42 protein-coding genes and 1 other RNA gene (1 of these 43 running past the window's edge) are annotated in these 50,002 nt (G+C 70.4%); 27 read left to right on the top strand and 16 right to left on the bottom strand.

The window, feature by feature from the left end; all coding sequences use genetic code 11:
• Positions 1-353: 353 nt before the first annotated feature.
• The 9 genes from rpsB (at position 354) to ACIPJ2_RS11845 (ending at position 7,373) form a co-directional block, all read left to right on the top strand.
• A complete protein-coding gene (gene rpsB, locus ACIPJ2_RS11885; protein ID WP_281264856.1) occupies positions 354-1,274 on the top strand; it encodes a 30S ribosomal protein S2 in 921 nt (306 codons plus the stop codon).
• 84 nt (positions 1,275-1,358) lie between these two features.
• Complete coding sequence (gene tsf, locus ACIPJ2_RS11880) at positions 1,359-2,186, top strand: translation elongation factor Ts (RefSeq protein ID WP_281264855.1); 828 nt, start codon at positions 1,359-1,361, stop codon at positions 2,184-2,186.
• Positions 2,187-2,306: 120 nt separating this feature from the next.
• On the top strand, positions 2,307-3,026 hold the full coding sequence (gene pyrH, locus ACIPJ2_RS11875) for a UMP kinase (RefSeq protein WP_281264854.1): 720 nt from the start codon (positions 2,307-2,309) through the stop codon (positions 3,024-3,026).
• Positions 3,027-3,072: 46 nt separating this feature from the next.
• Positions 3,073-3,627, top strand: coding sequence for a ribosome recycling factor (frr, locus tag ACIPJ2_RS11870; RefSeq protein ID WP_281264853.1), 555 nt, complete (start codon positions 3,073-3,075; stop codon positions 3,625-3,627).
• On the top strand, positions 3,627-4,625 hold the full coding sequence (locus tag ACIPJ2_RS11865; RefSeq protein WP_402728973.1) for a phosphatidate cytidylyltransferase: 999 nt from the start codon (positions 3,627-3,629) through the stop codon (positions 4,623-4,625). The genes frr and ACIPJ2_RS11865 overlap by 1 nt, the downstream gene beginning before the upstream one ends.
• Before the next feature lie 53 nt (positions 4,626-4,678).
• A complete protein-coding gene (locus ACIPJ2_RS11860) occupies positions 4,679-5,227 on the top strand; it encodes a DivIVA domain-containing protein (RefSeq protein WP_281264851.1) in 549 nt (182 codons plus the stop codon).
• Between the two features lie 131 nt (positions 5,228-5,358).
• Complete coding sequence (locus ACIPJ2_RS11855; RefSeq protein ID WP_402728972.1) at positions 5,359-6,285, top strand: transglycosylase SLT domain-containing protein; 927 nt, start codon at positions 5,359-5,361, stop codon at positions 6,283-6,285.
• 15 nt (positions 6,286-6,300) lie between these two features.
• Positions 6,301-6,609, top strand: coding sequence for a hypothetical protein (locus tag ACIPJ2_RS11850; protein ID WP_281264849.1), 309 nt, complete (start codon positions 6,301-6,303; stop codon positions 6,607-6,609).
• Positions 6,606-7,373 (top strand): alpha/beta hydrolase, encoded by a 768-nt coding sequence (locus tag ACIPJ2_RS11845; protein WP_402728971.1) that lies wholly within the window; start codon positions 6,606-6,608, stop codon positions 7,371-7,373. Before ACIPJ2_RS11850 ends, ACIPJ2_RS11845 begins: the two co-directional genes overlap by 4 nt.
• A 65-nt stretch (positions 7,374-7,438) precedes the next feature.
• Here the strand turns inward: ACIPJ2_RS11845 and ACIPJ2_RS11840 are convergent, their stop codons facing one another.
• Positions 7,439-9,250 (bottom strand): hypothetical protein, encoded by a 1,812-nt coding sequence (locus tag ACIPJ2_RS11840; RefSeq protein ID WP_402728970.1) that lies wholly within the window; start codon positions 9,248-9,250, stop codon positions 7,439-7,441.
• 187 nt (positions 9,251-9,437) lie between these two features.
• Here ACIPJ2_RS11840 and ACIPJ2_RS11835 point away from each other — a divergent pair, with 187 nt between their 5' ends.
• Positions 9,438-11,180, top strand: coding sequence for a hypothetical protein (locus tag ACIPJ2_RS11835; RefSeq protein WP_402728969.1), 1,743 nt, complete (start codon positions 9,438-9,440; stop codon positions 11,178-11,180).
• Positions 11,177-12,160 carry a tetratricopeptide repeat protein gene (locus ACIPJ2_RS11830; RefSeq protein ID WP_402728968.1) on the top strand — a complete coding sequence of 328 codons (984 nt, stop codon included), beginning with the start codon at positions 11,177-11,179 and terminating at the stop codon, positions 12,158-12,160. Before ACIPJ2_RS11835 ends, ACIPJ2_RS11830 begins: the two co-directional genes overlap by 4 nt.
• 126 nt (positions 12,161-12,286) lie before the next feature.
• Here ACIPJ2_RS11830 and glgB read toward each other — a convergent pair whose 3' ends face one another.
• The 3 genes from glgB to ACIPJ2_RS11815 all read right to left on the bottom strand — a co-directional run bounded on the left by glgB (position 12,287) and on the right by ACIPJ2_RS11815 (position 19,262).
• Entirely contained in the window at positions 12,287-14,959 is a 2,673-nt protein-coding gene (gene glgB / locus ACIPJ2_RS11825; RefSeq protein WP_402728967.1) for a 1,4-alpha-glucan branching protein GlgB, read from the bottom strand.
• Positions 14,956-16,956, bottom strand: coding sequence for a maltotransferase domain-containing protein (locus ACIPJ2_RS11820; RefSeq protein WP_402728966.1), 2,001 nt, complete (start codon positions 16,954-16,956; stop codon positions 14,956-14,958). Before ACIPJ2_RS11820 ends, glgB begins: the two co-directional genes overlap by 4 nt.
• Before the next feature lie 278 nt (positions 16,957-17,234).
• A complete protein-coding gene (locus tag ACIPJ2_RS11815; RefSeq protein ID WP_402728965.1) occupies positions 17,235-19,262 on the bottom strand; it encodes a glycogen debranching protein in 2,028 nt (675 codons plus the stop codon).
• Between the two features lie 59 nt (positions 19,263-19,321).
• On the opposite strand from ACIPJ2_RS11815, the gene ACIPJ2_RS11810 reads away from it, so the two are divergent.
• Together ACIPJ2_RS11810 and ACIPJ2_RS11805 are read left to right on the top strand one after the other, a co-directional pair.
• Positions 19,322-20,485 carry a cysteine desulfurase family protein gene (locus ACIPJ2_RS11810; protein ID WP_402728964.1) on the top strand — a complete coding sequence of 388 codons (1,164 nt, stop codon included), beginning with the start codon at positions 19,322-19,324 and terminating at the stop codon, positions 20,483-20,485.
• 65 nt (positions 20,486-20,550) lie between these two features.
• Positions 20,551-20,676 carry a hypothetical protein gene (locus ACIPJ2_RS11805; protein WP_402728963.1) on the top strand — a complete coding sequence of 42 codons (126 nt, stop codon included), beginning with the start codon at positions 20,551-20,553 and terminating at the stop codon, positions 20,674-20,676.
• 24 nt (positions 20,677-20,700) lie between these two features.
• Here the strand turns inward: ACIPJ2_RS11805 and ACIPJ2_RS11800 are convergent, their stop codons facing one another.
• Complete coding sequence (locus ACIPJ2_RS11800; RefSeq protein WP_402728962.1) at positions 20,701-21,480, bottom strand: nucleotidyltransferase domain-containing protein; 780 nt, start codon at positions 21,478-21,480, stop codon at positions 20,701-20,703.
• A gap of 317 nt (positions 21,481-21,797) precedes the next feature.
• Between ACIPJ2_RS11800 and ACIPJ2_RS11795 the strand changes: the two genes are divergently transcribed.
• On the top strand, positions 21,798-22,274 hold the full coding sequence (locus ACIPJ2_RS11795; protein ID WP_402728961.1) for a GNAT family N-acetyltransferase: 477 nt from the start codon (positions 21,798-21,800) through the stop codon (positions 22,272-22,274).
• 97 nt (positions 22,275-22,371) lie between these two features.
• Here the strand turns inward: ACIPJ2_RS11795 and ACIPJ2_RS11790 are convergent, their stop codons facing one another.
• Positions 22,372-23,598, bottom strand: a complete 1,227-nt coding sequence (locus tag ACIPJ2_RS11790; RefSeq protein WP_402728960.1) for an MFS transporter — start codon at positions 23,596-23,598, stop codon at positions 22,372-22,374.
• A 158-nt stretch (positions 23,599-23,756) separates the two neighbouring features.
• On the opposite strand from ACIPJ2_RS11790, the gene ACIPJ2_RS11785 reads away from it, so the two are divergent.
• The 11 genes from ACIPJ2_RS11785 (at position 23,757) to ACIPJ2_RS11735 (ending at position 33,850) form a co-directional block, all read left to right on the top strand.
• Positions 23,757-24,227, top strand: coding sequence for a 2'-5' RNA ligase family protein (locus tag ACIPJ2_RS11785; RefSeq protein WP_402728959.1), 471 nt, complete (start codon positions 23,757-23,759; stop codon positions 24,225-24,227).
• 183 nt (positions 24,228-24,410) lie between these two features.
• Positions 24,411-25,574 (top strand): MFS transporter, encoded by a 1,164-nt coding sequence (locus ACIPJ2_RS11780; RefSeq protein ID WP_402728958.1) that lies wholly within the window; start codon positions 24,411-24,413, stop codon positions 25,572-25,574.
• Positions 25,575-25,748: 174 nt separating this feature from the next.
• Positions 25,749-26,741 (top strand): alpha/beta hydrolase fold domain-containing protein, encoded by a 993-nt coding sequence (locus tag ACIPJ2_RS11775; protein ID WP_402728957.1) that lies wholly within the window; start codon positions 25,749-25,751, stop codon positions 26,739-26,741.
• Positions 26,742-26,750: 9 nt separating this feature from the next.
• Positions 26,751-27,113 carry a hypothetical protein gene (locus ACIPJ2_RS11770; protein WP_402728956.1) on the top strand — a complete coding sequence of 121 codons (363 nt, stop codon included), beginning with the start codon at positions 26,751-26,753 and terminating at the stop codon, positions 27,111-27,113.
• Between the two features lie 111 nt (positions 27,114-27,224).
• Positions 27,225-28,334: a peptide chain release factor 2 gene (gene prfB, locus ACIPJ2_RS11765; RefSeq protein ID WP_281264837.1), complete on the top strand. Its 1,110-nt coding sequence runs from the start codon at positions 27,225-27,227 to the stop codon at positions 28,332-28,334.
• 61 nt (positions 28,335-28,395) lie between these two features.
• A complete protein-coding gene (gene ftsE, locus ACIPJ2_RS11760; RefSeq protein WP_402728955.1) occupies positions 28,396-29,154 on the top strand; it encodes a cell division ATP-binding protein FtsE in 759 nt (252 codons plus the stop codon).
• Positions 29,151-30,065, top strand: coding sequence for a permease-like cell division protein FtsX (gene ftsX / locus ACIPJ2_RS11755; protein ID WP_402728954.1), 915 nt, complete (start codon positions 29,151-29,153; stop codon positions 30,063-30,065). The genes ftsE and ftsX overlap by 4 nt, the downstream gene beginning before the upstream one ends.
• 116 nt (positions 30,066-30,181) lie before the next feature.
• Positions 30,182-30,658, top strand: a complete 477-nt coding sequence (gene smpB / locus ACIPJ2_RS11750) for an SsrA-binding protein SmpB (protein WP_144765472.1) — start codon at positions 30,182-30,184, stop codon at positions 30,656-30,658.
• 96 nt (positions 30,659-30,754) lie between these two features.
• Positions 30,755-31,132, top strand: a transfer-messenger RNA (tmRNA) gene (gene ssrA / locus ACIPJ2_RS11745).
• 117 nt (positions 31,133-31,249) lie between these two features.
• Positions 31,250-32,056: a hypothetical protein gene (locus ACIPJ2_RS11740; RefSeq protein WP_402728953.1), complete on the top strand. Its 807-nt coding sequence runs from the start codon at positions 31,250-31,252 to the stop codon at positions 32,054-32,056.
• A 126-nt stretch (positions 32,057-32,182) separates the two neighbouring features.
• On the top strand, positions 32,183-33,850 hold the full coding sequence (locus ACIPJ2_RS11735; protein ID WP_402728952.1) for an APC family permease: 1,668 nt from the start codon (positions 32,183-32,185) through the stop codon (positions 33,848-33,850).
• A 91-nt stretch (positions 33,851-33,941) separates the two neighbouring features.
• Here ACIPJ2_RS11735 and ACIPJ2_RS11730 read toward each other — a convergent pair whose 3' ends face one another.
• Both ACIPJ2_RS11730 and ACIPJ2_RS11725 read right to left on the bottom strand, forming a co-directional pair.
• On the bottom strand, positions 33,942-35,249 hold the full coding sequence (locus ACIPJ2_RS11730) for an LLM class flavin-dependent oxidoreductase (RefSeq protein ID WP_402728951.1): 1,308 nt from the start codon (positions 35,247-35,249) through the stop codon (positions 33,942-33,944).
• Positions 35,250-36,632, bottom strand: coding sequence for an O-acetylhomoserine aminocarboxypropyltransferase/cysteine synthase family protein (locus tag ACIPJ2_RS11725; protein ID WP_402728950.1), 1,383 nt, complete (start codon positions 36,630-36,632; stop codon positions 35,250-35,252).
• A 99-nt stretch (positions 36,633-36,731) separates the two neighbouring features.
• On the opposite strand from ACIPJ2_RS11725, the gene ACIPJ2_RS11720 reads away from it, so the two are divergent.
• Positions 36,732-37,946 carry an amidohydrolase family protein gene (locus ACIPJ2_RS11720; protein ID WP_402728949.1) on the top strand — a complete coding sequence of 405 codons (1,215 nt, stop codon included), beginning with the start codon at positions 36,732-36,734 and terminating at the stop codon, positions 37,944-37,946.
• An 18-nt stretch (positions 37,947-37,964) separates the two neighbouring features.
• Here ACIPJ2_RS11720 and ACIPJ2_RS11715 read toward each other — a convergent pair whose 3' ends face one another.
• The 8 genes from ACIPJ2_RS11715 to aroA form a co-directional block, all read right to left on the bottom strand.
• Positions 37,965-38,504: an NUDIX hydrolase gene (locus ACIPJ2_RS11715; RefSeq protein WP_402728948.1), complete on the bottom strand. Its 540-nt coding sequence runs from the start codon at positions 38,502-38,504 to the stop codon at positions 37,965-37,967.
• Between the two features lie 127 nt (positions 38,505-38,631).
• Positions 38,632-39,348: a M50 family metallopeptidase gene (locus ACIPJ2_RS11710; protein ID WP_402728947.1), complete on the bottom strand. Its 717-nt coding sequence runs from the start codon at positions 39,346-39,348 to the stop codon at positions 38,632-38,634.
• Between the two features lie 134 nt (positions 39,349-39,482).
• Positions 39,483-41,264: a glutamine--fructose-6-phosphate transaminase (isomerizing) gene (glmS, locus tag ACIPJ2_RS11705; RefSeq protein ID WP_402728946.1), complete on the bottom strand. Its 1,782-nt coding sequence runs from the start codon at positions 41,262-41,264 to the stop codon at positions 39,483-39,485.
• 468 nt (positions 41,265-41,732) lie between these two features.
• The gene (locus tag ACIPJ2_RS11700; RefSeq protein ID WP_402728945.1) at positions 41,733-44,444 is read right to left on the bottom strand and encodes an AAA family ATPase; all 2,712 of its coding nucleotides are present in this window, start codon (positions 44,442-44,444) and stop codon (positions 41,733-41,735) included.
• A gap of 589 nt (positions 44,445-45,033) precedes the next feature.
• Positions 45,034-45,816 carry an inositol monophosphatase family protein gene (locus ACIPJ2_RS11695; protein WP_402728944.1) on the bottom strand — a complete coding sequence of 261 codons (783 nt, stop codon included), beginning with the start codon at positions 45,814-45,816 and terminating at the stop codon, positions 45,034-45,036.
• Positions 45,817-45,836: 20 nt separating this feature from the next.
• Complete coding sequence (locus ACIPJ2_RS11690; protein ID WP_402728943.1) at positions 45,837-47,000, bottom strand: hypothetical protein; 1,164 nt, start codon at positions 46,998-47,000, stop codon at positions 45,837-45,839.
• A gap of 228 nt (positions 47,001-47,228) precedes the next feature.
• Entirely contained in the window at positions 47,229-48,287 is a 1,059-nt protein-coding gene (rsgA, locus tag ACIPJ2_RS11685; RefSeq protein WP_281264823.1) for a ribosome small subunit-dependent GTPase A, read from the bottom strand.
• Positions 48,288-48,291: 4 nt separating this feature from the next.
• On the bottom strand, positions 48,292-49,692 hold the full coding sequence (gene aroA / locus ACIPJ2_RS11680; protein ID WP_402728942.1) for a 3-phosphoshikimate 1-carboxyvinyltransferase: 1,401 nt from the start codon (positions 49,690-49,692) through the stop codon (positions 48,292-48,294).
• A gap of 36 nt (positions 49,693-49,728) precedes the next feature.
• Between aroA and ACIPJ2_RS11675 the strand changes: the two genes are divergently transcribed.
• Positions 49,729-50,002, top strand: partial view of a sigma-70 family RNA polymerase sigma factor gene (locus ACIPJ2_RS11675; protein WP_402728941.1) — the 5' end (the start) only. It continues 596 nt past the right edge of the window; 274 of the gene's 870 nt are visible here — the first part of the coding sequence; its start codon is at positions 49,729-49,731; its stop codon lies off the right edge, out of view.

Raw genomic sequence — 50,002 nt, 5'->3', positions numbered from 1 at the left:
GGTTGGCGTTCGTGGGGGGGGGGGGGGGGTGTGGGGGGGGGGGGGGGGGGGGGGGGGGGGTGGGGGGGGGCGGGGCCCCCCCCCCCCCCCCCCCCCCCCGGGGGGGGGGGGGGCGGGCCCCCCCCCCCCCCCCCCCCCCCCTCCCGTCTGTGCTCTGCTAGTATCTCTGCAGCAGCGCGCTGAGCGCGCTGACTTCGCGTGTCCACGCAAACCATCCGGCCAACGGTCCAGCTCGCAAGCGCTGGCGGCCGCATGTCAGGGCACCAGGGATCACGACCTCCGGTCGGGATCGACACAACCGCAACGGGCGCACGGCCATGCCGCGCGCCGAGAACACAGAAGGAGGACGGCACATGGCCGTCGTCACCATCCGCCAGCTGCTCGACAGCGGCGTCCACTTCGGACACCAGACCCGTCGGTGGAACCCGAAGGTGAAGCGCTTCATCCTCGCCGAGCGCTCTGGTATCCACATCATCGACCTTCAGCAGTCGCTCGCCTACATCGACCGCGCGTACGACTTCGTCAAGGAGACGGTCTCGCACGGTGGCACGATCCTCTTCGTGGGCACCAAGAAGCAGGCGCAGGGCTCCATCGCCGAGCAGGCGACCCGCGTCGGCCAGCCGTACGTCAACCAGCGTTGGCTCGGCGGTCTGCTCACGAACTTCCAGACGGTCTCCAAGCGCCTCGCGCGCATGAAGGAGCTCGAGGAGATCGACTTCGACGACACGACGAAGGGCTTCACCAAGAAGGAGCTCCTCATCAAGAAGCGCGAGCTGGACAAGCTCCACAAGACCCTCGGTGGTATCCGCAACCTCACGCGGACCCCGAGCGCGCTCTGGATCGTCGACACCAAGAAGGAGCACCTCGCCGTCGACGAGGCGCAGAAGCTCGGGATCCCGGTCATCGGCATCCTCGACACCAACTGCGACCCCGACGAGATCGCCTACCCGATCCCGGGCAACGACGACGCGATCCGCTCCGTCGGCCTGCTGACGCGCATCATCGCGGACGCCGCTGCCGAGGGTCTCAAGACCCGCCACAACGGTGGCTCCGACGACGAGGCCGCCGAGCCGCTCGCCGAGTGGGAGCAGGAGCTCCTCGGTGGCGAGTCCGCTGCTCCGGCTGCTGCCGCTGCTGAGACGCCCGTCGAAGAGAACGACGCTGACGCGCAGGTCGCCGCGAAGGAGATCGGCGAGCCGATCGCCGACGAGGCGAAGAACGCCGAGCCGACCGCCGAGGCCGAGGCCGCTGCGGAGACCACCCCCGCCGAGTGAGTGTCAGAGGGCGCCGGGCCACACGGCTCGGCGCCCTCGACTCCGCTCTCCACACACGCATAGTCCAGAAAGGACGCCATTCGAATGGCAAACTTCACCGCTCAGGACGTGAAGAAGCTCCGCGAGGACCTCGGGGCCGGCATGATGGACGCGAAGAACGCGCTCGTCGAGGCCGACGGCGACTACGACAAGGCCGTCGAGCTGCTCCGCATCAAGGGTGCGAAGGCCGTCGCCAAGCGCGATGACCGTGCGACCTCCGAGGGCGTCGTCGTCGCGACCGCTGAGAACGGTGCGGCCACCGTCGTCGAGCTCGCCTCCGAGACCGACTTCGTCGCGAAGAACGAGAAGTTCACCACCCTCGCCGACAAGGTCCTCGCCGCGGTCGCCGCTGCTGGTGCTGCCGACGTCGCCGCCGCCAACGAGGCCCCCCTCGACGGCAAGACGGTGCTCGAGGTCGTCAACGAGAGCGCCGCCGCGCTCGGCGAGAAGCTCGAGGTCCGCACGGTCCGCCGTGTCGAGGGCTCGAACTTCGAGATCTACCTGCACAAGACGAGCCAGGACCTGCCCCCGCAGATCGCCGTGGTCGTCGCCTACGACGGTGACAACGCCGCCGAGGCCCGCTCCATCGCGCAGCACGTCGCGTTCGCCAACCCGTCGTACCTCACGCGCGACGAGGTCCCGGCCGAGGCGATCGAGAAGGAGCGCGCGACCGTCGAGGCGATCACCCGCGAGGAGGGCAAGCCCGAGGCTGCGCTCCCGAAGATCGTCGAGGGTCGCGTCAACGCCTTCATCAAGGGCATCGCGCTGCTCGACCAGGACTACGCGAAGGACAACAAGATCTCCGTCGCGAAGGCCGCCGAGAACGCCGGCATCACGATCCAGGGCTTCGCCCGCGTCAAGGTCGGCGCGTAACGAACCCGTGACGGGGTCAGGAACCATTCGGTTCCTGGCCCCGTTTTCGCGCCCGCCGCAGCACGACCGCACGGGCGCTAGTAGATTCCCACGAGACTCCTCAACGAAGGGTGCGAGCACATGACCGACGAGAAGACCGGACGACGACGGGTCCTGCTGAAGCTCTCCGGAGAGGCGTTCGGCGCCGGCTCCCTGGGGGTCAACCCGGACGTGATCAGCAGCATCGCGAAGGAGATCGCGATCGCGGCCCGAGAGGTCGAGGTGGCGATCGTGGTCGGCGGTGGCAACTTCTTCCGCGGCGCGGAGCTCTCGCAGCGCGGGATGGACCGCGGCCGCGCGGACTACATGGGCATGCTCGGGACCGTGATGAACGCGCTCGCGCTCCAGGACTTCCTCGAGCAGGCCGGTGCCGCGACGCGGGTGCAGTCCGCGATCAGCATGACCCAGGTCGCCGAGCCGTACATCCCGCGGCGCGCTGAGCGACACCTCGAGAAGGGCCGCGTCGTCATCTTCGGTGCGGGTGCCGGCCTGCCCTACTTCTCCACCGACACCGTGGCCGCCCAGCGCGCCCTCGAGATCGGCGCCGAAGAGGTCCTGGTCGCGAAGAACGGCGTCGACGGCGTCTACTCGGCCGACCCGAAGAAGGACCCGACGGCCGAGAAGCTCCACCACGTCACGTACCAGGACGCACTGCTGAAGGGCCTCAAGGTCGTCGACGCCACCGCGTTCTCGCTCTGCATGGACAACGGCATGCCGATGCACGTGTTCGGGATGGAGCCGGGTGGCAACGTCCAGGCCGCGATCCGGGGCGAACGCATCGGCACGGTGGTCAGCAACTGACCTGCACGGCTGACTAGACTCGACGACGTACCGAAGGAGAACCACCGTGATCAGTGATGTCATGACCGAGGCCACCGAGAAGATGGCGAAGGCGGTCGACGTCGCCAAGGACGACTTCGCAACCGTCCGCACCGGCCGCATCAACGCCGCGCTCTTCCAGAAGATCCCGGTGGACTACTACGGGTCGCCGACGCCGCTCGCGCAGCTGGCGTCCCTGCAGACGCCGGAAGCGCGCACGCTCATCGTGACGCCGTACGACAAGTCGGCGCTCAAGGAGATCGAACGCGCGATCGCGACGTTCCCGAACCTCGGCGCCAGCCCGACGAACGACGGTGAGATCGTCCGCGTGACGATCCCGGAGCTCACCCAGGACCGCCGCAAGGAGTTCGTGAAGCTCGTCCGAGGGAAGGGCGAGGACCACAAGGTCGTCATCCGGAACATCCGCCGCAAGGCGAAGGACGACCTCGACGCACTGAAGGGCGAGATCTCGGACGACGAGATCTCCCGCGGTGACAAGGACCTCGAGGTCCTCACGAAGAAGCACGTCGACCAGATCGACGACGCGCTGAAGAAGAAGGAAGCCGAACTCCTCGAGGTCTGATGCCGCGTCGAGACGAGGGCGTCGACCGCCCGACAGCAGATGACCCACGGCCGCCGGCGAAGGGGCTCAGGCACGACTTCGATGCCAGGGCCCGCGCCGCGCGGTCGGACTTCGAGGCGCAGATCCGCCAACGACGTGCGTCCTTCGACGCCCGCAACGAGGCGCTGACCGCGCGGACCGGCAGAAACCTCCCCGCAGCCATCGCGATCGCCCTGGCGTTCGCCGTGGTGATGCTCGGCTCGCTCCTGATCTGGACCCCGGCGTTCATGGTCGTCGCCGCGTTCCTGATCGGGTTCGCCGCATGGGAGCTCGCGAGCGCGATGCGGTTCGCGGGGCGCGACGTCCCGAGGATCCCGAGCGTCGCCACCGGCATCGCGATGGTGCCGGCCGCGTTCCTCGGTGGCCAGGTCGAGGCGCTCTTCACGATCCTCGGCGGCATCGTCCTGATCACCGTCTGGCGCCTGGTCGAGGTCGCGGTGAGTCGCGATCGCCCGTCGGCAGGGAACGTGTTCCGCGACCTGACGAACGGGCTGTTCGTCCAGGCGTACGTCACCCTGCTCGGCGCCTGCGTGGTGCTGCTGTCCGCGCAGGACGGCGGGCCGCTGTGGGTCGTCGGGTTCATCCTGGTCGTCGTCGCGGTCGACACGGGTGCCTACGCGACGGGGCTGAACCTCGGCAAGCACCCGATGGCGCCGCGGATCAGCCCGAAGAAGACGTGGGAGGGCTTCGCCGGCTCCGTGGCCGCGAGCATCCTGATGGGCATCATCGTGTCCTGGTTGCTGCTCGGGCAGGCGTGGTGGTTCGGCATCGTGCTCGGGGTGCTGATCTCCGGCTCCGCGACGCTCGGCGACCTCACCGAGTCGATGATCAAGCGCGACCTCGGGATCAAGGACATCTCGTCCTTCCTGCCCGGGCACGGCGGACTGCTCGACCGCATGGACAGCATCCTGCCGTCCGCCGCGGTGGGCTACGTGCTGTACCTCGTCGTCAACCACTGACGGCCACCGCGCGTCCAGCTGGTCCCAGGGGAGTGTGCTGGCAGAATGTCGCCGTGCCCACGACGTTCCCGACAGCCCCCCGCTCGGTCCTCGGCTACGACATCGACGAAGTCGAGCGTTTCCTCGAGGACGCGCGTCGCGCCTACACGGCGAACGACAGCGCACCAGGCATCGAGGCGGCGAAGATCCGCGCGACGGCCTTCTCGATGAAGAAGGGCGGGTACTCGACGCAGCACGTGGACGCCGCGCTCGAACGACTCGAGGACGCGTTCGCCTCCCGCGAGCGCGAGCGCGAGATCGCCGACGTCGGGCAGAAGACCTGGTACGCCGAGGCCCGCACGAAGGCATCCGACGTCGTCGAGCGGCTGGACCGCCCGGACGGGCAGCGCTTCCACCGCGTGAACGTCCTGTCGACCGGCTACCACCCGAAGGACGTCGACGCGTTCGCGAAGCGTCTCGGCGGGTACTTCCGAGAAGGCAAGCCGCTCAGCCTCACCGAGGTGCGGTCGATCGTGTTCCGCCCGAAGCACGGCGGCTACCGCGAGGCCCAGGTCGACGCGCTCCTCGACGCGGTCGTCGAGGTCATGCTCGCCGTCCGCTAGCCGAAGTCCGACGCGCGGGGCACAGGTGCTTCGTTTTCCGTGATCGTTCCGTTATCCTGGTCGGACTCATGGGCAGGCACACGGCAGACATTCGATCCGACCGCGCAACCCGGCAGCAGCAGAACCACCCCGTGGTCAGCGAACGCCGCGCGGCACTGAACCGAATCCGCACCGCGGAGACTCCGGTTCCACTGGCGAACCCGGCGGCAGCGGCCGCGGTCACCCAGCCGGTGATCGCTCCCAAGTCCGTGGCGGACAACCGCGTCAGCGATGCCACACAGGCCGTCGCGCACGCAGCGGCAGTTCCGTCCACGCCGTCGGACCCGCGCATCGTCAAGCAGCGGCGCGCGACGACCGCGCAGCGCCGCACGGGTCTCGCACCGTCGTCGTCGACGGCCAAGACCGCCGACACGACGCTCAACGGCTTCATGCGCCGTCGCTCGACGATCCCCGCGCTGTCCTTCTTCGCCGTGGCGTTCCTCGCCGGCGGCTCGCTCTTCAACCCGCTGCAGGCCGACGTCGCCCAGGCTGCGGTCTCGACGCCCGTGCTGACGAAGGCCCCGGCCCCGCAGGTCTACACGGCCCACGGCACGTACGGCTCGTTCGAGGTCTCCCGTGACGGCTACGAAGTGACGAAGCCCGCGCCGAAGGTCGTCACCCCGCCGGTGACCGAGACCGACGACACGGCTGCGACGTCGACCGCGAAGAAGGCCGTCACCCCGTCGAACAGCATCGCCGCCGTCGCCGCGACCCCTGACCCGGGCAGCGCGCAGGCCATCGCGCTCGAGCTCGTCTCCGCCCGCGGGTGGGGCACCGATCAGTACAACTGCCTCGTCTCCCTCTGGAACAAGGAGTCGGGCTGGCGCGTCAACGCCTACAACCCGAGCGGTGCCTACGGCATCCCGCAGGCGCTCCCCGGCAGCAAGATGGCCTCGGCCGGCGCCGACTGGCAGACCAACCCCGCGACGCAGATCACGTGGGGACTCAACTACATCTCCGGCGTCTACGGCACGCCGTGCGGTGCGTGGGGTCACAGCCAGTCCTTCAACTGGTACTGATCGGCGGTCCCGCAGGTGCCGCGCAGCAACCGGCCGCGGCGCCCTCGGGGTGACCGTCGCCCGGACGAGGTCGAGGAGTCGGTCGGCCTCGATCGCCTGATGAGCGGGTGGAAGCGGACCGAGGTCCGTCGTGGGCGTGAGTACGCCGTGCAGCCGATCTCGGCAGCGTCCGCGCAGAAGGACTACCTCTGCCCCGGGTGCGGCCTGATCATCGAGCCCGGCGTCGCACACGTGGTGGTGTGGCGCGCCGACGGCGTCCTCGGCGACGCTGCGGACCTCGCGTCGCGTCGGCACTGGCACAACCACTGCTGGAGGACGGCATGAGCGACGCCGCGGACGCACCCGGCACCGAGGACACACACGACACTGAGATCCGGTCCGGCACGGTGCTCCCCGCCGTGCGGACCGACATCGAGCTCGTCACGGACGACCACCTCACCCTCGTCGGGGAGCTCGCAGAGCCACAGGGCCGTCGGGCGCGCGGCGCGATCGTCACGCTGCACCCGCTGCCGACCGCGCACGGGTTCATGGACTCGCACGTGCTGAAGAAGGCTGCTGCCCGGTTGCCGGAGCTCGCGGACATCGCGGTGTTGCGGTTCAACTTCCGCTCGGTGTCCTCTCCCCGCGGGACGTCCGAGGGCACGTTCGGCGACGGTGTCTCCGAGGGCTTCGACCTCCGCGCAGCGGTCGCCGACGTCGCCGCACGTGGCCTGCCCACCCCGTGGCTGGTGGGGTGGTCCTTCGGGACCGAGGTGATCCTCAAGCACGCGCTCGAGCACGTCGATGCCGGCACGGTCGCTGGCGTGGTCCTGCTCTCACCGCCGCTCCACCGCACGAGCGACGACGAGCTCGCACGATGGGCCGACGTCGCCGTGCCGGTCGTCGCCCTGGTCCCGGAGCACGACGACTTCCTGCAGCCGGAAGCGGCCGAGCACCGCTTCGCCGTCGCGCCGAACGTCCGCGTCGTCCCGGTGGCGGGCGCGAAGCACCTCTGGGTGGGGGAGCGGTACGTGCGGATCGTGCTGGACGCGATCGCGGACCTGGTGGTGCCCGGGAGCGCGCCGCTGCCGACGCACGTCACGCGCTGAGACCGACCGCCTGTCGGCGGTGACCGGACAGGAGGCCCGGTGCAGGGCCTCCAGTCCGGGCCGGTTCAGGAGTCGGTGGCGTCCGCGTCGGCCGGGGACTCGACGACGCCGGCGGCGTGCGACAGCACGCCACGGAGGTTCTCGAGGTAGCCGGCGACCGCTTCGCGCTCGGTGCGGATCGCGGCGAGGCGGTCCTCCGCCTCGGCGATCTGCGCGGCCGAGCGCTCCTCGGCCTCGGCCACGAGGCGGTGCGCACGCTCCTGGGCCTCGGCGAGGACGGTGCGGGCACGTTCCTCGGCGTCGGACGTGCTCGTGCGCTCCAGGTCGTTGGCCTCTTGCTGCAGCCGCTCCGCACGCTCGCGCGCCTCGGTCGCGCGGCGCGTGGCCTCCGCGAGCTGGAGGTTCGCCTCGTCGAGGTACTTCTGCGTCTCGGTGACGGTCTCGTGGTGCTTCTGGAGGTAGTCCTGCTCGGCGTCGTCACGGCGGGCTGCGAGCTCGGACTCGAGGGTCGTCCGAGCCTCGTCGCGCTCGCGGGCGATCTCGGCCCTGACCTCGTCGCGCTCCTTCGCGAGGCCGGCGCGTGCGATGTCGATCTCCTGCCGGAGCGCGGTGCGCTCGGCTTCGAGCGCGTCCAACTCGGCACTGCGGCGCTCGGCGATCTCGGTGTCGACCTCGCCGTGCTCGCGCTCACGGCGTGCGGCGAGCTCGGCGGCGTGCTCCTGGGCGAGCCGCTCGGCGGACGCGGTGGCCTCGGCGCGCTCCCGCTCGATGCGTCCGCGGTGCTCATCGGTCTCGCGCGCGATGCGGTCGGCGGTCTCCTGCACGAGCCGCTCGTTCTCGGCAGCGGTGTGCTCCTGGTCGACGCGCAGCTGTGCACGAGCCGCTTCGAGCTCTTGCTCGAGGGCCGCGCGGGCCGACGCCAGTTCTCGATCCCACTCGGCCCGGCCGGCGGCGAGCTCCTCGTCGAGGAGTCGGCGGCGGTCGGCGAGCTCTGACTCGAGCTCGTCGCGGCGGCCGTCCACCTCGGCGGCGAGGTCGGCGCGACCCGTTGCGATCTCGAGCTCGAGCGCACGGGAACGCTCGCCGTGCTCGTGCTCCCACGCGGCCCGACCGTCGGTGATCTCGCGCTCGAGGGCGTCGCGGCGGGTGCGCTCCTCGCGGTCGAGGTCCTCGATGCGTCGGCTGTGGTCGGCCTCGAAGACGCTTCGGCGGTGTTCGGTCTCGCGGTCCAGTTCGGCTGCTGCGCTCCGGGCGTCGGCGGACTCGCGCTGTGCGAGTTCCCGGAGTTCGGCGACCTCGTGCTCGACACCCGCGCGGAGTGCGTTCGTCTCCCGGATCGCGATCGAACGGGTCTCCGCGGCCTCGGTCACCGCAGCACCGCGGATCGCCGCTGACTCGTTCCTGGCGTCCTGCGTGAGCATCCCGGCTTCGGCGCGGGCCCGCTCGACGGTGTCGGCGGCCTCGGCCCGAGCGCGGGCGAGTTCGTTCGTGGCGCGGGTCCTGGCGTCCTCGAGGGTGTCGCGCGCCTCTTCCTGGGCTTCGCGGACGGTGCGCTCGGCCTCGGCACGGCTGGACGCCCGCAGGCGCTGCGCGTCGATGTCCGCCTGACTGATCAAGCGGGTGGACTGCTCCTCGGCGACCCGGAGCGTGGACTCCAGGCGCGTGCCGAGTCCGCTGTACGTCGGGGTGCCCGCTTCGTCGAGTTCCGCCTGCATGTCGGAGAGGCGGGACTGCAGGAGCCGGATCTCCTTCGCGGCCTCCGCGCGGTCGTTGTTCGACTTGATGAGCTCGCGGCGGAGGTCGTTCAGAGCGCGGTCCACGTCGTCCTTGCGGTACCCCCGCATCTCGGTCCCGAACTCTGCCTCGTCGTTCGCCACGTGTCGCTCCTGCTGGTCTTCCGGACGGCGCCGTACCGCCCGCGCGTCGAGTGTAGTGGTGCGGCACGGACCCCGTCTGAGCCGGTGGACAGCGAGCAGGGATGCGCTCTCCAGCCTCTCTCGCGTATCCTGGGCCGTTGATTCGCGCGCCGATTCCCCCCACCCCGGCGCGGAGGGAGAGAGATCCGTGCGATTCGTCCTGGCGATCGTCAGTTTCGTGATCGGGCTGCTGCTCGTCGGTCTGGGCGTCGCCCAACGCACCGTCTTCGCGCCACCGTCCTCCACCGTGGCGCAGGCGTCGTCGATGACCACGGCGCCCGTCACCGTCATCCCCGGCTCCACGCTCAACGCGAACCCGGGCTACCAGCGCATCAACGTCGCCGGCTCGGGGACCGTCTTCGCCGCCTACGGCAAGACCTCCGACATCGACGCGTGGGTGGGCGACGCCAAGCACAACACGCTCCGCTACGACGCGGAGGGCGAGCGTCTCGTCGCGAGGACGACGGGCAGCGACGACTCCGTTCCCGACCCGAAGGGCAGCGACCTCTGGTACCAGGAGTACGACGGCGCCGGGCAGTTCACCGTGCGCCTGCCGCAGGACGTCTCGGTGGTCCTCGTCGGCGACGGCAAGTCCGCCGCTCCCTCCGACGTCTCCGTGACCTGGCCGCGTGACACCGCGACCCCCTCGGTCGGGCCGCTCATGGTGGCCGGTGGCGTGTTCGTGCTCGGCGGGATCGTCCTGCTCGTCTGGGCGTTCCTCCACCAGCGGCGTTCCCGTGGTCCGCGGCGTCGCAGCGGTGGGACCCGGCCGCCGCGCGTGCGCGCCTCGCGTCGCGCCGCGGCAGCAGGCGCCCAGGTCCCGGCTCGGTCGCGCCGAGGGCGCCGCTCGATGATCGCTGTGCCGGTCGTGCTCGTCGGCACGCTCGCGCTCGCGGGGTGCTCCTCGGAGTACTGGCCGCAGGGCGGTGGAGACGCCACGGCGACCGCCACCCCGACGGCGTCGGCCACCGGTGCCGCCGAACAGGCCGAGCCGACCGCCGCGACTCGTCAGCAGATCAACCGGATCGTCGGCCGGATCGCAGAGGTCGCGACGAAGGCCGACGCCGACAAGGACGCCGATCTCGCCGCGACCCGGTTCACCGGACCGGCGCTCGAGCTCCGCAAGGCCAACTACCAGATCCGCGACAAGGACCAGGACGTGCAGGCCCCGCCGGCGATCTCTGCCGCGGACATCTCGGTGTCGCTCCCGCAGCAGACCGACACGTGGCCGCGCACGGTGTTCGTGGTCGCCTCCGACCCGGACGACCAGAAGACGGCGCCGCAGGCCCTGACGCTCGTGCAGGAGTCCGCGCGCGACGACTACAAGGTCGCGTACGACGTGTCGCTCGAAGCCGACGCCAAGCTCCCGTCGGTCGCCCCGGTCTCGATCGGCACCGCACAGCTCGCGTCCGACTCGAAGCTCCTCGCGCTCGCCCCGGACGCGGTGGGGCCCGCGTACGGCGACATCCTCTCGAAGGACGCGGACAGCAAGTACGCCGACCTCTTCCAGGCGGACGGTGACGACCTGCGCGGCAAGATCGGCAAGGACTACAAGGACAGGAAGTCCGCGTCCCTGCCGGACACCGCGAAGATCGAGTACTCGTCCGAGTCCCCGGACGGCTCCGCCATCGCCCTGGCGACGAACGGGGCAGGTGCGCTCGTGTCCGTGAACCTGAACGAGATCGAGAAGGTCACCCCGACCGCCGACGGCGCCGAGGTCAACACCGAGGGCGCGGTGAAGGCCCTGTCCGGGGTCGACTCCAGCAAGAAGGGCATCAGCGCCACGTACGGCGTCCAGCTGCTCTTCTCCGTGCCGGCCGTCGGGTCGGACGACAAAATAGTCCTGCTCGGGTTCACGCAGGGCCTGACCGCAGCGAGTGAGGTGCAATGACGAACGTCCCCCCGACCCCGTCCGGACTCCGCGGAGCCGTCGACCTGTCATCCCTGGTCGAGCGTGCCCAACGTCCGGCAGCCCAACAGGCAGCCCCGGCCGCAGCAGGGACCGGCTCCGAGACCGGTGCGGACCTGACCGTCCCGTCGCTCGTCATCGACGTCACCGACGACACGTTCCAGGACGTCCTGCAGCTGTCCACGATCGTCCCGGTGATCGTCGACATCTGGGCCGAGTGGTGCGGGCCGTGCAAGCAGCTCTCGCCCATCCTCGAACAGCTCACCGAGGAGTACGCCGGACGCGTCGTCCTGGCCAAGGTGGACGCCGACACGAACCCGCAGCTCGTGCAGGCGTTCCAGGCGCAGTCGATCCCGACCGTGGCCGCGGTCATCGGCGGGCGCCCGCTCGGGCTCTTCGTCGGCGCGCTCCCGGAGGCCCAGGTCCGCGACGTCTACGAGCAGGTGCTCCAGGCCGCCGAGCAGAACGGCGTCTCCGGTCGCGTGACGGTCGACGGCGCCGGCACCGACACCGAGCCGGTCGAACAGGGCGAGCCCGAGCCGGAGCCGCTGCCGCCGCACCACCAGGCGGCGTACGACGCGATCGAGCAGGGCGACTACGCCACGGCGATCCAGGAGTACAAGACCGCGATCGCGCAGGACCCGCACGACCAGATGGCCGTCGCCGGGCTCGCGCAGGTGTCGCTCCTCGACCGGTTGAACGGCCGGACGGCGGACGAGATCCGGTCAGCGGCGGGTGCGGGGCCGTCCGACGTGGGCGCGCAACTCGCCGTCGCCGACCTCGACATCAGCGGCGGCCACGTCGAGGATGCCTTCGGGCGCCTGCTCGACCTGGTGCCGACGGTGTTCGGCAGCGACCGTGAGTCCCTGCGTGTCCGGCTCGTCGAGTACTTCGAGCTCATCGGCGCGGAGGACCCCCGCGTGGTCGCGGCCCGACGTCGGCTCGCCAACGCCCTCTACTGAGTCCATCAGGACCGCCAAAGCGACAGATCCCCGCGAGCATCTCGCGGGGATCTGTCGCTTTCGCGATGCAGACGGACGGGAGGCCCGGTGCCAGCTGGCACCGGGCCTCCCGTCCGTTCGTGTGGGTCAGCGGGTCAGCTTCAGCCAGACCGCGCCGAGCGGCGGCACCACGAGGTGCGCCGACGCCGGGCGCCCGGCCCACGGGGTGTCATCCGCGGTGACGACACCGAGGTTCCCGACACCCGAGCCGCCGTACTCTGCTGCGTCGGTGTTGAGGACCTCCTGCCACTGCCCGGCGGCCGGCAGCCCGAAGCGACGTTCGACGGGCACGCCTGAGAAGTTCACGAACACCGCCAGCCGCTCGTCGCCGGTCTTCCGCAGGAACCCGATCGTGGAGTGCGGGGCGTCGCCGCCCTCGATCCACTCGAAGCCCTCGGACGTGGCGTCGTGCGTCCACAGCGCCGGGGTGTCCTTGTACACGCGGTTGAGCGCCGCGACGAGGTCCTGCACCCCTCGGTGGCCAGGGTCGTCGAGAAGCCACCAGTCGAGCCCGCGTTCCTCGGACCACTCGGACGACTGCGCGAACTCCTGGCCCATGAACAGCAGCTGCTTGCCGGGGTGCGCCCACATGAACGCCAGGTAGGCGCGGACGTTCGCGAGCTTCTGCCACTCGTCCCCTGGCATCTTGCCGTAGAGCGATCCCTTGCCGTGCACGACCTCGTCGTGGCTGATCGGCAGGGTGAACTGCTCACTGAACGCGTACACGAACGAGAACGTCAGCTCGTCGTGGTGGTAGCTGCGGTACACCGGTTCGCGCTGCACGTACTCGAGCGAGTCGTGCATCCAGCCCATGTTCCACTTCTGGCCGAAGCCGAGCCCGCCGGCGTCCGTCGGCTGTGTCACTCCGGGCCACGATGTGCTCTCCTCGGCGATCATCACGATGCCCGGGTAGCGCTTGTACGCGGTGGCGTTCGTCTCCTGCAGGAACGAGATCGCCTCGAGGTTCTCGCGGCCGCCGTGGATGTTCGGCAGCCAGTCCGTTCGGGAGTAATCGAGGTACAGGATCGATGCGACGGCGTCGACCCGGAGGCCGTCGATGTGGAACTCCTCGAGCCAGTACAGCGCGTTCGCGACGAGGAAGTTGCGGACCTGCGGCTGCCCGAAGTCGAACACGTAGGTGCCCCAGTCGAGCTGTTCGCCGCGGCGGGGGTCCGGGTGCTCGAAGAGCGCGTGGCCGTCGAACTTGCCGAGCGCCCACTCGTCCTTCGGGAAGTGCCCTGGAACCCAGTCCATGATCACGCCGATGCCCGCGGAGTGCAGCCGGTCGATGAGGTAGCGGAGGTCGTCGGGCGAACCGAACCGCGAGGTCGCCGCGTAGTACCCGGTGACCTGGTAGCCCCACGAGCCGCCGAACGGGTGTTCCGCGAGCGGCAGGAACTCGATGTGCGTGAACCCGAGGAACTGCACGTGGCCGATCAGCTGGTCGGCGACCTCGCGGTAGCTCAGTCCGGGGCGCCACGAGCCGAGGTGCACCTCGTAGACGCTCATCGGACGGTCGTGCGTGGTCGTCTTCGCGCGGTGTTCCATCCATGCCCGGTCGCCGTCGGACCACTCGTAGTCGGAGGTCGTGATGACGGACGCGGTCAGCGGTGGGACCTCGGTGCGCCGCGCGAACGGGTCGGCACGCTCCACCCACCCGCTGTCGGTGAGGATCTGGAACTTGTACCGCTGTCCCTCGACGGCGCCCGGCCAGAACAGTTCCCAGACGCCGAGGTCGCTCAGGCGTCGCATCGCGGTCGTGCGCCCTTCCCAGCCCTCGAAGTCGCCGATCACCCGCACGGCGGTGGCCCGCGGTGCCCAGACCGAGAACGCGACGCCGTCGACCCCGTCCATCGTGCGGACGTGTGCGCCGAGGTGCTGCCAGAGCTGCTCGTCGCGGCCCTCACCGAACAGGTGCAGGTCGAGCTCGCCGAGCGTCGGTGGGAACCGGTACGCGTCGTCGGTCGTCCAGGTGGTGTCGTCGGTGTCGGTGCTCTCGTCGTAGTCGTAGTCGGCCTCGACCCGGTAGCGCCCGAGCGGTTCGGCGGTGGCGCCGGCCCAGAGTCCGTCGCCCTCGTGCGTCAGTTCGATGTCGTCTCCCTCGAGTCGCACGAGCCGGACGGCGCGGGCGAGGTGACGGACGACACGGACGCTCGTCCCGCCGTCGACGGGGTGCGGGCCGAGGACGTCGTGCGGCTGGGACCAGCGGCCCTCGGCGACGGCCGTCCGCAGCCACTCCTCGACGGGGGCCGGGTGCGGCTCGGTCGCGGCGTCGGCCACCGGGCTGGAGGCTCGGCTCGGCTCGGGCGCGTCCGTCCCGTCCGCTCCGGCTTGCGACACCGCATCGGGCAGGGTCTCCGCCACGCTCGAGGCAGCCGGCTCCTGCACCGCTTCCGCGGTGACGTGGCGCGGGTGCGCGGAGTCGGCCGCGTGCCCGGACAGCGTCGCCGATTCCTGCACACCGCGGTCGGGTGCTTCGCGTCGCGGGAGTCGGGCACCCGGCATGTCCTCGCCGGGTGCGGAGCTCCGCGGCTCGTACCGTGGCGACTCGAAGCGAGCGGAGGGCGGCGTCGGAACAGGGGTCGGCTCCGGCACCGTCGGGGGATCGACGTGCTTCGCCGGGTGCGTCGGCCGGGGGGTGTCCTCGGGCATCAGACGGGGGAGCACGGGCGGGGGCGGCGGCTGGACCGGCGGCACGCTCGGCCCCTGCCCACGGTCCTGACCGGTGCTGCGGTCTGGCAGTTGGGGGTCGGTGGTCATCGGTGCGGTCCTTCCACGACGAGCAGGTGTACGGGTTCCTGGAACGCGTCCAGGCGGACGTAGTTGGACGAGCCCCAGACCCAGCGCTGGCCGGTGACGACGTCGCGGACGTCGAAGGACTGCTCGGGGTCGAGGCCGAGGGCGGCGAGGTCGAGGTGCACGGTCGTCTCGCGGGCCGAGTGCGGGTCCACGTTGGCGACCACGATCACGGTGTCGTCGCGGCCGGACCGGATGAACCGACCGGGCAGGTGCTTCGAGTAGACGACGATCGCGTCGTCCTCGGCGTCGTGCACGTGCAGGTTCCGGAGCTGCCGGAGCGCCGGGTGCGCCGAGCGGAACCGGTTGAGCATCGTCACGTACGGCGCCAGGCTCGCGCCCTCTGCCTCGGCCAGGGCGAAGTCGCGCGGCTTGTACTCGTACTTCTCGTTGTCGATGTTCTCCTCGGAGCCCGGACGTGCGACGTCCTCGAAGAGCTCGTAGCCGGAGTACATGCCCCACGTCGGAGCCCCGGTCGCGGCGAGCGCAGCGCGGACCTTGTAGCCGGCGCGGCCGCCGAACTGCAGGTACTCGGTGAGGATGTCCGGCGTGTTCACGAACAGGTTCGGACGCAGGTACGCGCTCGTCTCGTGTGCGAGCTCGTCGAAGTAGTCCGCGATCTCGTCCTTCGTGTTCCGCCACGTGAAGTACGTGTACGACTGCTGGAAGCCGGCTTCGGCGAGCGCCCGCATCATCGCCGGACGCGTGAACGCCTCGGCGAGGAACACCGTCTCCGGGTGCTCGTCGCGGATCTCCCTGATGACGCGCTCCCAGAACCACAGCGGCTTGGTGTGCGGGTTGTCGACGCGGAAGATCCGGATCCCGAACGCGATCCAGTGTCGGAGCACCCGTTCGACCTCGGCGACGAGTCCTTCGGGATCGGTGTCGAACTGGATCGGGTAGATGTCCTGGTAGCGCTTCGGCGGGTTCTCCGCCGTGGCGATCGAGCCGTCGGCGCGGACCGTGAACCACTCCGGGTGTTCGGTCACCCACGGGTGGTCGGGGGAGCACTGCAGTGCGAAGTCGAGCGCCACTTCCATCCCGGTGTTCTTCGCCGTCTCGACGAAGTCACGGAAGTCGTCTTCCGTCCCGAGGTCGGGGTGGATCGCGTCGTGCCCGCCGTCCTCGGAGCCGATCGCCCACGGGCTGCCCGGGTCGTTCGGGCCGGCGTCGAGGGTGTTGTTCGGGCCCTTCCTGGCGGTGTGCCCGATCGGGTGGATCGGCGGCAGGTAGACGACGTCGAAGCCCATCCGTGCGACGCCGGGGAGCCGACGGGCCGCTGTGCGGAAGTCGCCGCTCTTCCAGGAGCCGTCCGGGTTGCGCTTGGCGCCTTCGCTCCTGGGGAAGAACTCGTACCAGGCACCGACCCCGGCCCGCGTCCGCTCGACGTCGAGCAACTGCACGGGGGAGTGCGTCCGGAGCGATGTGAGGGGTGCCTCGGCGACTTCGCCGGTGATGCGTGGGTCGTCGACCGCTGCGAGCCGTTCGGCGGGGTCGAGGTCCTCGTCGCGGACGCGTTCAGCGGCGCGAGCAGCGGCGGGGGAGTCGGTCTCGGCGGCGAGCCGATCGAGCAGTGCTGCACCGTCGAGCAGCGTCGCTTCGGTGTCGACGCCCGCCGCGATCTTCAGTCGTGCACCGTGCAGCCAGGTCTCCCAGTCGTCGGAGTAGGCCTCGACGTGCCAGGCCCACACGCCGGTGTGGTCGACCTGCACCGTCGCTTCGTACCGGTCGGTCCCCGGTGCGACGAGGGTCAACGGGACGGTCCTGGTCCCGCCGTCGGGGCGCTCCACGACGAGGTCGGCGCCGATGACGCCGTGTCCTTCTCGGAAGACTGTCGCTCCGAAGGTGATCACCTCGCCGTCGAATGCCTTGCCCGGGAAGCCGTTCGGCGTCGTCGGGGCGAGATCGGTGATCGGGATGCGCCCGATCTTCGGACGCCGGGGTCGGTCTGCGGTGGCCACGGAACCGACGCTACCCGGCGGCGCCCTCCGTGTTCACCGGAACCCGGAGACTGTGGAGAACACGTCGCTGCCGATCGGCGGACGGGAGGCTCGTGGCGGCCCGGCACCGAGCCTCCCGTCCGCCGTCCGCGCACGTTCCTGCCCATAACGGTCGGGATGGAAAGCCGAATCGCGCGTAGGTGGTCGGGAGTTCCGACTCCCTACGCGCGATTCGACCCCCTACGCGCGATTCGACCACCCACCGGGGCAGGCGGACGCCAGCGGCCAGCGGCAGCCCGTCAGACGATCTCGAACACGTGGATGCCCGGGCCGTAGGCGGTGAAGACCGTGCCTGCCGGACGATGCCGGTCGTGGTCACGGTGCTTCTCGCTCGACCACGCCAGGCGGTAGGCGAGCACGTCGTCCCGCACCGGCAGCGTCAGGTCGCGAGTCCGGCCGCTGCCGTGCACCACGACGAGCACCCGGTCGTACGGCTCGTGCTCGGGCGTCGACTCGACGAAGTACTGCAGCGCTCGATGGATCGGCTGGTCCCACCACTCACCGGTCATCGGACCGCCGTCGGGGCCGTACCACGTCATCCGCGACGCCGACGGCGTGACCTGGCCGTCGACGCCGTACCGCGACGGTCGGAGCGCCGGGTGGGCGGCACGGAGCGCCGTCAGCGCGGCGACGGTCTCGGTCATCGACTCGGCGTCCTCGTCCGTCGACCAGTCCACCGGTGTCAGGTCGTCGGACACCACGTACGCGTTGTTGTTGCCGTGCTGCGTGCGGCTCCGCTCGTCACCGGCGGTCAGCATGGGCACGCCGGCGGAGAGCAGGAGCGTGCCGAGCAGGTTCCGCATCGAACGACCCCTGGCTGCCCGGACGCCGCGGTCCTCGGTCGGCCCCTCCACCCCGTGGTTGAACGAACGGTTGTCGTTCGTCCCGTCGCGGTCGTCCTCGCCGTTCGCCGCGTTGTGCTTGTGGTCGTACGCCGTCAGGTCGTGGAGCGTGAAGCCGTCGTGCGCGGTGACGAAGTTGATGCCGGCGAGTGGCCCCCGTGGCACGCCGAAGAGGCTCCGGGAACCGGTCAGGGCCCCTGCGAGCGGACCGATCCCGGCACCGGGCACCCCCGTGCGCCGCTCCTGCGCCACGTCGGTCAGCCAGAACTGCCGGACGGTGTTCCGGAACCCGTCGTTCCACTCGCTCACACGCTCACCGAAGTTCCCCGTCCGCCAGCCGTCCGGCCCGACGTCCCAGGGCTCGGCGATGACGAGCACGTCCTGCAGGTCCTCGTGGTGACGGATGCGCTCCAGCAGGGGGTGGTCAGGGTCGAACACGTGGTCGGCGTCGCGGGCGAGGGCGGCCATCAGGTCGAAGCGGAACCCGTCGACCTGCATCTCGCGCGCCCAGTACCGCAGGCTGTCGACGACGAGGTCGGCGGTGGCCTCCGCCGAGGTGTCGAGCGTGTTCCCGCAGCCGGTGGTGTCGTAGTACGTGTCGTCGGCGGCCCAGCGGTACCGGTTCGCGCCGTCGATGCCACGGAGCGACGATGTCGGGCCGCCGAGGCCCTCTTCGGCGGTGTGGTTGTAGACCACGTCCAGGACGACCTGGATGCCGGCCTCGTGCAGGAGCCTGACCATGCCCTTGAACTCGCGGAGCACCCCGTCAGCGCCATGCTCGCGCGCAGGGGCCGAGGCGTACCCCGCGTGCGGCGCGAAGAACCCGAGGGTGTTGTAGCCCCACGCGTTCTCGCGGCCGGCCTCCTGCAGCCAGTGCTCGGTGTCGAACGCCTGCACCGGGAGGAGCTCCAGCGTCGTCACGCCGATGCGGTGCAGGTGCGCGATGGTGCTCTCGTGCGCGACGCCGGCGTACGTTCCGCGGAGGTGCTCCGGCACGGCGTGGTTCTCGCTCGTCAGCGTCCTGACGTTCGCCTCGTAGACGACGACGCGGTCGAGCGGCACCTCGGGCTTGCCGACGTCGCCCCAGTCGAAGGACCCGTCCACGACGACGCTCGACCAGCGGCGCTCGCCGTCGGTCCGCACGATGCCGCGCGCGTACGGGTCGAGCAGCGCCCGCGTGCCGTCGAACTCGTGCCGCGGTCCCTCGGGCCCGTCGACGAGCAGGTGGTACGTGTCACCGACCTGGACGCCGTCGACGCTCCCGGTCCACAGGTCGGTGCCGTCGACCCGCTCCAGGGCGACCGATCCGCGGCCGTCGACGACGAGCGTCGCCGACGTGGCCGATGCCGACCGCATGCAGAAGCGCGCGGTGCCGTCGGGGCCCAGGAGGAGCCCCTGGGGTGTCTCGATCGCGGTCTCGTGCACCCGACAAGGGTACGAGGACCGGCGGGTATCCTGAAAACGCTCGAAAAGGGGGTACCTGCGTGCCGGTCTACCTCGACCACGCTGCGACGACACCGATCCTGCCGGAGGCGCTCGCCGCCTTCACGGACGCGCTCGCGACCGTCGGCAACCCGTCGTCGATCCACAGCGCCGGTCAGCGCGCCAAGATGCTGCTCGAGGACGGACGAGCGCGCGTCGCCGCGTCCCTCGACGCCGAACCGGTGGAGGTCGTCTTCACCTCCGGCGGGACCGAGAGCATCAACCTCGCGATCAAGGGCCTCTACTGGGCCAGACAGCAGGACCGGCCGCGGCCCCGCATCGTGGTCGCCGCGGGGGAGCACCACGCGACCGTCGACACGGTCGACTGGCTCGAACGCCACGACGGAGCGGTCGTCGACGTGGTCCCGTTGGACGTGGACGGTCGCCTGGACCTCGCTGGACTGGAGGCACGGCTCGCGTCCGCCGACGACGTCGCCCTGGTCACGTTCCTCTGGGCCAACAACGAGGTCGGCACCATCCAGCCGGTCACCTCGATCGTCGCGCTGGCGCACGCCGCCGGCGTTCCCGTGCACTCCGACGCCGTCGCCGCCTACGGGCAGGTCCCCGTCTCCTTCCGAGCGTCCGGGTTGGACGCCCTGAGCGTCTCCGCGCACAAGATCGGCGGGCCCGTCGGCATCGGTGCGCTCGTCCTCGGGCGGACCGCGACCGTCGAGCCGCTCATCCACGGTGGCGGACAGCAGCGGCAGGTCCGCAGCGGAACGCAGGACGCCCCGGCGGCGATCGCGTTCGGTGTCGCCGCGTCCGCACCGCACGCCGACGTCCGGGTGCTCCGTGACCGGTTGATCGCCGGCGTGCTCGAGGCCGTGCCGTCCGCCGTGCTCCGCGGCGACCCCGTCGACCGACTGCCCGGCAACGCGCACTTCACCTTCCCGGGCTGCGAGGGCGACTCGCTGCTCTTCCTGCTCGACGCCGCAGGGGTCGCCGTGTCGACCGGGTCGGCATGCCAAGCGGGCGTCCCCGAGGCGTCGCACGTACTGCTCGCGATGGGGCTGTCGGAGGACGAGGCCCGCGGTGCGCTCCGCATCACGCTCGGACACACCTCGACCGATGCCGACGTCGACGCGTTCCTTGCGGCGCTGCCCGATGCGGTGGCGCGCGCAGGTGCTGCGGGGATGGCATCCCGCGAGCCGCTCCTCGGTCGCTAGCCCGTACCCCGCACCCCTGAGGTCGCAGTCCGCCGCGAAGCCTCGGTGCGGCCGCCGAGACCCCGTTGCCGGCCTTCACCGACGCCGACGGGTCCGGGCTGCTCCGCGCCCGCACCCGATGGGCCGACATCCGTGCGGGCATGGGATTCGTCGTCGATCTCATGTCGGGCTCGACGGCCGCCCCCGACTGAGCGTTCGCGCGCCTGCCGGGGAGATCAGCGGTCTGCGTCGTGGGTGTTGCTGCGGTCGGAGCGACCGAGGGCGATGACCGCGTCAACCGCTCGCGTCAGGCCTGCTGGCGACGGCTCGATTGCGGCGAGGACCGCATCAGCGGCCGACATGTGTCCGAGCTCGAGCAGGGCCTTGTCGTTGGTGACCCATACAGCGTCGGCTGCGGCGTGGGCATGGGCGTACTCGGCCGCACCGATCGCGATGAGACCGAGACACTGCGTCACCCTTCCGTACGGAGCGTGTGCGGCGCGTGCGTGCTGCAGTGTCAGTTCGGCACGGGCGGCCCAGCCGCTTGATGCCGCCGCACGAAGTGCCTCCGGGTATGTCGGGACCGGCAGCTGTCCGACCAGCACGCGATGTCGGGCCAGTTCGGCCACCAAGAGATACGTCGGGATGCCGACGAGGTGGAACATGAGTTCTTCGGTCCGCCACCTGCCGGCTTCGGCTTCGGCGATCTCGTGCTCGACGACGTCGAGATCGCGCCAGAGGAGATCGACGGATTCACCGCCCACGGTGAGCCATGCGCCGCCGTTGAACACGCCGCCACCCCATTCCCCGATGTCGACGACCGTCCCCTCGTACCCGAGAGCGCGCACGTGGTCCGGTTCGAAGTCGCCGCGGTAGTACACGCCGAGGTCCCAATCGCTGTCCGGTCGGGCAGTGCCATGCGCACGAGACCCGCCGAGAGACACGGCTTCCACGGTCGGGATGGCGCCGAGAGCCTGCACGAGCTCGCTGATCGGTCCGGGGAGTTCCTCAGTCACCGCTCGATACTCGCGCGGAACGGCTCCCGGCACCACCTGCACCGCACTGACGACGAGCTGACGGATGTCGTCGCCCGATGTACGCGGCTCGCTCGCGGGTGACGGCGAGAGCCCGAGCGCAGGTTGTCTTCGATCAGCAGTCGGAACGCGTTCCGCCGCGCTCCTTCCTCGACCGGTGCCCACTGGGTACCGTGTCCGTATGGACTGCTTCGCGAGCTGGCGCACGCGCCACTGAGGGGACGGCTCCGGCCGCCGATCACCTCCGCCCCGAACCACGGGAGTGGAGTCTTCAGACTGCTCACGAGAGAAGCACGACCATGCGAATTCGCGACTGCACACCACTCGATCTGCCGGCGCTCGTCGAGTTGACCATCGAGACCTTCCGGCCGCTCCTCGCCGGCTCGCTCCGTCAGCTTCGACCTGAAGTGACCGCGCACGACCACGGGCATTGGGAAGACGACTACCGCCACGAGGTCCCATCCCTGCTCGCTCCGGACGAAGGTCGGTTCATCACGCTCGCCGAGGAGCACGGTAGACCCCTGGGGTACGTCGGCTGGAACACCACCGGCACGTCCTCCGGCCGGCTGGAGATGGTTGCTGTCCACCCCGACGCTCGCCGCCGTGGAGTGGCGCGAGCGCTCTGCTCGGCTGCACTGACGAGGCTCGAACAGCTCGGCGTCACCGTGGTGCACATCGGGACCGGTGGCGACGAGTTCCATGCGCCGGCTCGGGCCCTCTACGAATCCCTCGGCTTCATCCCGTACCCAACCGTCGACTACGCCCGGTCCCTCTGATCGAAGCCGGGAGGACCATGTTCGACGGCGCGCACGGCCCGTCCCGATGGTCGATCGCCGACCGGTCCGTGCTCTGCCGTCTCGATCCGCGCAACGGTCACCGTGGTGTCGGACGATCGGGCGGGCGTATCGCGAACGCCGCACACACCACCGCCGCGAGCGTGAGGAGCGTGAGGATCGCTGCGGCTGGCTGCACGCCGCCGAGTTCGACCGCTCCGCCGATCAACGCTGCACCCGCGGCGATGCCGGCCGCGGACGCGGAGTTGATCCAGGTGAAGCCCTGTGTCCGTTCGGATGCCGGCACACACGCCTGCGTGATCTGCGAGGACGACGCGAGCAGGGGCGCGATCGCGGATCCTCCCACGAGTTGCATGAGCGTGAGTCCGAGCACGGTCGGCCAGAGAACGGCGACCAGCACTCCGAGTGAGACGATGCTCGCGGCGACGAGCTGCACGATCTGGGGACGCGGCACCGAACGCAACGAACCGTAGGCGAGCCCTGCAAGGATGCTCGCAGCGCTCGACAACGACAGGATCAGCCCGGTCATCGACTGGAGACCCTGCGCCGTGGCCGCTGCCGTCACCAGGATCCCCACCGAGCCGAAGAAGCACCCGAGCCCGACGTTGACGCCGAGGACCGCGGAGAAGGCCGGGCTGAGCAGCGGCCCCCGCTTCCTGTGCACGGCGTCCTTCCGTGACGGGCCCACGGATGGCGCGGTGCGGCGCTGCAGAGCGAGCATCCCGCAGCCGACGACGAGGAGTGTTGCGGCCGCAGCGGAGCCTGCCCACGGCGCAACGAGTGTGCTGATGAGGGTGACGAGGATCGGCCCGGTGAGGAACACGATGTCGTTGACCGTCGCGTCGAGCGAGAACGCGATTCTGAGAGACGCCGGCTCCGGAACGAGCGCCGACCACCGCGCTGCCGACAGCGCACCGGGCTGCGGCATCGCGGCACCGGCGACGATGAGGACCGCGAGCGTCAAGGCGAGTGGCATCCTGCCGACCATGACGATCGTGGCCGTCAACGCGACCACGTGCACGACCGCGACCAGCGGGACGACCCGCGTCTGCCCCCATCGGTCGATGAGGCGTGCGACTTGCGGTCCGGCCCCAGCCTCCGCGACGGCGAAGCCGCCAGCGGCTGCTCCCGCGACGGCGTATGAATCAGTCGCGCTGTGCACCGAGAAGAGGAGCCCGAGACCGGTCATGGCAACGCCGAGGCGCGCAATGGCCGCCGTGGTGAAGAACGCGAGAGCACCGGGGCGGCGGATGACTCCGCCGTACTGCTGTGCCGATGATCGCAGACGAGAGCATGCAGTCGTCATGGACGATGCCTCCGCGCGGTGTGCGGGATCTGTCGGCAGACAAGTCGGCCTGGACTTCGACGATCTCGGCGGCACCACGGAACCTCGCCATGATGCCGTGCCCCGTCACATCGACACAAGCCCCGTGCCGGAGACGGTACCAGCGCTATGGTGCGTCCATGGAACGACTGGTCGTCGTGGGAACGCCACAGCTCCTGCCTGGACGGGTCGACCGCACGAACTGGCCCGTGCACGTGACCGTCCTGCCGAACTTCGTCGTCGATGGCCCTGCTGTGGCCGCCGTGACGTCGATCGTGCGCGAGGCTGCTCAGTTGCAGTCGGCGTTCGGCGTGGACCTGGGACCACGCGCGATCTTCGGCCCGCGCCGCGACATCCCCGTGCTGCTCGCCGAACACCCGGCCTTCCACGCACTGCACGGATCGTTGTCCGGATCAGTCGAGCCGCTGTCGGGCTTCCGACCCGACCGTGTCGAGTTCTGGGAGACGCGGTACCGGCCCCATGCGACGATCGTGCCCGGTGCGCAGTCAGCGGGCGCTCGGCAGATCAGCATCACGAACCTCGCGGTCGCGTCCCTCGCCGGTCCCCAGGCGCGCGTCCTCGTGAACTGCCAGCTCGCCGCCCGGTCGTAGCGGCCGAACCCGGAGGCACGGGACTCCGCTCCGGCACCGGCGGCGGGTCGTCCCGCGGAGCGATCGGCTGTCGAGACGTCGACATGACTTGCCTCGTGTGCCTACCATCGGCGCAGTCGGCGACTCCGTCGACGCATGGGGAGTGTGTCTCCCGGGTGGGTGGGCTCCTCGTGTGGAGCCCACATGACCGTCGTCTACCGACGCCTGCTGGCTCACCGTCCCTTCGTGATCGGTGTCGGAGCAGTTGCCCTGTCAGCCGTCGCGCTGGGGATGATCCCGCTGTCGCTGATCCTGTCGCCCGGCGAGTCCCTCGCCACCGGGGCAGTCGCTGCCGGCGCCTTCGGGCTGGCGAACGCAGTGGGCGTCCCGGTTCAGGGGGCGGTGATGGCGCGCGTCTCGGCCCGCTGGGTCGTGAGCATCGGAGCGGGCGTCAGCAGCAGCTTCATGCTCTTGGTGGCAGCATCGCCGGGGTCGACTGCGCAGCCGGCGCTCCTCGCCGGAGCCGGGGTCTCGTTCCCGGCGCTGGCGGCAGCCCTTCGAGCTTCGATCCCGCGTTCCTTCTCCGAGCCCGCGGAACGGTCTGGTGCCTACGCTCTGCTCTCGGTCGCGTTCCAAGCGGGACTCGCGACAGGACCGGTGGTGGCGGGCCTGCTCGTGGCCTCGGCGCCTCGGCAGCTGGACTTCGTGGTCGTCGCGGTGGTCATCGGGGCCGCCGGCGCCCTGCTGGCAGTGTCGATGGGGACGACCACGCCGACACCGCCTGCCCGTTCGTCACTCCCGCTGGCCGGTGCGACGCCGTTCGTTCGGATCGTCTCGATCGGTGGTCTGGTGAGTGTGGCGACGGGATCGTTGACGGTGATCGTGCCGGCCGTCGTGGAGGCGGCGGGCAGGGGTGAACTGGCAGGGCCGGTGTTGGCGTGCCTGGCACTCGGAGAAGCCGTCGGTGCCCTGCTCTTCGGTGCTCGACCGGTGCCGAGCAGTCGGCGGGCGCAGCTCCTCACCGCTCTTGCCCTGACCGCCGGCGGATACGCGACGTTGGTGATCGCTGCCGATCGGATCGTCCTCCTGGCCGCCCTGGTGTTCGTCGTCGGTGGGCTGTCGAGCCCGGTGTCGATCGTCCTGTCCGGTGCTCTCGACGTCGTCGTGCCGCCGCGTTTCATCGCGAGCGCGTACGGCGTCGTCGTCGTGGCTGCTGTCGGAGGTTCGGCACTCGGAACGAGTGTGGCGGGGCTCATCGTCGGGAGCGGGGACGGCGTGGCTGGTGCAGCGGCCATGGCCGCTCTGGCGATCTCGATCGCAGGAGTGCTGTCGGTTCGACACGTCGAGCGCAGGACGACGTCCCGCTGAGTCGCCGGAGACGAGTGTCGATGCTCCAGACGACGTCGTCGGCGTCCGCCGTTGTGCTCAGTCCCCGGTGCGCTACTGTCGTCGGTAGAGGGAAAAAACCCGCTCTGCTCCGGCGGATCGGATCGCACACGCGTCTCACGGGAGTCGCCACTTCTTCATCGAAGGAGTCTGCCCGTGCTCGATCAAACCCCCGTCGTCCGTCCGCCGTTCGATGCCGAACTCGCGACGTTCCTCACCGCGCTCGAAGCCCGCGGCCCCTTCACCGTCACCGAGGAGATGCTGCCCCACATGCGGCAGCTCGACGTGCCCGAGCACGTCCTCGACGAACGCCTGCGCTCGCGCGGGTACCACCGGCGCAACGTCACGGTTCCCGGTCACCTCGGCGACCCGATCGACCTCGCGATCATCGAGCGCATCGAGCGCACCGGCACGACCGCGGCCGTCTACACCATCCACGGCGGGGGAATGGTCTTCGGCCATCACCTCGGGAACCTCGACGGCTACGACGGCTGGCTCCTCGACCACGACGTCGTCCTCGTCAGCGTCGACTACCGGCTCGCACCCGAGTACCCGGACCCGTACCCGGTCGAGGACTGCTACGCCGGCCTGGTCTGGGTGGCCGAGCACGCCGCGGAGCTCGGCATCGACCCGGCGCGGATCGTCGTCGCGGGACAGAGCGCCGGCGGTGGCCTCGCAGCGGGCACGGCGCTCCTCGCACGCGATCGGAAGGGGCCGGAGCTGCTGGCGCAGATCCTCGTGTCCCCGATGCTCGACGATCGCGACGACACCGTGTCCACCATGCAGATCGACGGCGTCGGGGTCGCGGACCGTCAGATGACCCGCTTCGGCTGGGATGCGTACCTCGGGGACCGCCGTGCCACGGCCGGCGTGTCCGTCTACGCCGCGCCGGCTCGTGCCACGGACCTCTCCGCGCTCCCGAAGACCTACATCGACTGCGGCAGCGCCGAGGTGTTCCGGGACGAGGACGTCGCCTTCGCCAGTCGCCTCTGGGCGTCCGGTGTCGACGCGGAGTTGCACGTCTGGCCAGGGGCGTTCCACGGCTTCACCAGCATGGTGCCCGACGCCGCGATCTCGAGGACCGCGACCGCAGCCCTCGCCGACTGGACGACGCGACTGCTCGGCGCTCCTTCCCCGATCGCGCCCTAGTCTTGTCGGATGCTCTCCCGACGCGAAGCGGCCATCCGGCTCGACATCCCCCTCGAGATGGCGGCCCATCACGGGATCCCCGCACGCCTGAGCGAAGCCGAGCTCGAGGCGATCGAGCAGGACCCGCCCGCCTGGCTCCTGCAGTCCCGCGCGAACCGCACGGGGAAGAAGAAGGTCTGGGTCCGCCTGGAGTGCGTGGTCTGCGGGTACGCGGAGGACGCCCGGCCGAAGAAGTGGTGGCCCGACTGGGACCACCTGATGTGCGACTACCACGCGCCGTACCAGGCACCGGACCCGACGGCGGGGCTCACCCGGCGCGAGGTCGAGGGCATCGGCAGCCGGTTCGTCGCCCTCGTCGACGAGAAGCCGTAGCGGGGATCGGGACCGGCGGGGCGGGGACCGGGACCGGCGGGGCGGACGTGCACCGAGCCTCCTGTCCGGACGGTCGGCCGTGTCGGACGCGCGCCGGTAGGATCGGTGACCATGGTCGAACTGGACTTCACCGAGCAGCTCTCCGCACTCCGAGAGACCTTCGGCAACATCCGCTCGGTGGTCGACGTCGACCGCCTGGAGCGTGACATCGCCGATCTCAGCGAGCAGGCGGGGGCACAGGACCTCTGGGACGACGTCGAGCACGCGCAGCAGGTGACGAGTGCGCTCTCGCACCGGCAGTCGGAGCTCAAGAAGATCACCGACACCGAGCGGCGCATCGACGACCTCGAGGTGCTCGTCGAGATGGCGAACGAGGCCGACGACCAGGAGTCCGCCGACGAGGCCGCCGCCGAGCTCAAGGCGATCACCAAGACCATGGGCGACCTCGAGGTGCAGACGCTCCTCGACGGCGAGTACGACGACCGTCCCGCCGTCATCACGATCCGCGCCGGGGCCGGAGGCGTCGACGCGGCCGACTTCGCCGAGATGCTCATGCGCATGTACCTGCGGTACGCCGAGCAGCACGGCTACAAGACCACCGTGATGGACACGTCCTACGCCGAAGAAGCCGGCATCAAGTCCGCCACGTTCGAGGTGGACGCCCCGCACGCCTTCGGCACGCTGTCGGTCGAAGCCGGCACGCACCGCCTGGTGCGGATGTCGCCGTTCGGTGCCGCCGGCAAGCGCCAGACGTCCTTCGCCGCCGTCGAGGTCATCCCGCTCATGCCGGAGACCGCCGTCATCGACATCCCGGAGAACGACATCCGCGTGGACGTCTTCCGCTCGTCGGGTCCTGGTGGGCAGTCGGTCAACACGACCGACTCCGCGGTGCGCCTGACGCACATCCCGACCGGCACCGTGGTCTCGATGCAGAACGAGAAGTCGCAGATCCAGAACCGTGCTGCGGCCATGCGCGTCCTGCAGTCGCGCCTGCTCCTCCTGAAGAAGGAAGAGGAGAACGCGAAGAAGAAGGAGCTCGCCGGCAACATCACGGCGAGCTGGGGCGACCAGATCCGCTCCTACGTCCTGGCGCCGTACCAGATGGTCAAGGACCTCCGCAGCGAGCACGAGGTGAACAACCCCTCAGCGGTGTTCGACGGCGACCTGGACGGGTTCATCAACGCCGGCATCCGCTGGCGGAAGCAATCCGTGGAGTCCTGAGCGCCAGCGTGCCGCGCGCCTGGCTTGTTTTCCAAGCGGGGCGACCTACCCTGATCCGGTCATGATCAAATTCGACCAGGTCACCAAGGTGTACTCGGGCAACCCGAGTCCAGCGCTCGACAACATCACCCTTGAGATCCTCAAGGGCGAGTTCGTCTTCCTCGTCGGCGCGTCCGGCTCCGGGAAGTCCAGCTTCCTGCGCCTCGTGCTCAAGGAGGAGAAGCCGTCCCGCGGGCAGATCCACGTGCTCGGCCAACGCCTCGGCGCCCTGTCCTCGCGGAAGGTGCCGTACTTCCGACGGAACCTCGGCGTGGTCTTCCAGGACTTCCGACTCCTGCCGAACAAGACCGTCTTCGACAACGTCGCGTTCTCACTGCAGGTCATCGGCAAGAGCAAGGGCTTCATCAGCGAGGCCGTCACCGACGTGCTCAAGCTCGTCGGGCTGAACGGCAAGGCGACCCGCATGCCGCACGAGCTCTCCGGTGGTGAGCAGCAGCGTGTGGCCATCGCCCGCGCCGTCGTGAACAAGCCGTCGGTGCTCCTCGCCGACGAGCCGACCGGCAACCTCGACCCGACGACCTCGGCGGGCATCATGGCGCTCCTCGAACGCATCAACCAGGGAGGCACCACCGTGCTCATGGCGACGCACGACGCCAGCATCGTGAACCAGATGCAGCGCCGGGTGATCGAGCTCTCCGGCGGCACCGTCCTCCGTGACGAGCAGTCCGGCGGGTACCAGACCCAGGCGCTCCCGACCATCCAGCAGTCCGGCGTCTCGAACACCACCGGCATCCAGACCATCCCGGGGCTCATCCGATGAGGCTCGGGCTCGTCATGTCCGAGGTCGGTTCCGGCCTCCGACGGAACGCCTCGATGGTCGTCTCGGTCGTCCTGGTCACCTTCATCTCGCTGACCTTCGTCGGCACCGCGATCCTGCTCCAGATGCAGATCAACCAGATGAAGGGGTACTGGTACGACCGCGCCCAGGTCGCCGTGTACCTCTGCACGGACACCGACACGACCGGCAACTGCACCGGCGCCAAGGCGACCGACGACCAGCGGAAGCAGGTGGAGGAGCAGCTCAAGGGCTCGACGCTCGCGCCGTACATCGAGAAGACGTACTACGAGGACCAGCAGCAGGCGTACGACCGCTTCAAGCAGCAGTTCAAGGACTCGCCCGCCACGGAGTTCGTCAAGCCCGAGTACCTCAACGAGACGTACTGGGTGAACCTGAAGAACCCGTCGCAGGCCGACGTCCTGCAGGAGAGCCTGTCGAAGGTCGCCGGCGTGCAGAGCGTGGTCGACCAGCGCGGCTACCTGCAACCGATCTTCAACCTGTTGAACGCGTCCTCGTACACGGCGATCGGCATCGCGGCGCTCATGCTCATCGCGGCCGTGCTGCTGATCGCGACGACGATCCGGTTGTCGGCGTTCAGTCGACGGCGAGAGCTCGGCATCATGCGACTCGTGGGCGCGTCGAACCGGTTCATCCAGACACCCTTCGTGCTCGAGGGGGTGATCGCGGCAGCCATCGGAGCGGTCCTGGCCGGTGGTGCGATCACCGCGGTGGTCTGGTTCTTCGTCCGCAACTACCTGACGAAGCGGTTCTCCGGCACCGCGTTCATCGGGATGAGCGACGCGGCGGTCGTCGTGCCGGCGGTGATCGTCATCGGGGTGGTTCTGGCGGCGGTCTCGGCATCGATCGCGATCCGCCGGTACCTCAAGGTCTAGCCGAGCGCTGCGGAGCAGTGCGGACGGGCGGCGCGCCGGGAAGGTGCGCCGCCCGTCCGGTGTTCGCTATTCTGTAGGGCTGCACATCGGCAGCGACCGTTCGAGAGGAGACGCGCATGGCGAAGGAACGCGGCGAGAAGATCGTGGCGACCAACCGTCGCGCGCGCCACGACTACCTGATCGAGGACACGTACGAAGCGGGAATGGTGCTCTCGGGCACCGAGGTGAAGTCGCTCCGCGAAGGGCGTGCGTCGCTCGTGGACGGGTACGCGTTCGTCGACGGGGGAGAAGCGTGGCTCGACGCCGTGCACATCCCCGAGTACACCGAGGGGACGTGGAACAACCACGCTCCACGGCGCAAGCGGAAGCTGCTGCTCCACAAGCAGGAGATCGTGAAGATCTCGCACAAGACCCAGCAGGGCGGCTACACGCTCGTCCCGCTGCAGATCTACTTCCACGACGGTCGTGCCAAGGTCGAGATCGCGGTCGCGAAGGGCAAGCGCGAGTTCGACAAGCGCCAGGCCCTGCGCGAGAAGACGGACAAGCGTGAGGCCGAACGGGCCATGCGCAGCCGGAACCGCCTCGGAGAGTAGCGGCGAGAGCCGTTCCTCGGTAGACTGAGCAGCTGCCTGCGAGAGCGGGCATTCAGAACTCCACAGTGTGACAGCGGCTCGCTGTTCGGCCCCCATGGGGATGATCGGTTTCGACATCGCCTGTGTGCCGACGGGAAGCGGGCCGAGGACCCACGGTTATCTCGCTAACGATCCGTGGAAAACAACAAGTGCCAATTCCAAGCGCACTGACTTCGCTCTCGCTGCGTAAGCAGCCCAGCACATGAAGTCCGTCGGCCAGGTGATCGTCTCCTAACCTGAGTTCCGGCGTCATCCAGGGGACTTGCTGCACGGTTGCGCCTCAGGGCCGTGCGGGACTTGCACTGAGACTGGGCCCGTCGTCCTAGAAGCCGGTAGCAAAGGACGGGGCCGAGCAGAACGAATCATCCGGATACGCCCGTAGAAGACGTCGAATTGCAGCGATGGACGGGGGTTCGATTCCCCCCATCTCCACCAACGCCGAAGCGACGCAGTCGCTGTCACACCGTGGTCACTCTTCCGGTTCACCCGGCAGGACTACGCTCCGCACCAGGCGCAGGAACACGCCAGCGCCGGTGAGTGGAAGGTCCCGTCGTGCAGGAGATCGCGATCCGTGTCCGGCTGCGAGAGCAGGAACGAGTCGGCCTGGCCGAGTACGAGCGCATCGTGGGGTCCGTCGCGACCGTCGCGGCACTCACGGCCTGGCTGCCCACCCCCGACGCCCGCCTGGTGATCCGCGGCCGCGGTGCCGAGCCGGTCCGCCTCGAGACCGTGTCGTACGGGTCGACGTTCGAGATGCTCGTGGTCCTCGACCAGCGCAGCGCCGCCGTCGAGCGGGCCGCCGCGACCGTGGCTGCCCTCATCGAGTCGGTACGGTACGAGCACGTCGAGGACGACGTCTCCGGTGTCGCCGGCGAGCTCGACCGCCTCGACCGGTCCGCGCCCCGTGGTCGGTCGGTCGCCGAGCGGTCCCTCCGTGCGTTCCTCGAAGGGGCACGCGCCGATGTGCTCGCCCGGAAGAGCACGACGCGCCTCCGAGCGGCGTCCGCGCTCGTCCGGCTCGCCGAGGACGCCGCCGAGATCACCGTCGAGCGGGTCGAGGACGCGTTGGCGTCGGAGCTCACCGAGCAGCCCGTCGACGTCCTCGCCGACACCGGTGCCGCGGTCGTCGTCGAGCCCGTGGACGGCATCGAAGCGCCGGAGGAGCCGTCGACACCGAAGCGGGACGAGCTCGGCGCCGCCGACGAGAAGCAGGCGAAGAAGAAGAAGTCCAAGGACAAGGACAAGGACAAGGACAAGGACAAGGACAAGGCCAAGGACAAGGGCGACAAGAAGCAGTCGAAGAAGAAGTCCAAGGACAAGGACGACAAGAAGACGAAGAAGAAGGCGAAGAAGAAGTAGCCTGAGTGCTTATACAGGGCATTTGTTTCCACCTCGTTAACAAATCGTCCGAGATCGCCACCAAGTGCCAGAGTCGATGACCACGCCCCCTGCAGAGGGGACGTGGTCATCTCGACAGGAGCAACAGTGGCAACATCGACAGCACAGGCGCTGCCCGACTCAGGGCTCAAGCGCAACGTCGGCTTCATCGGCCTCATCTGGGCCTCGACCGGTTCGATCATCGGATCCGGGTGGCTCTTCGGCTCGCAGGAAGCACTGAAGACCGCCGGTCCCGCAGCGATCATCTCGTGGCTCATCGGCGGCGTCGCGATCCTCGTCCTCGCACTCGTGCACGCCGAACTCGGCGGCATGTTCCCGATCGCGGGTGGAACAGCGCGGTTCCCCCACATCGCGTTCGGTGGCGTCGCCGGTGCATCGTTCGGCTGGTTCTCGTGGCTGCAGTCCGTGACCGTCGCCCCGATCGAGGTCGAGGCGATGATCAAGTACGCCCAGCACTGGCAGTTCGCCCACCCGTGGTTGCACACGACCACGATCGACGGCGAGACCCAGCAGCTGCTCACCGGTGCGGGCATCGCGGTCGCGATCGTCCTGATGGCCGTCGTCACCGTGATCAACATGCTGAGCGTCCGGATCCTCGCGAACACGAACTCCGCTGCGACCTGGTGGAAGGTCGCCATCCCCCTGCTCGTCATCATCGTGCTGGCGTTCAGCGGCTTCCACGGCTCGAACTTCACCGCGGCCAACGGGTTCATGCCAGAGGGTGCGAAGGGTATCCTCGCGGCGGTGTCGACGTCGGGCATCATCTTCGCGTTCCTCGGCTTCGAGCAGGCGGACCAGCTCGCGGGCGAGGCGAAGAACCCGAAGCGCGACATCCCGCGCGCCGTCATCGGTTCGGTGCTCATCGGGCTCGTGATCTACCTGCTCCTGCAGATCGTGTTCCTCGGCGTGCTGCGCTCCGACGCGATCCAGGGCTCGTGGGCGACCGCGGACTTCACGAAGTACACCGGTCCGTTCGCGGACATCGCGATGGCGGCTGGCATCACCTGGCTGGCCGTGGTCATCTTCATCGACGCGATCATCTCGCCGGCCGGTACGGGGCTCATCTACGTCACGGCCACATCTCGCATCTCCTACGGGCTCAGCCGCAACGGCTACTTCCCGAAGGCGTTCGAGTGGACGACGAAGCAGGGCGTTCCGTGGGTCGGCCTCATCGTGGCGTTCGTCGTCGGGTGTGCGTGCTTCGCGCCGTTCCCGTCGTGGCAGGGCCTCGTCAGCCTCATCACGAGCGCGTCCGTCCTGATGTACGCGGGGGCGCCGCTCGCGCTCGGCGCGTTCCGCAAGCGCATCCCGGAGATCGAGCGGCCGTACCGGATGCCGGCGGCGACGGTCCTGTCGCCGATCGCGTTCATCGTCGCGAACCTCATCATCCTCTGGACCGGGTGGGACACCGATTGGAAGCTCGGCGTCGCGATCCTCATCGGTGCCGTGGTGATCATCCTGAACAACGTGTTCCGCGGGGCGTCGAGTGTCCGGCCGCGCTGGGACTGGAAGGCGGCGCAGTGGCTGCTGCCGTACCTGATCGGGATGGGGCTCATCGTGTTCCTCAGCGACTTCGGCCCGCTGACGCACCCGGTGTTCCCGCTGTGGATCGACATCGTCGTGGTCGCGGTGTTCTCGCTGGTGATCTACTACTGGGCGATCAACTCGGCGTCGCCGCGTGAGGAGATCCTCCGGACCGCCGAGGACGTCCGCGACACCGAGGAGTCGTCCGTGGTCGAACCCGTCCACCACTGACGACGGTTCCGGCGGTCGTCAGGCGACCAGCAGACGGACAGGAGGCTCGTGGCGGCGCCGCCACGAGCCTCCCGTCCGTTGCGTGACGCGACTAGAAGTCGAACAGGTTCGCGCGGATCCCGCCGGCTCCGTACTCCCGCCGGAGCAGCCCGCGCTGCCGGAGGACCGGCACCAGGTCACCGAACATCCGGTACACCTGCGCCGGGTGCAGGTCGCCGGAGAAGATGATGCCGTCGTTGTCCGCGTCGGACCCGAGCTCCTCGATGAAGTCCGCGAACTCGTCAGCGGTACCGACGAAACCGGCGCGCTCCGAGACCCGACCCTTCCTGGCCTTCCGGGTCAGGAGCTCGCGGAGCGGAGCGTCGGGGGTGTCACCGAGCAGCCCGCGGATCGTCCCCGCGGAGACGTGATCCCCGAAGGTGCCCTCGGGGATCGGCGCGTCCAGGTCGAGCGCGAGCAGGTCCGTCTCGGAGTCGCTCGACCACGCGATCGCGGCCGTTCGGAGGTCGTCGTCCGAGGGGTGCCGCGATGCATCGACGATCCGGTCGGCCTCTGCTGCCGAGACCGTGATCTCGGGCTTGAGGACGAACAGGATGCGCAGGTCGGCGGCGGTGCGGCCGGCCTCGAGCGCGGCGGCGATCACCCGGGCGCGGTAGTCCGACACGGCCGATGCGGACAACGGCGCGAGCGCGAGCTGCACGTCGGAGTGCGTCCCGGCGAACCCGAGGCCGCGACCGGAGCCACCGGGGGAGACCACGATCGGGTCGGAGTCGAGCGGCAACGCGTTGAGCGGGCCGTCGGCGGTGAAGTACGCGCCCTCGTGGTGGAACGCGTCGAGTTCGGCCCCGTCGGCGAAGTGCCAGTCCGGGCGCGATCCGACGTACCCGTCCGACCCCCACGAGCGCCAGAACCGGCGGAGCAGGGTGATCCACTCCTCGGCCCGGTCGTACGCCTGGTCGTGGGGGAGCGGTGGGAGTCCCGCGTGCCGGGCGCTGCCGACGTCCGTGACGACGTTGATCCCCAGGCGCTCCGAGGACAGGTGCGCGAGCGTGGCGAACTGCCGGGCCGCGAGGTACGGCGGCGTGATCCCGGCGTTCACCGTCGGCGCGATGCCGATGTGGCTCGTCGCGGCGAAGAGGTACGGCGCGAGCAGCAGCGGGTCGTGCTTCGGGCCGCCGTAGGCCTGGCGGATGCGGAGGTCGAGCGTCGACGGGTTCCCGAGCGAGATCGCGTCCTCCGCGATCACCAGGTCCATCCCCGCCTGCTCGAGGGCCCGGACGGACTGCTGGTACAGGTCGGGCTTCGTCCAGTCGTGGCCCCAGTCCCAGTCGGACCGGCCCCATGCCTGCGGGCCGAACCCGCGCGAGAAGAAGTACCCGAAGTGTTGCAGGTCCGCCATCTAGAGCTCCTCGGCGATCACGTGCCGCCCTGGGACCGAGTGTTCCAGGGAGGCGAGTTCTGTGTCGGAGCCGCGCCGAGCCTCCGAACCGCCCCGCAGGGCGGCGAAGCCGCGCTCCAGGTCGCGGATCAGGTCGGCGACGTCCTCGATGCCGATCGACAGCCGGATCAGTCCGTCGTCGATGCCCTGCTCCGCACGTTCCTCCGGTGTCCGCCCGGCGTGCGTCGTCGTGGCCGGGTGCAGGACGAGCGAGCGGACGTCGCCCAGGTGGGTCATCCGGCTGAACAGCTGCACCGCGTCGATGAAGGTGCGCGCGGCCGGCTCGCCGCCGGCGAGCGTGAACGCGAACACCGACCCGGCTCCGCGGGGCAGGTACCGCTCCGCCAGGTCGTGGAACGGACTGGAGGCAAGGCCCGCGTGGTCGACCCTCGTCACCTCCGCCTGCTGGTCCAGCCATTCCGCGACGGCCAGCGCGTTCGCGCTGTGCCGCTCCACCCGCAGGCTCAGGGTCTCGATGCCCTGGCGGAGCAGGAACGCGTTGAACGGCGACGGCGTCGGGCCGATGCGGGAGCTGATGACGTCGCGTGCGAAGACGACGTACGCGCGGTTGCCGTACTTCTCCACGTAGCTCTGACCGCCGAGCGCGCGCTCGGGGGTCGTCAGGTGCGTCCAGCGTTCCGGCGAGGCGGACCAGTCGAACGTGCCGCCGTCGACGACCACGCCGCCGAGGCCGGAGCCGTGGCCGCTGAGGAACTTCGAGGCCGAGTGGATGACGATGTCGGCACCGAAGTCGATCGGTCGGACCAGGTACGGCGTCGCGAGGGTGTTGTCGACGATGAGCGGGACGCCCGCCCGGTGCGCGGTGTCCGCGACGCCCGTGATGTCGAGGACGTCGTTCTTCGGGTTGGGGATCGTCTCCGCGAAGAACGCCTTGGTGTTCGGGCGGACCGCCGCCGCCCACGCGTCCAGGTCGCGTGCATCGGCGACGAAGTCGACCTCGATGCCGAGCCGGCCGAGGTTCTGCAGCAGCAGGCCGCGCGTGCCCTCGTAGATGCTCCGGGCGCTGACGACGTGGTCGCCGGCCTGCAGCAGTCCGAGGAACGCCACCGTCGCCGCCGCCTGGCCGCTCGACACCAGGATCGACTCCGCGCCGCGCTCGAGCAACGCGATCCGCCGCTCGACGTCGGCGTTCGTCGGGTTGCCGAGTCGGGTGTACGTGTACCCGTCGTCGGTGCCGGCGAAGCGGTCACGGGCCTGCTCGAAGTCGTCGAAGAGGAAGCCGGACGACATGTGGATCGCGGGAACCCTCGCACCGTGTGCGGCGTCGGGGACGAACCCGCCGTGCACTTGCTCGGTCGCGAATCCGTGGTCGTCGTTCGACATGTGGTACCTCCGTGTGCGTTGTCACGTACTCTCGCAGGCTTCGCTTCGCGGATACTCCATTGCGGCGCTCCGTTACATCCGCTGTGGCAGCATGAGGGCGTGGCGAACGACGACGTGGACCTGGTCATCCGAGACGTGCGGCCGTGGGGAGGTGCGTCGTCGGACATCGTGATCAGTCGGTCGCGCATCGAGTCCGTGGTCCCGGGTAGGACGGCCGAGGCGGAGGGCGCGCGCGTCATCGAGGGCCGTGGCGTGCTCGCGCTGCCCGGCCTGGTGAACACCCACGCGCACGCGGACAAGAGCTGGTGGGGCCACCCGTGGGAGTCGTTCGGCGGGGAGCCGACGACCGAGGGGCGGATCGCGCACGAGCGCGCACGCCGTGACGACCTCGGTATCCCGAGCGTCGGCATCGCGAAGCGGGTGTTGCAGGAGTACCTCCGCACAGGGACGACGCGGGTCCGGACGCACGTGGACGTCGACCTCGGCCTGGGACTGCGCGGCATCGACGCCGTGCGGGAGGCAGCGGCCGAACTCGACGGGGCGATGGAACTGTCGATCGTCGCGTTCCCGCAGGACGGCGTGCTGCGTCGACCCGGCGTGCTCGACCTGCTGCGCCAGGCCGCGGCGAACGGCGTGGAGCACATCGGGGGCCTCGACCCGTCGCTCATCGACCGCGACCCGGTCGGGCAGCTCGACGGACTGTTCGACATCGCCGCCGAGCACGGGTGCGGGATCGACATCCACCTGCACGAGCCGGCGGACCTCGGTGCGTTCTCGTTCGACCTGGTGCTCGACCGGGTGGAGCGGCTCGGCATCGCCCGGGGGAAGGTCAACATCGCGCACGGCTTCGCGATCGTGGACCTCGAGCCGGTCCGGCGGCGCGACCTGCTCGCTCGGATGGCATGGCTCGGGGTGACGATGACGACCGTCGCACCCGTTCGGATGCGGCAGCTGCCCCTGCACGAGTTCGACGACGCTGGGGTGCGGTTCGGCCTCGGGACGGACGGCATCCGTGACCTGTGGAGCCCCTACGGCGACGGCGACCTGCTCGGCATCGCGTGGCAGTACGCGCGCGGCGGCGGGTACTCGCGTGACGAGGACATCACGCGGGTGGTGGAGCTCGCCACGCGGGACGGCGCCCCGTTCGTCACCGACGAGGAGCACGACCTGGTGGCGGGTGCCCGCGCGGACGTCGTGCTCGTCGACGCAGAGAACCCGATGGACGTGCTCGTCCGTCGCGTGCCGCGGTCGCTCGTCGTCGCCGGTGGCAGGGTGTTCGACCCCGCCGACCTGGCGCGACACCCCTGGGAGTGAGGGCAGGTCTGCTCCGCGTCAGTGGACCTCGTCCCTGACCGTCGACAGGACGGCGTCGAGGCGGCGGGCGAAGCCGTCGGGGAGTGATCCGGGAAGGGCGTCGACCGGGAACCATCGGACGTCGTCGCTCTCGTCGCTGACCGTCGTGTCGGTGTCACGGCTGACGGTCGCGACGAAGCCGACGTCCCAGTGCGCGGCGCACGAGAAGCCGCCGTGCAGGTCGTGCCGGTCGAGGTCGATGATGCGCGTGGCAGCGAGATCGAGCGCGGCGATGCCGGACTCCTCTCGGGCTTCGCGGCGGGCGGCGTCGGCGAGCGAGGTGTCGCCCGGTTCGAGGTGCCCGCCGAACTGCACCCAGAAGGCACCCTTGCGGTGGAGGCAGAGCAGCACGTGCGTCAGGTCGGGCGAGAACACGAAGCAGGACGCCGTGAGGTGCTCGGGGCCTCCCGCTCGCCACAGCGCTGCGTCCCCCTGCTCCCTGACGAACGCGAGGTACCGGTCACGGAGGGTGCTCGCGGGCACTTCGGCGAGAGCGCGGGCGACGTCGGCTGCGTGCATGGAGTCCATCGTGGCAGGCGTGCGCGGGTGGTTGCGCTCGCAACGGACGACAACGCCGTTGTCGTACGACAGCGAGCGTGTCGTTCCGAGTCGGCAGCGCGGGGCGGGCGGGCGGGGCGGGGCAGCGCTATACGAGCGCGCGGACGCCGGTGACGATCGTGTCCCAGACCTCGAGCAAGGGCCCCCGCGCGAGCCAGACGGCGACACCGTTGACGAACACGAACAGCACGAACCACACCCCGGCCGGCAGGCGCATCTCGGCCGCCGCGATGTGGAAGTCGGTCTGCACGCGGGCGCCGGTGAGGAGCCAGCGGGCGACCTGCACGACCGAGCGCAGACCGTCCACCACGAACAGTGAACCGACGGCCGCGACGACCAGCACGGTGAGCTCGGACGGGCGGAGGGCGACCCACAGCGCCAGGACATCGAAGCCGATCACCACGAGCAGCCCGAACCAGTTCCGGACGAACACGAGCGCGATGAGCCCGATCACCCCGAGCACGACGACCGGGAGCCACCGCGACCCGTGCAGCACCCCGGTCAGCAACAGCGCACCGGCCCAGAGCGGCGCGCTGTACCCGGCGTAGAGGTTGAGGATCCGCACCAGCCAGCGCACGGCGCCGGGGACACCGCCGAGCTGCACCCAGGCCTCGCCGGACCCGTCCGGGCGGAGGTCGATCCGACGGATGCGTCCGCCGAACGGGACGACCACGATGCAGTGCCCGACCTCGTGCGCGATCGTCGCGGCGATCCGTGCCACCCGCCCGACGACGGGGACGAACGGGAGCACGGCGCCGACGAGGATCGCCACGAAGACGAGGGACGCGGAGGAAGCGGTGGACATCAGCCGCCACTGTGGCAGAGCAGCCTAGGAGGGCACCGAGGGCAGCAGCACGATCACGACGACCGTGGCGAGCACGGCGATCGCGGTGAGGACGAGGAGGAACACCGTGAGGCGGTTCATGGGCTTCGGCACGCCTACTCGACCGTCACCGACTTCGCGAGGTTCCGCGGCTTGTCGACGTCGCAGCCGAGCTGCAGCGCGAGTTCGCGGGCGAGCATCTGGAGTGGCACGACGGCCTCGAGCGGACCCCACGGTCCGGTCGGGCCGAGCGCGGGGATGTCCGATCCCGGGCCGCCGATCGTGATGACGAAGCCGCCGCGCGCGCGGACCTCGGCGATCGCGGCCTGCAGCCGGTGCTCCCCGTGGTCGATGACGACGACGGGTGTGCTGTCGTCGACGAGGGCGAGCGGCCCGTGCTTCAGCTCACCGGCCGGGTACGCCTCCGCCCACCGGTAGCTGAGCTCCTTGAGCTTCAGGGCGCCCTCCGCCGCGTAGGGCAGGCCGACGCCGCGGCCGAGGAACAGGAACCCGGTGGCGTCCTTCACGCTCGAGACCAGCAGCGGGATCCGGTCGGCGGCGACCTGTCCGGCTCGCTCGATGCGCGCCGGGAGCTCGCGGAGACCCGCGACGTGGGCTGTCGCCTGTGTCGGGTCGATGCGCCCGGACGCGACCAGCGCGGAGATCATCGCCGCGACCCCGACCACCACCTGGGCGGTGAACGTCTTCGTCGCCGCGACGCCGATCTCGGGGCCGGCGTGGCAGTCGAGCACCGCGTCGGCCCGGCGCGCCAGGGACGAGTGGACGTTGTTGGTCAGGGCGAGGACCGGGTACCGGTCATCGAAGCGGTCGAGCGCGCGGAGGACGTCGGCGGTCTCGCCGGACTGGCTGATGGCGACGACGAGCGTCCCCGGTCCGAGGACCGCCTGGTCCGCCTCGCTCGCGACGACGATGTCGGTGGGCACCCCGCCGATGCCGCGGAGCGCGGTCGCGATGACCTGTCCGGCGTTCAGGGAGGTGCCGCAGGCGACGATCGCGAGGCGGTGGAACCCGGGGAGCCCGAGGCCGACCCACATGCTCCCGTCGGCCGCGCGTCCGGCGATCCGGTCGACGATCGAGGCCACGACCGCCGGCTGCTCCTCGATCTCCTTCGCCATGTGGTCCGGGTGGTCGCCGAGGTCGAGCGCCGCGGCTGCGAACGGCGACGGCGTCGGGAACGGCACCGGCACCGAGATCCCGGCGGAGGACCAGTTCCAGGACTCGCCGAGCTCGACGACGTCGCCGTCGCGGAGCGCCACGAAGGTCTCGCACCACTCGGCGATCGCACCGATGTCGCTCGCGACGAAGTCGCCACGGGACGCTCGGGCCACCACGAGCGGGGATCGTTCCGCCGCGACGACCATGCGGTTCGTGCGGGAGTCGAGCACGACGATCGCCCACGAGCCCTCGAGCTGTGCCGTCGCGATCTGGACGGCGAGCATCAGGTCGGCGTCCACGGCGAGCGCACGCTCGACGAGGTGCGTGATGACCTCCGAGTCGACGTCCGACGCGAAGACGTGTCCCTGCGCCTCGAGCATCGCGCGGAGGCGCTCGGCGTTCTCGACGATGCCGTTGTGCACGACGCTGATCCGGCCGGAGCAGTCCGTGTGCGGGTGGGCGTTCCGTTCGGACACGCCGCCGTGGGTCGCCCAGCGGGTGTGTCCGATGCCGGTGCCGGTGAGGGCATCACCCGATCGGGCAGCGACGAGCGTTCGGAGGTCGCCCACCCGGGACACCGACCGGATGGTCTCGGTGCCACCGGTGGCGGTGCGGACAGCGATGCCCGCGGAGTCGTACCCGCGGTACTCGAGCCGTCCCAGGCCGTCGAGGAGGTAGGGGGTCGCGTCGTCGGTGACGCGGGCCGCGATGATGCCGCACATCGGATGTCCCTTCGGGTGGGAGGACGGTGGGGGAGCGGTGCAGGAGCGGGGCGGCACCGACCGCCGCGTTCGGGTCTGCCACGCGATCGGGGCCGCCGGCCCGGACCGCCGCCCGTCCTCGGATCAGGCGAGGACGGACGACGGCGTACCGGGGCCGACGGTTCGGGTACCGATCGGGGTACCGTGGGCTGGCCTCCCGAGGGAGGCGCGGCGGTCGGTGCATGGACAGCATCACCGGCGGCGGGGCCGGTGGACAACGCTCCGCGACGCTTGTTGCGGTTCTTCGCGCGGACCGTGCGAATCCGCGCGGTCGCGTGCGGTGTCACGCAATGCCGATTGAACCGACCTCGCAGGCTCGGTCGGCGCTGGCGCCGCGCGCCGCTGGCGCGTCGCAACATGCGGAGCGCGCGCTGGAGGCCCGGTGCCAGCTGGCACCGGGCCTCCAGTGTGTGGATGCGGTGGTTCAGATCACGTGAGCAGCGCGACCAGGTGGGACCGGGACCGCGCCCCGACCTTCCGGTAGATCTGCGTCAGCCGCAGCTCCACCGTCCGCTGCGACATGTACAGCGACGAGGCGATCTCGCGGTTGCGGTACCCCTCCGTCACCTTCTGCACGACGGCACGCTCCTCGGCCGTCAGCGACGTGAGCACCGCTGCGGCGTCCGGGGCGCTCCGCGGCGTGCCGGGTGTCACCGGTGTCGACGCGGAGAGGAGTGCGCCGGAACGCACCCCGCCGGAGAACGGACCTGATCCGATCGCGTTGCCGCCGAGCGACGGCATGGCGACCGTCGACGCCGGCGTGGCGAGCGGCCGGCGGAGTCCCGCCGCCTCGTACGCCGCGGCGGCTGCCGCACCGAGTCGTGCGCGGTCACCAGGTGCGCCGATCGCGGCGAGCGCCGCCAACGTCCTGGCCCGCTCGAACTGCGAGTCGGCCGGCTGGAAGATCTCCAGCGCCCGACGCCGCGAGGTGTCGCGGGTGGTGTCGTCCGCGATGAGCGCGAGGCTCCTCGCGAGGACCAGCGCACCCCACCTGGACGGTCGGGCGTGGTGGTCGGCGGCGAGACGCGCCGTGATGGTGCGCGCGTCGTCGGTTCGTCCGAGCCGCACGTACACCTCGACCAGGTCGCCCAGGTGCCGGAGCACCGCGGGGTTCCTGAGGCTGCGACCGATGGCGTCGGCCGCCTCGAGGGCGGACGCGGCCTCCTCGAGTCGCCCGTCGAGCAGCAGCACGCGGCCGCGGAGCGCGTACAGCTTCGCCGTCGCTCCCCAGAGCCGGTTGGTGGAGCGCTGCCGCAGGCAGTGGTCGACGACGTCGAGCGCGTCGGCGGAGCGGCCCTCCGCGAAGTGCCGCCAGGCGACGGCGATCGCCCTGGACGGTTCGCGGAGGCGTTCGATGACGGCCGAGCCGGCTTCCCACACGTCGATCGCGCGGAGCGCCTGCCGGAAGTTGCCGGAGCGCACCTCGTTCTCGGCGGACAGGTACCGCGCCGCCTCGAGCCACACCGGTGCGGTGGCGGTCGTCCTGGCGAGGACCAGGGCGAACACCCGCCGGGCGCTGCGGTAGCGCTCGGCGAGGCTCAGGGCGTGTGCGAGGAGGAGCAACGCCGGGTCGGACATGACGAGCAGCCGCTGCGCGGCCAGTCCCTCGTGCAGTTCGGTGTCCGGCGGCAGGGTGCCGTCGACCGCCGCCACGAGCTCGCGCGCCGTGCCGAGGATCTCCGCGGTGTGCGCGGAGGCACGGTCCTCGAAGGGCTCGGCTCGGTGCAGGAGGTCGCGCGCCTGGTCGATCTCCCACGCCTCGGCGCGGAAGCAGGCGACCATGGCGAGCAGCCCGGAGAGCGCGTCCGCGTCGCTGTCGTCGGCCGTGTCGACGGGCACCGAGAGCTCGTCGGCGTGCACGGCGTCACCGCTGAGGTACTGCACCGAGTACTGCAGACGGAGACGCCTGACCTCGTCGCGGAGTTCCCGGAACGGCCGGATCGCCGCCAGGTACCTCGCCGCGAAGCCGAGGAGGCGGTGCGCGAGGAGTGCTTCGGCCACGCCCAGCAGAGCGGCGTGTTCGGCCTCGGACGCGGTGCCGATGTGCAGGGCGCGCTCGGTGAGGGCGACCGCCGCGTGGGCGTCGCCGTCCACCGCGTACGACCGTGCGGCGGCGAGCAGGGCGATGGCGTCGGGGACGTCGTCGACGAAGCTCGCGTGCCAGGCGGCCGAACGGTCGTCGTGCGCCGCTGCGCTCGTCGCCAGTGCGGTGTGCGCCTCGCGGCGGTCCCGTGCGGGCATGCTCCAGTACAGCGCGGAGCGGACGAGCGGGTCACGGACGGCGATCGACGGCCCGCGGACGGTGGCGAGACCGGCGCCCACGAGGTCGTCGATCGCGTCCCGGTCCCATGCGGCGACGCGCGCCGTCGGGACGAGGGCCAGTCGTGCGAGGACGTCCAGATCGCGTCCCGCAGCGGCTTCGAGGACGAGCGCCGCAGCAGCGGAGGTCGTCGGTGTCGGCCGCAGCGGCAGCACGAGCGGTTCGGTGCCGACGAGCTGTTCACGTCGGAGCGCACCGATCTGCTCGCGGAGCGCGCCAGGGTTGCCGCCGGTCTCGTCGGCGAGGACGGCGAGGACACCGTCGTTCGCCTCCTCCGGCGCCATGTCACGGGCGAGCACGAGCGCCTCGTCCGGCTGCAGCGGCTGGAGCCGGAGCATCGGGAGGGCCGCGAGCGGACCGTTCGACGGCACTCGACGGACCGTCGCCACGAGGCGCATGGCGGTGCCGGCGAGTCGCCCGGCCAGGAACGCGATGAGCTCCTGGCTCTCGGCGTCCATCCGGTCGAGGTCGTCGATGAGCACGAGCGTCGGCGGGAGCGTCAGCGCGTGCACGGCGTCGAGGAAGTCGTGCGCTGCGGCGAGGCCCTCGTCGACGTTGCGGACCAGCCGCGCGATGTGCGCCGAGGCCCTCGGGTCGTCGAGTGCGGTGAAGAGGGACGTCACTCCGGACATGGGCCAACGGGCTTCAGAGCCGTTGACACCGAGCCGGACGACGGGGATGGAGACGCGGTTCGAGACCGCGTCGAGGACGCTGGTGCGTCCGGAGCCAGGGTCGCCGACCACGACCATCGCGGACTCCCGAGGGAGTACAGCGAGGGCCGCGATCCGGTCGACCTCAGAACGTCGACCGGTGAGTTCCATGGGGACTCACCGGCCTCCGGGTCCGGAGGCGAGCGTGGAGACGGGTCGGAGTGCGCCCGGGCGTGCTGCGCCCAGGGTCACTGCGGAGATCCGGGCGGTGGTGCGGCGGGTGACCGCACGAGTGCTCGGACGCGAGGCGGCAATCAGATGCGCGCCGGACTGATCGTGGTTGGAATGCGGTCGAGTGAGGGTGCACTCGATCCTGCTCGGGAACGATGATGTCATCGTCTGTATCACCCCTCGGGTTAGGGTCTTCGACGAACACGACCGGTCCGGATCTGCTTCGGGACTAGGGATCCCGAGACGCCACCTGACCTGTCGTCTTCGGCAAAGATAACCCAGCGGTCACGGCCGTAGTCCGGTCAGCGCAACGAAATGTGAATCATGGTCACCCCAAAATGGGGGGTCCTGCCCCGACTCCGGGGGTCGTGCTCCGTACCCTGTGGTATGCGATCGGGGTACGGCCTGCATCGGTTCCGCCCGGTGGGTCGTGGAGTTCCGGGACTGGCTCGTCACCGAGCTCGTCGTCCCGGGGTACGGGTGCCCGTCACGTGTCAGGACGACACTCGAACGGGGGTGATCGGATCGCTTACCGGCGGATGACCTCGACGACGGCGTCGTGGACCAGGCCGTTCGTCGCGAGGGCGCTGCCGTGCCAGGGGCCCGGATCGCCGTCGAGCGAGGTGATGCGGCCGCCGGCCTCTTCGACGATGGGGACCAGCGCGGCGATGTCCCACGGCTTGAGGTCCGGCTCGCCGGCGACGTCGAGGACGCCCTCGGCCACCATCATGTACGACCACATGTCCCCGTACGCACGGGTGCGCCAGACCTTGCGCGACAGGTCGATCAGCGCCTGCAGACGGTCGTCGTCGTCCCACTGCTGGATGCTGTTGTAGCTGAGGCTCGCATCGCCGAGTTCGGTGACTCCTGACACGTGCAGCTCGCCCTCCAGCGAGTGCGCACCGAGCCCCTGCGCGGCCCACCACCGCTTGCCGAGCGCCGGGGCGCTGACCACGCCGAGGACCGGGCGGCCGTCCACCGCGAGCGAGATGAGCGTCGCCCAGACCGGGACGCCGCGGAGGTAGTTCGCGGTGCCGTCGATCGGGTCGACCACCCACTGACGGTGTCCTTCGCTCATTGCCTCGGCGCCGGAGTCCGCTGTCGTCTCCTCGCCGAGGAACGAGTCGTCCGGTCGTTCGGCCGCGATCCGCTCCCGCAGGGCCCGCTCGACGGCCTGGTCGGCATCGGTGACGTGCGTGCTGTCGGCCTTCTTCGACACGTGGAGATCGGCCGCTCGGAACCGCTCGAGGCTGATCGCGTCGGCGGTGTCGGCGAGGGAACGGGCGAAGTCCAGGTCGGCGCTGAGGTCCACGGGATCGAGCGTAGCGGGGGTCAAGCCGCGACGACCTCTTCCTCCTCGAGGCGGGACACCTCGCGCTCGCGGGCGATGCGGGTGCGGCGGGCGACGAGGCCGTGCACGACGACGCAGAGGAGCACGGCACCGACCAGCCACAGTGTCAGCACGAGGGAACTCCGACCGAGCGAGGCGCCGGGGAAGTACTGCAGGTCCTGTGCGGCCTGGAGCCATGCGGCGCCGGACCAGAAGGAGTTGAGCGCCGCGAAGAACCCGGGCTGGAACGCCGGCTGGAAGATCCCGCCGGACGACGTGAAGTTCAGCATCACGAAGAGCATCGTCAGCACCGGGGTGGTCCAGCGTCCGAGGATCGGGTGCAGGCCGATCCCGAGCCCGATGATGATCGCGTCGTACATCCACGCGAACAAGAAGATCTGCCACTGGTGCGTGGTGATGACACCGTAGATCGGCCCGGCGATCACGATCCCGATGCCCGCGACGACCCCGGCGGTGGCGAGCCCGATGACGGCGGTCCACACCGTGCGGAGCTTCGTGGCGAACGCTGCGACCGCGATCGCCGATGCGTAGCCGCCCACGCTCAGTGCGACGAGCAGGAAGAAGAGGCCCTGACCGGTGCTGTCCTGGTCGCCCGAGGGGACGACGTCGACGACGTGGAACGGCAGGTGTTGCTCGTACGCGATCGGCATGAAGATCTTCTGCGCCGCGGTGGCCGTGGTCTCGCTGGCCGCCGTGGAGACGTAGAGCGATGCGTCGGTCGTCGTCGGGGCGAAGACCGCGGCGAGCTCGCGATCCCGGACCTGCTGCTTCGCCGAGGCGTCGGTGGCGACGACGTGTGCAACGAGGGCGCCGTCGGACTGGTCCGTCACGGACTGCGCGAACACCTGTGCGGTCGCTCCCTGGCCGACGATGCCGACGGGGAGGTCCTTCGGTGCGGGGGCGTGGAAGGCGCCGAGGTACGCCAGGCCCATGCCTGCGGCGAGGAACAGCGGCACGAGGATGTGCGTCGCGAAGGTCAGGAGCGTCGTGCCGAGGGCGGCCGGACGGAGGACGTTGGGTGCACGATGCGGAGACCGGGGAGCGGCGTGGCCCCGGTATGCGGACGCGGCGTCGTCGGCGCGGTCGAATGAGGCGGGAGCGTCGACGCGGGTCGGCGCAAAGTTGTACTTTGCAACTTCAGACACGAGTGGCAACTGTACAACTTCGTTGCCCGCTTGTCGAGCGGTCACGACGCCCCGGCCGTGCCTCGCCGACCGGTCTCGTTCCGTCGGGTGACGGCTTCGGGGACGACGGTTCGCGACCGCTCGGCGGACGTGAGCGGGGTGTCGTGACCAGTCGGGGACGAGAAAGACAGGGCAAGGAAGACGAAGGGGCGGGACGGGGCGGGACGAGCGAGTGGAGCAGGAGTCCTGCTAGTCCGTACCGGGGTCGGCGGCGCCCATGCCGGTCAGCAGCGCGCGGAAGGAGTCCAGCCGCTCGATGCCCGTCGGGCCGAGCTCTCCGGCGTTCACCCGGTCGACGATCTCCCAGTCGTGCGCCTGGTCGAGCGGGATGCCGGTGTCCTCCAGCCCGGACTCGGACGGGGCGACGGGGATCGCGTGCGAGGCGAACGCCCGGAACACGTTCGCGGGGTCGACGTGCCCGAGCCCGAACGACCGGACGCCAGGCGTGTCGATGATCCACCCGCCGTCCTCGACCCGGAGCGCGATCGACGACGACGACGTGTGGCGCCCCCGCCCGGTCACGGCGTTCACGACACCGGTCGCCCGCGTGGACCCGGTCAGGGCGTTCACGAGCGTGGACTTCCCGACGCCGGAGTGCCCGACGGTCACGGTCACCTCGCCGTCGAGGAGTTCGTGCAGGGCCTCGAGCGGGAAGTCGTCCTGGCGGCTCGTGACGATCCGGATGTCCAGGCACGCGAAGTGCGCGAGGAACGGAGCCGGATCGGCGAGGTCGGTCTTCGTGATGCAGAGGATGGGGTCGAGCCCGGCGTCGAACGCGGCGACGAGGTACCGGTCGATGAGCCGGGTCCGGGGCTCGGGGTCGGCGGCCGCGACGACGATGAGCATCTGCGTCGCGTTCGCCACGACCACGCGCTCGACCTCGTCGCTGTCGTCGGCACTCCGGCGGAGGAGCGTGGTGCGCTCGGCGACCCGGACGATCCTGGCCAGTGAACCCTCGGCACCGGAGACGTCACCGGTCAGGAACACCGTGTCGCCGGTGACGACGGACTTCTTGCCGAGCTCACGAGCCTTCGTGGCGGTGATGAGTTCGCCGTCGACCAGCACGCCGAACCGACCGCGGTCGACGTTCGTCACCCAGCCCTTCGGTGCGTCGTCGTACGTCGGGCGGGTCTTCGTGCGGGGCCGGTTGCCCTTCGGGTTCGGGCGGACTCGGACGCTCGACTCGTCGTACTGGCCGTACGGCTCGTCCTCGTCCGCGTCACCGTCGACGTCGTCCCACCAGCTCATCGCGTCACACCCCCGGAGACGAAGCCGTCGCCACGAGCGCCGCCCACAGCGACGGGAACTGCGGCAGCGTCTTCGCGGTCGATCCGATGTCGTCCACCGCGACGCCCTCCGTCACGAGTCCGATCACCGCGCCGGCCGTCGCCATCCGGTGGTCCTCGTACGCGGCCCACGCCGCGCCGTGGAGCCGGGCCGGCTCGATCCGCAGGCCGTCGTCGAGTTCGTGCACCGAGCCTCCCGTCCGGTTCACGTCGGAGGCGAGCGCGGCGAGCCGGTCGGTCTCGTGTCCGCGCAGGTGGCCGATGCCGGTGATGGTCGTCGGGCCGTCCGCGAGCGCCGCGAGCGCGACGAGCGCGGGTGCCAGTTCGCCTCCGCGGGTCAGGTCCAGGTCCAGACCCGGGAGGGAGGCTCCGCCCAGCACCCCGACGCCGCCGTCGAACACCAGGTCGTCACCGTCTCGGGCCACGGTTGCGCCCCACAGGGGCAGGAGCGTCTCGAGATCGGCGCCGACCTGCGTCGTCTCCGTCGGCCACGTCCGGATCCGGACCGTCCCGCCTGCGACGAGTGCGGCGACCGCGAAGGGCGCCGCGTTCGAGAGGTCCGGTTCGATGGTCACGTCCCGCGCCGCGATCGGTCCCGGGTGCACGATCCACTCGCCGACGGCGGGCTCGTCCACCCGGACGCCGCGCGCTCGGAGCACCGCGACGGTCATCTCGATGTGGGGGAGGCTCGGGAGCCGCTCGCCCTCGTGCTTCAGGTGCAGCCCCTCGTCGAACCGCGGCGCGGAGAGGAGCAGCCCCGACACGAACTGGGACGAGGCACTCGCGTCGATGGTGAGCGTGCCGCCCCGGACCGATCCGGTGCCGGTGAACGTGAAGGGCATCGCGCCGTCGCCGTCGTCGGTGACGTCCACGCCGAGGTCGACGAGCGCGCTGATGATCGCGTGCATCGGGCGCTTGCGTGCGTAGGGGTCGCCGTCGATCGTGACCTGCCCGGTGGCGAGGGCGGCGAGCGGGGGCAGGAAGCGCATCACGGTGCCGGCGAGGCCGCAGTCGATGCGGACGCCACCGGTCATCGGGGCCGGCGTGATCCGGAGGTCCGGGCCGTACGGGTTCGGCGCGCCGTCGGGTTCGACCTCCTCGATGCCGACGCCGAGCTGCCGGAGACCCGCGACCATCAGGGCGGAGTCGCGCGAGTGCAGGGGGAGGTGGATGGTGGACGGCCCGTCGGCGAGTGCGGCGAGGATCAGCTCGCGGTTCGTCAACGACTTCGAGCCTGGCAGTGCGACGTCGCCGTGGAGCGGGCCAGCCGCCACGGGGGCGATCCAGGGCGCGGTCTCGCGCCCGCTGCCCGCTGCGGTCTCGCGCCCGCTGCCTGTGGCGGTCTGGGAATGCGTCGTCTCTGCCATCGGTTCACAAGACTACTGAAACGATCGGGAGGACCCTTGGCGACAGCACTCGCACCCGCGCGGCAGCACCTGCCCGCCGCGGCCACCGCGCTCGCTCTGGAGCAGCAGCCACCCGCCGCGGTCACCGCGCTCGCTCTAGACTGGCCCGCGATGACGACCGACGAGCCACAGGCAGCACCGCACGACCTGGTCGACGAGACCGAGGCGCAGCTCGACGCTGTGCAGGCAGAGGCGGACGTCGTCGACGCGACCACCGCCTCGGACGCCGAGCTCCGCACCCTGTTCGAGGACCAGGCGCTGCCCTTCATGG

Source organism: Curtobacterium sp. NPDC090217, from assembly GCF_044746705.1.
Taxonomy (GTDB): domain Bacteria; phylum Actinomycetota; class Actinomycetes; order Actinomycetales; family Microbacteriaceae; genus Curtobacterium.
This window is presented reverse-complemented; position numbering and strand designations above follow the sequence as displayed.

Excerpts from the sequence above, each read along its gene's own strand:
- ACIPJ2_RS11710 (WP_402728947.1), bottom strand. The coding sequence starts at position 39,348 with ATGTCCACCGCTTCCTCCGCGTCCCTCGTCTTCGTGGCGATCCTCGTC.
- ACIPJ2_RS11725 (WP_402728950.1), bottom strand. The coding sequence starts at position 36,632 with ATGTCGAACGACGACCACGGATTCGCGACCGAGCAAGTGCACGGCGGG.
- ACIPJ2_RS11845 (WP_402728971.1), top strand. The coding sequence starts at position 6,606 with ATGAGCGACGCCGCGGACGCACCCGGCACCGAGGACACACACGACACT.
- ftsX (WP_402728954.1), top strand. The coding sequence starts at position 29,151 with ATGAGGCTCGGGCTCGTCATGTCCGAGGTCGGTTCCGGCCTCCGACGG.
- aroA (WP_402728942.1), bottom strand. The coding sequence starts at position 49,692 with ATGGCAGAGACGACGCATTCCCAGACCGCCACAGGCAGCGGGCGCGAG.
- ACIPJ2_RS11715 (WP_402728948.1), bottom strand. The coding sequence starts at position 38,504 with ATGCACGCAGCCGACGTCGCCCGCGCTCTCGCCGAAGTGCCCGCGAGC.
- ACIPJ2_RS11730 (WP_402728951.1), bottom strand. The coding sequence starts at position 35,249 with ATGGCGGACCTGCAACACTTCGGGTACTTCTTCTCGCGCGGGTTCGGC.
- glgB (WP_402728967.1), bottom strand. The coding sequence starts at position 14,959 with ATGACCACCGACCCCCAACTGCCAGACCGCAGCACCGGTCAGGACCGT.
- tsf (WP_281264855.1), top strand. The coding sequence starts at position 1,359 with ATGGCAAACTTCACCGCTCAGGACGTGAAGAAGCTCCGCGAGGACCTC.
- prfB (WP_281264837.1), top strand. The coding sequence starts at position 27,225 with ATGGTCGAACTGGACTTCACCGAGCAGCTCTCCGCACTCCGAGAGACC.
- ACIPJ2_RS11830 (WP_402728968.1), top strand. The coding sequence starts at position 11,177 with ATGACGAACGTCCCCCCGACCCCGTCCGGACTCCGCGGAGCCGTCGAC.
- ACIPJ2_RS11790 (WP_402728960.1), bottom strand. The coding sequence starts at position 23,598 with ATGACGACTGCATGCTCTCGTCTGCGATCATCGGCACAGCAGTACGGC.
- ACIPJ2_RS11770 (WP_402728956.1), top strand. The coding sequence starts at position 26,751 with ATGCTCTCCCGACGCGAAGCGGCCATCCGGCTCGACATCCCCCTCGAG.
- ACIPJ2_RS11780 (WP_402728958.1), top strand. The coding sequence starts at position 24,411 with ATGACCGTCGTCTACCGACGCCTGCTGGCTCACCGTCCCTTCGTGATC.
- rpsB (WP_281264856.1), top strand. The coding sequence starts at position 354 with ATGGCCGTCGTCACCATCCGCCAGCTGCTCGACAGCGGCGTCCACTTC.
- ACIPJ2_RS11795 (WP_402728961.1), top strand. The coding sequence starts at position 21,798 with ATGCGAATTCGCGACTGCACACCACTCGATCTGCCGGCGCTCGTCGAG.
- rsgA (WP_281264823.1), bottom strand. The coding sequence starts at position 48,287 with ATGAGCTGGTGGGACGACGTCGACGGTGACGCGGACGAGGACGAGCCG.
- glmS (WP_402728946.1), bottom strand. The coding sequence starts at position 41,264 with ATGTGCGGCATCATCGCGGCCCGCGTCACCGACGACGCGACCCCCTAC.
- ftsE (WP_402728955.1), top strand. The coding sequence starts at position 28,396 with ATGATCAAATTCGACCAGGTCACCAAGGTGTACTCGGGCAACCCGAGT.
- ACIPJ2_RS11785 (WP_402728959.1), top strand. The coding sequence starts at position 23,757 with ATGGAACGACTGGTCGTCGTGGGAACGCCACAGCTCCTGCCTGGACGG.
- ACIPJ2_RS11700 (WP_402728945.1), bottom strand. The coding sequence starts at position 44,444 with ATGGAACTCACCGGTCGACGTTCTGAGGTCGACCGGATCGCGGCCCTC.
- ACIPJ2_RS11865 (WP_402728973.1), top strand. The coding sequence starts at position 3,627 with ATGCCGCGTCGAGACGAGGGCGTCGACCGCCCGACAGCAGATGACCCA.
- pyrH (WP_281264854.1), top strand. The coding sequence starts at position 2,307 with ATGACCGACGAGAAGACCGGACGACGACGGGTCCTGCTGAAGCTCTCC.
- smpB (WP_144765472.1), top strand. The coding sequence starts at position 30,182 with ATGGCGAAGGAACGCGGCGAGAAGATCGTGGCGACCAACCGTCGCGCG.